The 57043-nt window shown below is 70.6% G+C and carries 52 protein-coding genes and 1 pseudogene (2 of these 53 running past the window's edge); 24 read left to right on the top strand and 29 right to left on the bottom strand.

Features of this window, described 5'->3' with window-relative positions; translation table 11 throughout:
• Positions 1–161 carry the end of an alpha-ketoglutarate-dependent dioxygenase AlkB family protein gene (locus ACZ68L_RS16515; RefSeq protein ID WP_469577497.1) on the top strand. The gene continues 508 nt to the left of window position 1, outside the view, so the window shows 161 of its 669 coding nt (coding positions 509–669); the start codon falls outside the window, past its left edge; its stop codon occupies positions 159–161.
• Between the two features lie 6 nt (positions 162–167).
• On the opposite strand, the gene ACZ68L_RS16510 is transcribed toward ACZ68L_RS16515, so the two are convergent.
• From ACZ68L_RS16510 to ACZ68L_RS16440, 15 genes are all read right to left on the bottom strand, one after another.
• Positions 168–440: a GlsB/YeaQ/YmgE family stress response membrane protein gene (locus ACZ68L_RS16510; protein WP_469577496.1), complete on the bottom strand. Its 273-nt coding sequence runs from the start codon at positions 438–440 to the stop codon at positions 168–170.
• 114 nt (positions 441–554) lie between these two features.
• Positions 555–1112 (bottom strand): SMI1/KNR4 family protein, encoded by a 558-nt coding sequence (locus ACZ68L_RS16505; protein ID WP_469577494.1) that lies wholly within the window; start codon positions 1110–1112, stop codon positions 555–557.
• A gap of 150 nt (positions 1113–1262) precedes the next feature.
• On the bottom strand, positions 1263–1655 hold the full coding sequence (locus ACZ68L_RS16500; protein WP_469577493.1) for a YccF domain-containing protein: 393 nt from the start codon (positions 1653–1655) through the stop codon (positions 1263–1265).
• The gene (gene htpX, locus ACZ68L_RS16495; protein WP_469577492.1) at positions 1652–2515 is read right to left on the bottom strand and encodes a zinc metalloprotease HtpX; all 864 of its coding nucleotides are present in this window, start codon (positions 2513–2515) and stop codon (positions 1652–1654) included. Before htpX ends, ACZ68L_RS16500 begins: the two co-directional genes overlap by 4 nt.
• A 215-nt stretch (positions 2516–2730) precedes the next feature.
• A complete protein-coding gene (locus ACZ68L_RS16490) occupies positions 2731–3189 on the bottom strand; it encodes a large conductance mechanosensitive channel protein MscL (protein WP_469577491.1) in 459 nt (152 codons plus the stop codon).
• A 94-nt stretch (positions 3190–3283) separates the two neighbouring features.
• Positions 3284–4888, bottom strand: a complete 1605-nt coding sequence (locus ACZ68L_RS16485) for an NADH-quinone oxidoreductase subunit N (protein ID WP_469577490.1) — start codon at positions 4886–4888, stop codon at positions 3284–3286.
• On the bottom strand, positions 4885–6435 hold the full coding sequence (locus ACZ68L_RS16480) for a complex I subunit 4 family protein (RefSeq protein ID WP_469577518.1): 1551 nt from the start codon (positions 6433–6435) through the stop codon (positions 4885–4887). Before ACZ68L_RS16480 ends, ACZ68L_RS16485 begins: the two co-directional genes overlap by 4 nt.
• Before the next feature lie 27 nt (positions 6436–6462).
• Positions 6463–8463 (bottom strand): NADH-quinone oxidoreductase subunit 5 family protein, encoded by a 2001-nt coding sequence (locus ACZ68L_RS16475; RefSeq protein ID WP_469577489.1) that lies wholly within the window; start codon positions 8461–8463, stop codon positions 6463–6465.
• A complete protein-coding gene (gene nuoK, locus ACZ68L_RS16470) occupies positions 8460–8864 on the bottom strand; it encodes an NADH-quinone oxidoreductase subunit NuoK (protein WP_361441325.1) in 405 nt (134 codons plus the stop codon). Before nuoK ends, ACZ68L_RS16475 begins: the two co-directional genes overlap by 4 nt.
• Complete coding sequence (locus tag ACZ68L_RS16465) at positions 8864–9427, bottom strand: NADH-quinone oxidoreductase subunit J family protein (protein WP_469577488.1); 564 nt, start codon at positions 9425–9427, stop codon at positions 8864–8866. The genes nuoK and ACZ68L_RS16465 overlap by 1 nt, the downstream gene beginning before the upstream one ends.
• Entirely contained in the window at positions 9424–10065 is a 642-nt protein-coding gene (locus ACZ68L_RS16460) for a NuoI/complex I 23 kDa subunit family protein (protein WP_469577487.1), read from the bottom strand. The genes ACZ68L_RS16465 and ACZ68L_RS16460 overlap by 4 nt, the downstream gene beginning before the upstream one ends.
• Entirely contained in the window at positions 10065–11033 is a 969-nt protein-coding gene (locus ACZ68L_RS16455; protein WP_469577486.1) for a complex I subunit 1/NuoH family protein, read from the bottom strand. The genes ACZ68L_RS16460 and ACZ68L_RS16455 overlap by 1 nt, the downstream gene beginning before the upstream one ends.
• Positions 11030–12334 (bottom strand): NADH-quinone oxidoreductase subunit C, encoded by a 1305-nt coding sequence (locus tag ACZ68L_RS16450; RefSeq protein ID WP_469577485.1) that lies wholly within the window; start codon positions 12332–12334, stop codon positions 11030–11032. Before ACZ68L_RS16450 ends, ACZ68L_RS16455 begins: the two co-directional genes overlap by 4 nt.
• Complete coding sequence (locus tag ACZ68L_RS16445; RefSeq protein WP_469577484.1) at positions 12331–13032, bottom strand: NADH-quinone oxidoreductase subunit B; 702 nt, start codon at positions 13030–13032, stop codon at positions 12331–12333. The genes ACZ68L_RS16450 and ACZ68L_RS16445 overlap by 4 nt, the downstream gene beginning before the upstream one ends.
• Complete coding sequence (locus ACZ68L_RS16440) at positions 13023–13424, bottom strand: NADH-quinone oxidoreductase subunit A (protein WP_189544080.1); 402 nt, start codon at positions 13422–13424, stop codon at positions 13023–13025. The genes ACZ68L_RS16445 and ACZ68L_RS16440 overlap by 10 nt, the downstream gene beginning before the upstream one ends.
• 170 nt (positions 13425–13594) lie before the next feature.
• On the opposite strand from ACZ68L_RS16440, the gene ACZ68L_RS16435 reads away from it, so the two are divergent.
• The 6 genes from ACZ68L_RS16435 (at position 13595) to ACZ68L_RS16410 (ending at position 22917) form a co-directional block, all read left to right on the top strand.
• On the top strand, positions 13595–14806 hold the full coding sequence (locus tag ACZ68L_RS16435; protein ID WP_469577483.1) for a sensor histidine kinase: 1212 nt from the start codon (positions 13595–13597) through the stop codon (positions 14804–14806).
• Positions 14807–15314: 508 nt separating this feature from the next.
• Positions 15315–16670 carry a sensor histidine kinase gene (locus tag ACZ68L_RS16430; RefSeq protein WP_469577482.1) on the top strand — a complete coding sequence of 452 codons (1356 nt, stop codon included), beginning with the start codon at positions 15315–15317 and terminating at the stop codon, positions 16668–16670.
• A gap of 183 nt (positions 16671–16853) precedes the next feature.
• Positions 16854–17528, top strand: coding sequence for a response regulator transcription factor (locus tag ACZ68L_RS16425; protein WP_305137553.1), 675 nt, complete (start codon positions 16854–16856; stop codon positions 17526–17528).
• A 327-nt stretch (positions 17529–17855) separates the two neighbouring features.
• On the top strand, positions 17856–19811 hold the full coding sequence (locus tag ACZ68L_RS16420) for a 2-oxoacid:acceptor oxidoreductase subunit alpha (protein ID WP_469577481.1): 1956 nt from the start codon (positions 17856–17858) through the stop codon (positions 19809–19811).
• Positions 19804–20859 (top strand): 2-oxoacid:ferredoxin oxidoreductase subunit beta, encoded by a 1056-nt coding sequence (locus ACZ68L_RS16415; RefSeq protein ID WP_469577480.1) that lies wholly within the window; start codon positions 19804–19806, stop codon positions 20857–20859. Before ACZ68L_RS16420 ends, ACZ68L_RS16415 begins: the two co-directional genes overlap by 8 nt.
• A 102-nt stretch (positions 20860–20961) precedes the next feature.
• Positions 20962–22917: an APC family permease gene (locus tag ACZ68L_RS16410; protein ID WP_469577479.1), complete on the top strand. Its 1956-nt coding sequence runs from the start codon at positions 20962–20964 to the stop codon at positions 22915–22917.
• Here ACZ68L_RS16410 and ACZ68L_RS16405 read toward each other — a convergent pair.
• A complete protein-coding gene (locus ACZ68L_RS16405) occupies positions 22905–23327 on the bottom strand; it encodes a winged helix-turn-helix transcriptional regulator (protein WP_469577478.1) in 423 nt (140 codons plus the stop codon). The two genes, ACZ68L_RS16410 and ACZ68L_RS16405, sit on opposite strands and share 13 nt — an antisense overlap.
• Before the next feature lie 109 nt (positions 23328–23436).
• Between ACZ68L_RS16405 and ACZ68L_RS16400 the strand changes: the two genes are divergently transcribed.
• Positions 23437–24297 carry an SDR family oxidoreductase gene (locus ACZ68L_RS16400; RefSeq protein WP_469577477.1) on the top strand — a complete coding sequence of 287 codons (861 nt, stop codon included), beginning with the start codon at positions 23437–23439 and terminating at the stop codon, positions 24295–24297.
• Positions 24298–24441: 144 nt separating this feature from the next.
• A complete protein-coding gene (gene rarD, locus ACZ68L_RS16395; protein WP_469577476.1) occupies positions 24442–25425 on the top strand; it encodes an EamA family transporter RarD in 984 nt (327 codons plus the stop codon).
• Between the two features lie 187 nt (positions 25426–25612).
• Here rarD and ACZ68L_RS16390 read toward each other — a convergent pair.
• Positions 25613–26692 (bottom strand): annotated as a pseudogene (locus tag ACZ68L_RS16390) (MFS transporter); the annotation flags it as partial.
• A 212-nt stretch (positions 26693–26904) separates the two neighbouring features.
• On the opposite strand from ACZ68L_RS16390, the gene ACZ68L_RS16385 reads away from it, so the two are divergent.
• The 3 genes from ACZ68L_RS16385 to ACZ68L_RS16375 all read left to right on the top strand — a co-directional run bounded on the left by ACZ68L_RS16385 (position 26905) and on the right by ACZ68L_RS16375 (position 29282).
• Positions 26905–27357: a winged helix-turn-helix transcriptional regulator gene (locus ACZ68L_RS16385; RefSeq protein ID WP_469577475.1), complete on the top strand. Its 453-nt coding sequence runs from the start codon at positions 26905–26907 to the stop codon at positions 27355–27357.
• Positions 27358–27427: 70 nt separating this feature from the next.
• Positions 27428–29044 (top strand): FAD-dependent monooxygenase, encoded by a 1617-nt coding sequence (locus tag ACZ68L_RS16380; RefSeq protein WP_469577474.1) that lies wholly within the window; start codon positions 27428–27430, stop codon positions 29042–29044.
• Between the two features lie 58 nt (positions 29045–29102).
• Entirely contained in the window at positions 29103–29282 is a 180-nt protein-coding gene (locus ACZ68L_RS16375) for a hypothetical protein (RefSeq protein WP_469577473.1), read from the top strand.
• A gap of 9 nt (positions 29283–29291) precedes the next feature.
• Here the strand turns inward: ACZ68L_RS16375 and ACZ68L_RS16370 are convergent, their stop codons facing one another.
• A complete protein-coding gene (locus ACZ68L_RS16370) occupies positions 29292–29903 on the bottom strand; it encodes a CGNR zinc finger domain-containing protein (protein ID WP_469577472.1) in 612 nt (203 codons plus the stop codon).
• A gap of 22 nt (positions 29904–29925) precedes the next feature.
• On the opposite strand from ACZ68L_RS16370, the gene ACZ68L_RS16365 reads away from it, so the two are divergent.
• Complete coding sequence (locus ACZ68L_RS16365; RefSeq protein ID WP_469577471.1) at positions 29926–30375, top strand: VOC family protein; 450 nt, start codon at positions 29926–29928, stop codon at positions 30373–30375.
• Positions 30376–30544: 169 nt separating this feature from the next.
• Here ACZ68L_RS16365 and ACZ68L_RS16360 read toward each other — a convergent pair whose 3' ends face one another.
• Both ACZ68L_RS16360 and ACZ68L_RS16355 read right to left on the bottom strand, forming a co-directional pair.
• The gene (locus tag ACZ68L_RS16360) at positions 30545–30934 is read right to left on the bottom strand and encodes a VOC family protein (RefSeq protein ID WP_469577517.1); all 390 of its coding nucleotides are present in this window, start codon (positions 30932–30934) and stop codon (positions 30545–30547) included.
• 51 nt (positions 30935–30985) lie between these two features.
• Positions 30986–31924 carry a nitroreductase/quinone reductase family protein gene (locus tag ACZ68L_RS16355; protein WP_469577470.1) on the bottom strand — a complete coding sequence of 313 codons (939 nt, stop codon included), beginning with the start codon at positions 31922–31924 and terminating at the stop codon, positions 30986–30988.
• 731 nt (positions 31925–32655) lie between these two features.
• On the opposite strand from ACZ68L_RS16355, the gene ACZ68L_RS16350 reads away from it, so the two are divergent.
• The gene (locus tag ACZ68L_RS16350) at positions 32656–33462 is read left to right on the top strand and encodes an HAD family hydrolase (protein ID WP_469577469.1); all 807 of its coding nucleotides are present in this window, start codon (positions 32656–32658) and stop codon (positions 33460–33462) included.
• Positions 33463–33571: 109 nt separating this feature from the next.
• On the opposite strand, the gene ACZ68L_RS16345 is transcribed toward ACZ68L_RS16350, so the two are convergent.
• From ACZ68L_RS16345 to ACZ68L_RS16325, 5 genes are all read right to left on the bottom strand, one after another.
• On the bottom strand, positions 33572–34018 hold the full coding sequence (locus ACZ68L_RS16345) for a hypothetical protein (protein WP_469577468.1): 447 nt from the start codon (positions 34016–34018) through the stop codon (positions 33572–33574).
• Positions 34019–34086: 68 nt separating this feature from the next.
• Complete coding sequence (locus ACZ68L_RS16340; RefSeq protein WP_469577467.1) at positions 34087–34680, bottom strand: TetR/AcrR family transcriptional regulator; 594 nt, start codon at positions 34678–34680, stop codon at positions 34087–34089.
• A gap of 196 nt (positions 34681–34876) precedes the next feature.
• Positions 34877–35764, bottom strand: a complete 888-nt coding sequence (locus ACZ68L_RS16335; RefSeq protein ID WP_469577466.1) for an ABC transporter permease — start codon at positions 35762–35764, stop codon at positions 34877–34879.
• On the bottom strand, positions 35751–36737 hold the full coding sequence (locus ACZ68L_RS16330; RefSeq protein WP_469577465.1) for an ABC transporter ATP-binding protein: 987 nt from the start codon (positions 36735–36737) through the stop codon (positions 35751–35753). The genes ACZ68L_RS16335 and ACZ68L_RS16330 overlap by 14 nt, the downstream gene beginning before the upstream one ends.
• Positions 36738–36867: 130 nt before the next feature.
• Complete coding sequence (locus tag ACZ68L_RS16325; RefSeq protein WP_469577464.1) at positions 36868–38127, bottom strand: LolA family protein; 1260 nt, start codon at positions 38125–38127, stop codon at positions 36868–36870.
• A gap of 395 nt (positions 38128–38522) precedes the next feature.
• Between ACZ68L_RS16325 and ACZ68L_RS16320 the strand changes: the two genes are divergently transcribed.
• The 5 genes from ACZ68L_RS16320 to ACZ68L_RS16300 all read left to right on the top strand — a co-directional run bounded on the left by ACZ68L_RS16320 (position 38523) and on the right by ACZ68L_RS16300 (position 45059).
• Positions 38523–39296, top strand: coding sequence for a DeoR/GlpR family DNA-binding transcription regulator (locus tag ACZ68L_RS16320; protein ID WP_469577463.1), 774 nt, complete (start codon positions 38523–38525; stop codon positions 39294–39296).
• 96 nt (positions 39297–39392) lie between these two features.
• On the top strand, positions 39393–40943 hold the full coding sequence (locus tag ACZ68L_RS16315) for an APC family permease (RefSeq protein ID WP_469577462.1): 1551 nt from the start codon (positions 39393–39395) through the stop codon (positions 40941–40943).
• Positions 40940–42373 (top strand): FGGY family carbohydrate kinase, encoded by a 1434-nt coding sequence (locus tag ACZ68L_RS16310; protein WP_469577461.1) that lies wholly within the window; start codon positions 40940–40942, stop codon positions 42371–42373. The genes ACZ68L_RS16315 and ACZ68L_RS16310 overlap by 4 nt, the downstream gene beginning before the upstream one ends.
• The gene (locus tag ACZ68L_RS16305; RefSeq protein ID WP_469577460.1) at positions 42370–43812 is read left to right on the top strand and encodes an FAD-dependent oxidoreductase; all 1443 of its coding nucleotides are present in this window, start codon (positions 42370–42372) and stop codon (positions 43810–43812) included. The genes ACZ68L_RS16310 and ACZ68L_RS16305 overlap by 4 nt, the downstream gene beginning before the upstream one ends.
• Positions 43812–45059, top strand: coding sequence for an NAD(P)/FAD-dependent oxidoreductase (locus ACZ68L_RS16300; protein ID WP_469577459.1), 1248 nt, complete (start codon positions 43812–43814; stop codon positions 45057–45059). The genes ACZ68L_RS16305 and ACZ68L_RS16300 overlap by 1 nt, the downstream gene beginning before the upstream one ends.
• Before the next feature lie 468 nt (positions 45060–45527).
• Here ACZ68L_RS16300 and ACZ68L_RS16295 read toward each other — a convergent pair whose 3' ends face one another.
• On the bottom strand, positions 45528–46538 hold the full coding sequence (locus ACZ68L_RS16295) for a polyprenyl synthetase family protein (RefSeq protein ID WP_469577458.1): 1011 nt from the start codon (positions 46536–46538) through the stop codon (positions 45528–45530).
• 156 nt (positions 46539–46694) lie between these two features.
• Here ACZ68L_RS16295 and ACZ68L_RS16290 point away from each other — a divergent pair, with 156 nt between their 5' ends.
• The 5 genes from ACZ68L_RS16290 to ACZ68L_RS16270 all read left to right on the top strand — a co-directional run bounded on the left by ACZ68L_RS16290 (position 46695) and on the right by ACZ68L_RS16270 (position 53042).
• Complete coding sequence (locus ACZ68L_RS16290) at positions 46695–48194, top strand: peptide MFS transporter (protein WP_469577457.1); 1500 nt, start codon at positions 46695–46697, stop codon at positions 48192–48194.
• Positions 48195–48203: 9 nt separating this feature from the next.
• Positions 48204–50198, top strand: coding sequence for a CocE/NonD family hydrolase (locus ACZ68L_RS16285; RefSeq protein ID WP_469577456.1), 1995 nt, complete (start codon positions 48204–48206; stop codon positions 50196–50198).
• 135 nt (positions 50199–50333) lie between these two features.
• Positions 50334–51563 (top strand): fumarylacetoacetase, encoded by a 1230-nt coding sequence (gene fahA / locus ACZ68L_RS16280; RefSeq protein ID WP_469577455.1) that lies wholly within the window; start codon positions 50334–50336, stop codon positions 51561–51563.
• Positions 51560–52255 carry a GOLPH3/VPS74 family protein gene (locus ACZ68L_RS16275; protein WP_469577454.1) on the top strand — a complete coding sequence of 232 codons (696 nt, stop codon included), beginning with the start codon at positions 51560–51562 and terminating at the stop codon, positions 52253–52255. The genes fahA and ACZ68L_RS16275 overlap by 4 nt, the downstream gene beginning before the upstream one ends.
• 178 nt (positions 52256–52433) lie before the next feature.
• The gene (locus ACZ68L_RS16270; protein ID WP_469577453.1) at positions 52434–53042 is read left to right on the top strand and encodes a Uma2 family endonuclease; all 609 of its coding nucleotides are present in this window, start codon (positions 52434–52436) and stop codon (positions 53040–53042) included.
• Positions 53043–53069: 27 nt separating this feature from the next.
• On the opposite strand, the gene recQ is transcribed toward ACZ68L_RS16270, so the two are convergent.
• The 3 genes from recQ to ACZ68L_RS16255 all read right to left on the bottom strand — a co-directional run.
• The gene (recQ, locus tag ACZ68L_RS16265) at positions 53070–55103 is read right to left on the bottom strand and encodes a DNA helicase RecQ (RefSeq protein WP_469577452.1); all 2034 of its coding nucleotides are present in this window, start codon (positions 55101–55103) and stop codon (positions 53070–53072) included.
• 151 nt (positions 55104–55254) lie between these two features.
• Positions 55255–56919, bottom strand: coding sequence for an NADH-quinone oxidoreductase subunit NuoN (gene nuoN, locus ACZ68L_RS16260; RefSeq protein WP_469577451.1), 1665 nt, complete (start codon positions 56917–56919; stop codon positions 55255–55257).
• Positions 56916–57043: the end of an NADH-quinone oxidoreductase subunit M gene (locus ACZ68L_RS16255; RefSeq protein WP_469577450.1), read on the bottom strand. Its footprint extends 1444 nt past the window's final position; 128 of the gene's 1572 nt are visible here — the last part of the coding sequence; its start codon lies beyond the right edge, outside the window — the gene reads right to left on this strand; its stop codon occupies positions 56916–56918. Before ACZ68L_RS16255 ends, nuoN begins: the two co-directional genes overlap by 4 nt.

The raw sequence follows: 57043 nt of genomic DNA, 5'->3' as shown, positions 1-57043 counted from the left end.
TGGCCTCCGGCGACCTGTTCGTCTTCGGCGGACCTTCACGCTTCGCGTTCCATGGTGTGCCGAAGGTCTGCCCCGGGACGGCCGATCCGGCGACGGGGTTGAGTCGCGGCCGGCTCAACGTGACCCTGCGCGAGACCGGGCTGGGTGCTCCCGGGCGCTGACGGAGGTCAGCGGCGCTCGCGGGAGTTCCCGAAGAGCAGCCGGTAGACGATCAGCAGGACCAACGAACCGCCGATGGCCGCGACCCAGGTGGCCGTGTCGTAGAAGTCGTTGGAGATGGGGCGGTCGAGGAAGCGCGAGGATATCCAGCCGCCGAGGAAGGCACCGATGATCCCGATGAGGGTGGTGCCGACCACGCCGCCCGGGTCGCGGCCCGGGAGCAGGACCTTGGCGATGGCGCCGGCAAGCAGTCCGAGAATGATCCAACCAATAATGCTCATGCGTGCGTACCTACCCGTCACTCGGTCTTGGAATCCAAGACGTTCCTGCCGGTCGGACGGTTGCGGTCGGGCGGTCGTGGGTGGCGGTCGGACCGTACCCCGCTCGCCCGCGGGTCATACGCGGGCGCTGAAATCCGGCCAGCGCGCCATCTCCGCCCCTTCGTCCTCGGACTCCTCGCAGTACCACGCGCTGCCGTCCAGCCAGCCGCGCAGCCACTGGGCGAGATCGGGCTGATCCACGTACCAGGCGTGCTCCGGCTCGTCGGCGTTCGGCTCGAAGAGCAGCACCGTGGTGCGTTCGCTGCGGCAGTCCACGCAGGAATACATCCCGCATCCCAGGCTGCATATCGGCAGGACGCCCTCCGGCCACGGCCAGCCGTCCTCCTCGGCTGCGGCTCGGCGGTGGGCGAGGTACTGCGCGACGGCGGACTCCTCCCCGTCCGGGGCCCGGTCGCCGATCAGCGGCACCAGACCGTACTCCGGCCCGAAGCCCCCGTTGGCGATCCGGGTGTACAGCGCGGTGAGCAGGGGCGGCAGCGTGAACCCCAGGGCGGCTTCGGCACGCGCGACGGCCTCGGTGGACAGGGGCGCCTGAAGGGGGTTCTTCTCCCAGCGCGGGGTGGTGCGCGCGGTCTTCTCCACGGCCGCCAGCAACTGCTCGGTGTCGGTCATGGGTTCATGGTGGACGACGGCACTGACAATCGGCCGGGGCCGTCGGCGCGTGCGGCTCCGGGCGGTGTGCTCGCGGTGTCCGTACCGGCGCCGGGGTCGGTCCCGGCCCTTGTCCCGCCGGCGCCTCTCCCCTCGACGGACACCGGCGTCCTACCAGCCGGCGAACTGCTGGTCCGTCCGGACGATCTCCTTGCCGAAGGGCATCAGGGAGACGGGAATCATCTTGAAGTTGGCGATGCCGAGCGGGATGCCGATGATCGTGAGGCACAGTGCGATGCCGGTGGTGATGTGGCCGAGGACGAGCCACCAGCCCGCGAGGATCAGCCACAGGACGTTGCCCACGCAGGAGGGGGCGCCCGCGTCCCGGCGGTCGACGACGGTGTAGCCGAAGGGCCACAGGGCGTAGATGCCGATGCGGAAGGCCGCGAGGCCGAACGGGATGCCGATGATCGTGATGCACAGCAGCAGGCCCGCGGCCATGTAGCCGAGGAACATCCAGAAGCCGCACAGGACCAGCCATATGACGTTCAGGATTGTCTTCACGGGCGATGACCTGCCATCCGTTCCAGTCGGGCGATGCGCTCCGCCATCGGCGGGTGTGTCGAGAACATCTTGGACATTCCCTGGCCTGGGCGGAAGGGGTTCGCGATCATCATGTGGCTCGCGGTCTCGATCCTCGGCTCCGGGGGCAGCGGGAGCTGTTTCGTGCCGGCGTCGAGCTTCCGCAGGGCGCTGGCGAGAGCCAGTGGGTCACCGGTCAGCTGGGCTCCGGAGGCGTCCGCCTCGTATTCGCGGGAGCGGCTCACGGCCAACTGGATGACGGACGCGGCCAGTGGTCCGAGGATCATGATCAGCAGCATGCCCAGGATGCCGGGACCCTCGTCGTCGTTGGACCGGCCCACCGGGATCAGCCAGGCGAAGTTGACCAGGAACATGACGACGGAGGCGAGCGCTCCGGCGACGGACGAGATCAGGATGTCGCGGTTGTAGACATGACTCAGCTCGTGCCCGATGACTCCGCGCAGCTCCCGCTCGTCCAGGATCTGCAGGATGCCCTCGGTGCAGCACACCGCCGCGTTGCGCGGGTTGCGGCCGGTGGCGAAGGCGTTGGGGGCCTGCGTCGGGGAGATGTAGAGGCGGGGCATGGGCTGGCGGGCCGCCGTCGAGAGCTCGCGGACCATGCGGTAGAGCTGTGGCGCCTCGAATTCGCTGACGGGGCGGGCCCGCATGGCCCTGAGCGCCAGCTTGTCGCTGTTCCAGTACGCGTAGGCGTTGGTGCCGACGGCTACGAGGAGCGCGACGATCAGGCCCGTACGTCCGAAGAAGCTTCCGATGACGATGATGAGTGCGGACAGTCCCCCGAGGAGTACGGCGGTTTTCAGCCCGTTGTGCCGGCGGTGCACGGTACGCCCTCCAAGTGGTGCGGCAGGGGAACCCTTTGCTTGGTGGTCTCCACTCCCCCAGTGGAGCCTCCCGTACAGGTCAACGCCAGGCGAGGAGAGCTAGTTCCCTTGTGCGTGCTGCCGTGGGACAGGGCCTGTCCGGCGCTTGTGGCCGGATCGGGCTCTGGGCCGTACGGGTGGAGGGGCCGTGCGCGTGTCGGTCCGTGCCCGGTCGCTCAGCGCTGGGCGGGGAGGCCGGCGAGTGCGAGGGCCTCGGAGTCCGGCTTGATCTCACTGGTGCAGTGGGCGCAGCGCGAGGCGATGGCCGGGATCTCGGTGTAGCAGCGGGGGCAGTCGCGCAGGGCGGCCTTGATGTCGACCTTCTCGTCCGCCTTGGAGAAGCGGTTCTGGACCTTCGTCATGGGAACGACGACGCCGAAGTAGAGCACCGCCGCGGTGATCAGGAAGGCGATGGCGGCGGCCAGGAACTTCCCGTACGGGAAGATGGCGCCCTCGACCGAGAACTCCGCCGAGCTGAAGTCGCCGACGGAACCGGTGGCGAGCCCGATCAGCGGGGTGATGAACGCGGTGCTGAATCCGGTGACGACTGCGGTGAACGCGGCTCCGACGGCCAGCCCGATGGCCATGGAGATGACGTTTCCGCGCAGGATGAAGTCCTTGAACCCGTTCAGCACTGCTCTTGCTCCTCTGGAAATGGGTGCGGGTGGGGATGTGCGGGCATGACCTTGCCCTGTAGGGGCAGCCCCGGGCAAACCGATCTTGAGGAAGTCAGAAGAGATTGACGGCGGCGAACCTGAGGACCGTCTGCGGGGCGCCGGAGAGCAGCACACCGACGACGGCGGTGAGGGCGATCGCGGCGGTGAGGTGGGCCGGGACGTGGTGTCCGGCACGGACGGTGGCGCCCGCCGGTCCGCCTTCCGCCACGGATACGGCCCCCTCCTCCGGGGCCTCGTCCGGGGAACGGAAGAGCGCGGCGGTCCACTGCAGGTAGTAGTAGAGCGCGATCACGACGTTGACGGCCATGACGACGGCGAGCCAGCCGAGTCCCGCGTCGACGGCCGCGGAGAAGACCGTGACCTTGGCGAAGAGGCCGACGATGCCGGGCGGCAGGCCGGCCAGGCAGAGCAGGAAGAAGGCCATCGCGAGGGCGGCGAGGGGGCGGGTGGCGTACAGGCCGCGGTAGTCGGAGAGCCGGTTCCCCGGGCTCGTACGGGCGACGAGGGCGGCGACCGCGAAGGCGCCGAGGTTCACGACGGCGTACATGAGGGCGTACGCGACGGTGGAGCCGATGTGTTCGTCACTGGAGTACGCGGCCGCGGCGATCGGCACCAGGAGGTAGCCGGCCTGGGCGACGGACGACCAGGCGAGCAGGCGTACGGCGCTGCGGACGCGAGTGGCGTTCTGACGCAGGGCGGCCGCGTTGCCGATCGTCATGGTGAGCGCGGCGAGGACGGCGAGGGCCGGTCCCCAGACGTCGGCGTACGCCGGGAACGCGATCACGGTGACGAGGATGAGGCCGGAGAAGCCGACCGCCTTCCCGACGACCGAGAGGTAGGCGGCGACCGGCAGGGGGGCGCCGACGTAGGTATCGGGCACCCAGAAGTGGAAGGGGGCGGCGGCCGTCTTGAAGGCGAAGCCGACCAGGGTGAGCACGACGCCCGCCTGGGCGAGCGTGTCGAGCTGCCCCGGCACGTCGTCGAGCCGGGTGGCGATCTCCGTGAGGTGCAGGGTGCCGGTGGTCGCGTACACGAAGCTGACGCCGAGCAGCATGACGGCGGTCGCGACGACGGAGGAGAGGAAGAACTTCAGTGCGGCTTCGGAGGACCGCCGGTCGCCGCGCTTGATGCCGACCAGCGCGAAGGCGGGCAGCGAGGCGACTTCGAGGGCCACGACGAGGGTGGCGAGGTCGCGGGCGGCGGGCAGGAGCGCCGCGCCCGACGCCGAGGACAGCAGGAGGAACCAGAACTCGCCCGCGGGCAGCCTGCGTGTGTCGCCGAGGGAGAGCAGGGCGGTCAGCAGGGCGCCGCCGAGCACCAGGGCCTGGATGACGAGGGCGAAGTGGTCGGCGGTGTAGCTGCAGGCCCCGGTGCCACCGGTGCCGGTGGTCGCGGCGGTCAGGCAGAAGGTGGAGCGGTCTCCGTCGCGCAGCGGGACGAGGAAGGCGAGTGCGGCGACGAGTCCGGCCATGGTGACCCAGCCGAGGAGCGGCTTGCGCTCCTCGGGGAGGAAGAGGTCGGCGACCAGGACGATCAGGGCGACGGCCGCGACGACGACCGGGGGCGCGATGGCGAGCCAGTCGACGGACTGGACGAGGCTGGTGGTGTTCTCGGCCGCTGCGGTGACGACGCCCGGGGGGACGACGGCTGTGGTCACGACTTGCCTCCTGCGAGGAGCTTCTGCACGGCGGGGTCGGTGAGGCCGAGGAGGACCGCGGGCCACAGGCCGGCGAGGACGGTGAGGGCGACGAGCGGGGTCCAGGCGGCGAATTCGTAGCTCTGGATGTCGGCGATCCGGTGCGTTTCCTCGCGCTTCTCGCCCATGCAGACCCGGCGCACGACCAAGAGCATGTACGCGGCGGTGAGCAGGGTGCCGAACGCGGCGATCGACATGAAGGTGAGGAAGGCGGGGCGGCTGAGCCCCTCGGCCGGGTCGAACGAGCCGAACAGGGCGAGCATCTCGCCCCAGAATCCGGCGAGTCCGGGCAGGCCCAGGGAGGCGACGGCGGCGAAGGCGAGGAGGCCGCCGAGGCGGGGCGCGCGGCCGTAGAGCGCGGCCCCGGTGGCACCGGAGAGGGTGTCGAGGTCGGCGGTTCCGTACCGGTCCTTGACCGCGCCCACCAGGAAGAACAGCAGGCCGGTGATGAGGCCGTGGGCGATGTTGGCGAAGAGCGCGCCGTTGACTCCGGTGGGGGTCATGCTCGCGATGCCGAGGAGTACGAAGCCCATGTGTCCGACGGAGGAGTAAGCGATCAGGCGCTTGAGATCGCCCTTGGAGCCCGGCCGGACCAGTGCGAGGCAGGCGAGCGATCCGTAGACGATGCCGACGACCGCGAAGGCGGCGAGATAGGGCGCGAAGGTGTGCATCCCGTCCGGGGCGATGGGAAGCAGGATGCGGACGAATCCGTACGTACCCATCTTCAGCAGGACGCCCGCCAGCAGGACCGAGCCGACGGTCGGAGCGGCGGTGTGGGCGTCCGGGAGCCAGCTGTGCAGCGGCCACATCGGGGTCTTCACGGCGAGCCCGACGCCGATCGCCAGAACGGCGATGACCTGCACGGACGAGGTGAGCCCCCGGCCGTTGTCAGTGGCGAGTGCCACCATGTCGAAGGTGCCGCTCTTCAGTCCGATGAGGAGCAGGCCCAGCAGCATGATCACCGAGCCGAGCAGTGTGTAGAGGATGAACTTCCAGGCGGCGGCCTGCCTCGCGGCACCGCCCCAGCGGGCGATCAGGAAGTACATCGGGATGAGCACCATCTCGAACGCCAGGAAGAACAGCAGCAGATCGAGGACGGCGAAGGTCGCGAGGGTGCCGGACTCCAGGACGAGGACGAGTGCGACGAAGGCCTTCGGGGAGGGGCCCGCGGGCATCTTGAAGTAGCTGTAGAGCGCGCAGAGGAAGGTCAGCAGCGCGGTCAGTACGAGAAGGGGGAGCGAGATGCCGTCGATGCCGAGATGGATGCGGACGTCGAGCGCCGGGATCCAGCTGATGTCGGTGGTGGCCTGCATCTTCGACGGATGGTCGTGGTCGAAGCCGGCGGCCAGCACGATCGCGGCGAGGAGGATCGCGCCGGTGACGGTCACGCCGTGCCGGAGCACGGCCTGGTCGGGGCTGGATCCCTTCAGTCCGGGCGGGGCCGGCAGGAGCGCCGCCACGGCACCGATGAGGGGGACGACCACGATGAACGCGAGAAGGAACTGCATCACGGATGCGCTGATATCGATCACGGCTCACGACCCGGCGTTGATGGTGGCGAAGGCGACGGCGGCGACCGCCAGGACCAGGGAACCGGCGAGGAGTGCGCTGAGGTAGGTCTGCACATTGCCGGTCTGGGCGCGGCGGACGGCGGTGCCGAGCCAGCGTGCGCCGGTGCCGGAGCCGCGTACGTAGGTGTCGATGACCTCGCGGTCCAGGAAGCCGACGAGACTCGCCGCGGCCCGGACGGGGCGGACGAACAGCGTCGTGTACAGGGCGTCGAGGTGGAAGCCGGCGGCGGCGTGGCGGTGCAGCGGGCCGAGCAGCAGTCGGCCGGGGTCGGCCGGGTCGGGGACCTCCCCGTCCGCGCCGTAGGCGGCTGTGTGAGCCGTCATCGCCTGGGCTTCGACGAGGGCGGGTTCGGCGTCGGGGTGAGCGACGACCATGCCCGCCGGCGTGCGGGCGGCGAGCGCCGAGGTGTGGCGCCAGGCGCCGTACGTGACGAGGCCGCCGACGAGCCCGACGCCCGTGGAGAGGACGGCGGTGGTCAGGGACGGGCTGAGGCTGTGCCCGTCGAACCAGTCGGTGATCGCTCCGACGGTCAGCCCGAAGGCGATGGTGGGGACGGCGAGGACCCAGAGGACGGCGGTCATCGCGACGGGCTGCCTGCCGTGGTCGGGGGCTTCGGCGCCGCGGCCCCGGAAGGCGAGGAGCCAGAGGCGGGTGGCGTAGGCGGCGGTGAGGACGGCGGCGAGCAGTCCGGCGACGAGGACGGTCCAGCCGGCGGCGGCCGGGGCGACGTGCCGCTCCCCGAGTGCGGTGTGCTCGGCGGCGACGAGGACGGCTTCCTTGGAGAAGAAGCCGGCGAACGGCGGGATGGCGGCGAGCGCGAGAAGGGCGACGGTCATCGTCCAGCAGGCGTCCGGGATGCGCTTCGCCAGGCCGCCCATGCGGGACATGGCGGCCAGCGAGTTGGTCCCGGCGGCGTGGATGACGACGCCCGCCGCGAGGAAGAGGACGGCCTTGAACGCACCGTGGGAGAGGAGGTGGAAGACGGCGGCGCCGCGGTCGCCGACGGCCAGCGCGCCGGACATGTAGCCGAGCTGCCCGATCGTCGAGTACGCGAGGACGCGCTTGATGTCGTCCTGGGCGAGGGCGGCGAGTCCCGAGCCGATCATCGTGATCGCCGCCATCACGGCGAGGACGACGAGGGCCGCGCCGGACTGGGCGAAGACGGGCAGGAGCCTGGCCACGAAGTAGATACCGGCGGCGACCATCGTCGCGGCGTGGATCAGCGCGGAGACGGGGGTGGGGCCGGCCATCGCGTCGGGCAGCCAGGTGTGCAGGGGGAACTGGGCGGACTTGCCGGCGACGCCCGCAAGGAGCAGCAGGGCGATGAGCGTGGGGTGGTCCAGGCCGCCGTTCGCGACGGCGCCCAGGATGCGAGTGATGCGGAAGGAGCCGGTGTCGGCGGCGAGCGCGAACAGACCGATCAGGAAGGGGACGTCGCCGAGCTTGGTGACCAGGAAGGCCTTGAGGGAGGCGGCGCGGGCTTCGGCCGTCTCCCAGTAGTGGCCGACGAGGAAGTACGAGCAGATGCCCATGATCTCCCAGCCGACCAGCAGCACCATCAGGTCGCCGGAGTAGACGACGAGCAGCATCGCGGAGGTGAAGAGGGAGACGAGGGCCGCGTACGAGGGGTAGCGGGGATCGTCGCGCAGATAGGCGGTCGAGTAGATCTGCACGCAGGTCGCGACGAGCCCCACCAGGAGGGCGACGAGGACGGCGAAGCCGTCGAGGTGCAGGGCGAGGTCGATGGGGACCGAGCCGGTGGGGGTGAGCCGGGTCGCCGCGTCGATGGCCGGTCCGCCGCCCTGGCGGGAGGCGACGACGGCGGTCAGCACGAAGGCGGTGAGCGTGGGCAGTACGGCCAGCGGGCGTACGTAGCCGGGCGCGCGACGTCCGAGAAGGAGACCGGCCGCGGCGCCCAGGAACGGAAGGAGGGGGACGAGGACGGCGAGGGTCGTGGTGGTCACGCGGTGGCCTCTGCCTTCTTTGCCTTCCCTGCCGCAGCAGTGGCCTGGTCTTCGGTGCCGATGGTCTCGTCGCCGGGGAGGGATTCGGCGGCGTCGGTCTCGGCGGTGTCGCGGAGGCGGTCGACGTCGGAGCTGCCGCGGTTGCGGTAGACGGCGAGGACGATCGCCAGGCCGATGCCGGTCTCCGCAGCGGCGATGGCGATGGTGAACAGCGTGAGGGCCTGGCCGGAGTGGAGGGTGTCACGGAGCCAGACGTCGAAGGCGACCAGGTTGAGGTTGACGGCGTTGAGCATCAGCTCGACGGACATCAGGACCAGGATCGCGTTGCGGCGGGCGAGCACTCCGTACAGCCCGGTGCAGAAGAGGAGGGCGGCGAGCACGGCGGGATAGGCGAGGTGCATCAGCTCTGCTCCTTACCGCGCTTGCGGGACAGGACGATCGCGCCGACGAGGGCGGCGAGCAGCAGCACGGAGAGTGCTTCGAACGGCAGCACCCAGTGCCGGAAGAGGAAGGATCCGGTCGCCTCGGTCGAGCCCTGGGCCGGTCCGTCCAGGTCGATCCAGGTGGTGCGGAAGGCGTCGACGACGACCCAGACGAGCGTGCCGGCGGCGGCCACCGCCACGCCGAGGGCCGCCCAGCGGTTGCCCGAGTCGGCATCCGGGGAGCGGCCGATGGGTGCCTTGGTGAGCATCAGTCCGAAGATCAGGAGGACGACCACGGAACCGACATAGATCAGTACCTGCACCCAGGCGATGAACTCCGCGGTGAGCAGGAGGTACTCGACGGCGAGACCACCGAGCGCCACGACCAGCCAGAGGGCGGCGTGCACCAGCTGTCTGGTCGTGACGGTGACGAGGGCCGCGCCGAGGGTGGCGATGCCGACGAGGACGAAAGCGATCTCGATGCCGGTCGGTGAGAGGAAGCCGGAGTGGGCGGAGTGGGCCGCGGCGGCTGCGAGTGTCACTCCTCCCCCTCTTCTTCCATCGGGACCTGCTCGGACTGCTGGGACTGCTGGGGTTCCTGCGCCTGCTGTGCCTGTTCGGCTTCCTTGAGCCGCTGGGCTTCGAGCTTCTCCGCCGTCTTGCGGGCGGCGGCGATCTCCTTCGGTTCCTCGGCGCCCGGGTCGAGCGCGGGCGGTTCCGGCACCGTCCACATCCACTCGCGGAGTTTGTCGCGCTCATGGGTGAGTTCGAGGATGTCCGTCTCCGCGTACTCGAACTCCGGCGACCAGAACAGTGCGTCGAAGGGACACACCTCGATACAGATACCGCAGTACATGCAGAGCGAGAAGTCGATCGCGAAACGGTCGAGGACATTGCGGCTGCGCTCGCGGCCGCCCGGAGTGGCGGCGGGCACCGTCTCCTTGTGGGAGTCGATGTAGATGCACCAGTCCGGGCATTCACGGGCGCAGAGCATGCAGACCGTGCAGTTCTCCTCGAACAGGGCGATGACTCCGCGGGAGCGGGGCGGGAGCTCGGGCTGGACGTCCGGGTACTGCGCGGTGACCGATTTCCTCGTCATCGTCCGCAGGGTGACGGCCAGACCCTTGGCCAGGCCGGAGCCGGGGATGCGGGGCCGGGAGGTCGGGAGCGGCTCAGCCATCAGTTGATCGCCACCTTCACGATGCCGGTGAGCGCGATCTGCGCGAGAGCGAGCGGGATGAGCGTGGTCCAGGCGAGCTTCTGCAGCTGGTCCTCGCGGAGCCGGGGGTAGCTCACGCGCAGCCAGATGACGACGAAGGCGAGGGCGGCGGTCTTGAGGAGCGTCCAGACCCAGCCGAGGCCGTCGGCGCCGAACGGGCCGTGCCAGCCGCCGAGGAAGAGGACGGCGGTCAGTCCGCTCAGGACGACGATGCCCGCGTACTCGGCCAGCAGGAACAGCGCGAAGCGCAGGCCGGTGTACTCGGTGTACGCGCCGAAGATGATCTCCGAGTCGGCGACCGGCATGTCGAACGGCGGGCGCTGCAGCTCGGCGAGCCCGGCCACGAAGAAGACCAGTGCACCGACGATCTGCCAGGGCAGCCACCACCACTCGAAGGCGTTGAGGATGCCCGGGAGGGATACGGTGCCGGCCGCCATGGCCACGGACGCGGCGGCGAGCAGCATCGGCAGTTCGTAGGCGAGCAGCTGGGCGGCGGTACGGAGGCCCCCGAGGAGGGAGAACTTGTTGGCCGAGGCCCAGCCCGCCATCAGCGAGCCCAGCACGCCGACGCCCATCACGGCGAGCACGAAGAAGATGCCCGCGTCGACAACCTGGCCGACCGCACTCTCGCCAGGGCCGATCGGGATGGCGACGAGCACGAGGAGGTACGGGAGCAGCGCGACGGCCGGTGCGAGCTGGAAGACGCGGCGGTCGGCCTCGGCCGGGACGATGTCTTCCTTCTGCGCGAACTTCACGCCGTCCGCGACGAGCTGGGCCCAGCCGTGGAAGCCGCCCGCGTACATGGGTCCCAGGCGGCCCTGCATATGGGCCATCACCTTGTGCTCGGTCTGCCCCACGACGAGCGGGAGGACCATGAACACGGCGAAGACGATGACGAGCCGGAGGGCGACGTCGAGTACGTCGTTCACGCGTCATCGCCTCCGGCAGGACGGTCGGGATCCGGCTCGGACGTGGGATCCGTGGCCGGGGTGGTGGGCTGGTCGGGGGCCGCCTCGCCGCGGGCGCCCGTGGGGGACGGTTCGGGCTCGGATCCGTCCGTGGAGGACGGTTCGTCGCGGGCGCCGTCCGTGGAGGACGGTTCGTCGCGGGCGCCCGCAGGGGACGGTTCGGGCTCAGATCCGTCCGTGGGGGACGGTTCGGGCTCAGGGGTGGCGTCGTAGGCCGGGCGGGCGTGGTGCCAGGGGGCGTCGCTGCTTCCTGGCCTCGGCGCCGGTTTCATCTGCGACGGCTCCGGGGCCGGCCCGTCCGGACCTGCCGCGCCCGGACCTGCCTGGTCCTGGGCCGCCTGGTCCTGGGCCGCCTGGTCCTGGGCCTGGGCTGTCCTGCCCGAGGTCGATCCCGTCGGTGTCGTCCCGGATGCGGCCGGTGCTGTCGTGATCGGTCCGGTCGTGGCCGGTGCTGTCGTGGCCGGCTTCGCCGGGTCGCGCTGCTGGCTCGCCGAGCCCTGCGACGCGCTCCGGGTTCGGCGCGGAGTCGCGGGAGGCGTGGCCCCGCCCGTCGGCGCTGTCGGCTCCGGCTGCCGGCTCGCCGAACCCTCACTCACGCTGCGGGTGCGGCGCACCGGGCGGTCACCCGCCGCGCGCGGGGCACGGGCCGGGCGGGACGGGGCGGGCGGGAGCTGGCCCTTCAGGGGGCCCCATTCGTTCGGGTCGGGGACGCCGGGCGGCAGCATCGTGCGCCGCTTCGGGCCGCCGTGCTCGGACTCACCCGGCTCCTTCGCGCCCGGCCAGGCCTTCGCGACGCGTGCCGCCAGCACGAAGTCCTTGCGCAGCGGGTGGCCCTCGAAGCCCTCGGGCAGCAGCAGCGGCACCAGATGCGGGTGGCCCTCGAAGCCGATGCCGAACATCTCGTGTGTCTCGCGCTCGTGCCAGGCGGCACCGGCGTAGACGTCGATGGCGGTGGGAAGGACCGCCGCGTCGTGAGCGACGGTCGTACGGATCAGGAGCCGGCGGACCCTGCCCTCGGCCAGGGCGGCGACGTGGGCGCAGACGCGGAAGCCCGTGCCCGGCTCGTCGACCGCGCTCAGCCAGTCGAAGTAGGTGCAGCCCAGCGCGTCGCGGGCCGTTTCGAGGGCGGCGATCCAGGAGGCGGCCGGTACGTCGACGGTCAGCAGGTCGTACGCGTACTCGGCCGTCGCCTCTTCACCGAAGAGCTCGGCGGCGGCATCCGGGAGACGGTCGTAGGCGTCGACGGCAGGGACGTCGGTCATGTGCGGTCCTCCCCCGGTGTCGGCGGGGCGGCCACCAGTCCGCTGCGCAGCGCGGCGGTGGAGGGACGGCCGCCGCCGGTCGTGTACCGCTCGCCCAGCGACTCGCGGGCGATCTTCTCCTGGAGCTTGAGGATGCCCTGGAGGAGCGCCTCGGGCCGGGGCGGGCAGCCGGGTACGTAGACATCGACCGGAATGATCTGGTCGACGCCCTTCGTCACGGAGTACGAGTCCCAGTACGGGCCGCCGCAGTTGGAGCAGGCGCCGAAGGAGATGACGTACTTGGGCTCGGGCATCTGCTCGTACAACCGCTTCACGGCCGGGGCCATCTTGTCCGTCACCGTGCCGGAAACGATCATGAGGTCGGCCTGGCGCGGACCGGGCGCGAAGGGGATCACACCGAGCCGGATGAAGTCGTGCCGGGCCATGGAGGCGGCGATGAATTCGATGGCGCAGCAGGCGAGCCCGAAGTTGAAGACCCACAGGCTGTAGCGGCGGCCCCAGTTCAGGACCACCTTCATCGGCTCGGGGGCCAGGCGCGACAGGACGCCGAGCCGCTTGGGCTCCGGCAGGAACGTCGGAACGGGCTGCGGTTCGGGCGCCGTCGCGGGCTGCGGTTCGGGCCCCGCCCCGGGCGCCGACTCCGTCCCCGATCGCGTTGCGGGGCGGTGCTCGGGGGGCGGCGGGCTCGTCACGTCCATTCGAGGACGCCCTTCTTCCATGCGTAGAGCAGTCCTACGGCCAGGAAACCGAGGAAGATGAACATTTCCACCAGAGTCGTCGCCCCGTATCCGGGTGCGGCGAATACGGTCGCCCACGGAAACAGGAAGATCGAGTCGACGGCGAAGATCACGTACAGGAAGGCATAGACGTAATAACGGACCTGGGTATGTGCCCATCCTTCACCCACCGGGTCCACGCCGCACTCGTACGTCAGGAGTTTCTCCGGCGTGGGAACCACGGGGCGCAGCAGTCGGCCGGCCCCGAAGGCCACCGCGACGAACAGCACGCCGATCACGGCGAGCAGTCCGACCACTGAATAGCCGTGGAAGTAGTCCGACGCGAGAACGGTCGATTCCGGCAGGTCCGCCACGTCCGCCCCTCGCTCCCTCAAACCCGTTCGACGATCTGTACGCACGGGAGTCTAGGCCCTGTTAAAGAGAGGGTAAGCAGCCGCATCGGACAACAGGTGGGGTTATCCCTACTTCACGCCACCCACGAGCCCCATGGCACGCGCGGGCGCCGCCGGGCAGGCTGGGACCCATGACCATGAGCCCCTCGGTGCCCGACAACGACCGGCCACCGCCCGCCCGCTTCGCCCTCGATCGGTGGACATGGAAGGAGATCGGCCATCTCCTGGCCAACCTCCCCATGGCCGTGGCCGGGTTTGTTTACACAGTGTTCATGATCGCCATCGGCGTGGGGCTCGCGGTCACGGTGATCGGTCTCCCCCTGCTCGCCGCCGGACTGCAGGGAGCGCGGCTGATCGGCCGGGCCGAGCGGGGCCGGGCGCGGGCGATGCTCGGGGTGTGGATCGACGAGCCCAGCCCGACGGTCCTGTCCCGCCGCGAGCAGGGCTTCTTCGCCTGGCTGTGGTCGAGCCTGATGGACCCGGTGGGCTGGCGGGCGGTGCTGTACTCCTTCATCCGGCTGCCCTGGGGCATACTCACGTTCGTCGTGATCCTTGTGAGCCTGTTCCTGCTGTGGCCGGTGCTCCCCTTTATCGCGCGGTTCCTCGCCAATGCCGACCGGGCGATGGCGCGCGGGCTGCTGTCGCCCTCCGACGAGCTGGAGCGCAGGATCGCCGAGCTGGAGTCGGACCGCGGGGTGGTCGTCGACACGGCCGCCGCCGACCTGCGTCGCATCGAGCGCGACCTGCACGACGGCGCACAGGCCCGCCTCGTCGCCCTCGCCATGGGCCTGGGCCTGGCGAAGGAGAAGCTGACCGACGACCCCGAGGCCGCCGCCCGCATGGTCGACGAGGCCCACGGCGAGGTCAAGGTCGCCCTCCAGGAACTCCGCGACCTCGCCCGCGGCATCCACCCCGCCGTCCTCACCGACCGCGGACTCGACGCCGCGCTCTCCGCCATCGCCTCCCGCTGCACCGTCCCCGTGACGGTGGGGGTGGATCTGGCGTCCCGGCCCGCCCAGGCCATCGAGGGCATCGCGTACTTCACGGTCTCGGAGCTGCTGCAGAACGTGAGCAAGCACAGCGCCGCCCGTTCGGCGTCCGTCGAGGTGTGGCGGTCGGCCGACCGACTGCTGGTCCAGGTCACCGACGACGGGCGGGGCGGGGCCCGGATGGACGGCGGTACGGGCATGGCCGGGCTGGCCGAACGGCTGGGTGCCGTCGACGGGCTGTTCGTCCTCGACTCGCCGGTCGGCGGGCCCACTACGGTCACCGCGGAACTGCCCTGGCGGGACCGGGAGGCGGAGAAGGAGCCGAACCGCGTCCGGGCGGCCAAGGGCTCGTAAGGACCGGCCCGGCCCCTGCTCCGGCCCGACCCGGGCCGACCCCGACTCGGCTCGACCCCGCCTCGGGCCGAGCCGATCCCGTGCGGACCGGACGATCCCATTCGGCCCGGCCGATCCCATTCGGCCCGGCCGATCCCGTGCGGCGCGGCCGAATCCCGCCCCGGACCAACCGGCACGTTCCCGACCGCCCCGGCCCGGCACGATCCGGCCGGACCCGGGCCGGCCCGGCACGATCCCGCCCGATCCGGCAAGCTCTCCGGGGCGGGTACTCCCCGGCCGACCTCGGCAGGTGGGGAAAACCCCCGATCGAAGAGGGATACCGCCCTCATGGTGCGCCGGCCCGCGGCCCAGCACCCTTGTGGGAGCGGCCGGAGCCCGGAATCACCGGGGCGTCGGCCGCCGCCCCGGAACTCCGGACCCCGGAGTGCCGGATCCCGGGACCCCGGGGAACCCGAAGCCCGAAACCCCGACCGCATCGCGGACCGCCGAGAAGAAACGGACAGCACCCATGGCCACGGCATATGGACCGGACACTCGGGACCACCAGCGGTCCGGAGCCGGTTTCGGGGGTCATCCCCCGGAGAAGCGATTCCTCCCGGCCGCGCTGCGTGCTCCTTTCGAGGGCAGGACCTGGCGCGAGTTCGGCTATCTCCTGCTGAGCCTGCCGATCAGCTCGGTGCTGTTCTGCCTCTCGATCACTCTGACGACCCTGGGCGCCGGCATGCTGATCACCTTTCTCGGCATCCCGATCCTGGCCGGCACGCTGGCCATGTGCCGGGGGTTCGGCGCGCTGGAGCGGGCACGGGCGCGCGGGCTGCTGAAGCTGGACGTGGCGGCCCCGGCGCCGGCGCGCGGCAAGACCGGCGGTCTGATGTCCTGGGTGGGCGCGGTCCTCAAGAGCGGGGCCTCCTGGCGGCATCTGCTCTACACGCTGCTGCACTTCCCATGGGCGGTCTTCGCCTTCACCGTCTCGCTGACGCTCTGGACGTGCGGGTGGGTCACTCTCACCTACCCGCTGTGGAACTGGGCCTTCCCCTCGTACGTGGGGATCGACGAGATCCCGCTGTACGGCGACAGCACCCATCAGGTCTACCTGGACTCCTCCTTCGATCTGGTCGCGACCAGTGTCTGCGGCCTGGTCCTCGTCCTCGTCACTCCGTGGATCATCCATGGCCTGGCGGGCGTGGACCGGCTGATGGTGGCCGGGCTGCTCGGCCCGTCCCGGCTGGCGACGCGCGTCTCGGAGCTGGAGTCGGACCGCGGGGTGGTCGTCGACACGGCCGCCGCCGACCTGCGCCGCATCGAGCGCGACCTGCACGACGGCGCACAGGCCCGCCTCGTCGCCCTCGCCATGGATCTGGGCCTGGCGAAGGAGAAGCTGACCGACGACCCCGAGGCCGCCGCCCGCATGGTCGACGAGGCCCACGGCGAGGTCAAGGTCGCCCTCCAGGAACTCCGCGACCTCGCCCGCGGCATCCACCCCGCCGTCCTCACCGACCGCGGACTCGACGCCGCGCTCTCCGCCATCGCCTCCCGCTGCACCGTCCCCGTGACGGTCGAGGTGGACCTGGCGTCCCGGCCCGCCCAGGCCATCGAGGGCATCGCGTACTTCACGGTCTCGGAGCTGCTGCAGAACGTGAGCAAGCACGCCCACGCGACCCAGGCGTCGGTCGATGTGTGGCGGGCCGCGGACCGGCTGCTGGTCCAGGTCACCGACAACGGGCGCGGCGGCGCCGATGTGTCGTCGGGGAGCGGACTGGCCGGGCTGACCGAACGGCTGGAAGCGGTGGACGGCGTCCTCGTCGTGGATTCGCCGTCGGGCGGCCCGACGCGGATCACGGCCGAGTTGCCGTGGCGCGGCTGACCGCACACCCATCGCGCCGTGACGGGAAACCCCAGGTCACGGCACCTCTCATCACTCCTCGTCCCCGGCCGCCGTACCGGCTCGATCCCGAGCCGGTACGGCGGCCGGGGACGCGACACCGCCGATACTGGGATGCTGGAAGCCATACGGGCAGAACCAGCGAACAGTGGGGGAAACAGCGTCATGGTGGAGGACAGGGTGCGGGTAGTCATCGCCGAGGATTCGGTACTGCTCCGGGAAGGACTCACCCGGCTGCTGACCGATCTCGGGCATGACGTCGTCGCCGGGGTGGGGGACGCCGAGGCGCTGATCAAGACGGTGCACGATCTCGCCGGACAGGACGCGCTGCCCGATGTGGTGGTCGCCGACGTGCGGATGCCGCCGACCCACACCGACGAGGGCGTGCGGGCGGCCGTGCGGCTGCGCAAGGACTATCCGGGGATCGGGGTGCTGGTCCTTTCGCAGTACGTCGAGGAGCAGTACGCGACCGAGCTGCTGGCCGGATCCAGCCGGGGTGTGGGGTATCTGCTGAAGGACCGGGTCGCCGAGGTCCGGGAGTTCGTGGACGCCGTGGTCCGGGTGGCGCAGGGCGGCACGGCGCTGGACCCCGAGGTGGTGGCGCAACTGCTGGGCCGGAGCCGTAAGCAGGACGTCCTGGCCGGGCTGACACCGCGCGAGCGCGAGGTGCTCGGCCTGATGGCGGAGGGGCGGACGAACTCCGCGGTGGCAAGGCAGTTGGTGGTGAGCGACGGCGCTGTGGAGAAGCACGTCAGCAATATCTTCCTGAAGCTGGGCCTGTCGCCCAGTGACGGGGATCACCGCCGGGTGCTGGCGGTGTTGACCTACCTGAACTCCTGAAGAGCTGACACCCTGTCAGATATCTGACGGGGGTCGCATGAATCACCGAGGTCACCGCGGGGGCCGGCGCCGACCGCCGCGGTGATCGGGGCCCCGGAACCGGAGAGCGGCCGGGGGTCCTAGAACCAAAGAATGAGTGCACAGCGTCTTCGTCGAACGGCCGGGGGGCTTGCAAAACATGACAAATCACTATCAAATCGCGTCTCAAAACGACGTCCACCATATGATCGGTCCAGGGAAGGCGACCCTTACCGACGTAGGGTGGGCCTTGGGACCGTCGGCGGGCCGGCGGGTCCCGAGCCGCCGCCCCGAGGGAGGTCCAGTTCAGTGACCAGCCAGGTCAGTAGCCCAGCCGAACAGGCCGATGAGGCCAGCGAGGCGCTCGTCGGGGGACAGCGTGCCCCCCGCTCCGGTCACGCGGGCGCCGGCGAGAAGGAGATCCGTCGTCTGGACCGGGTGATCATCCGTTTCGCGGGTGACTCCGGAGACGGTATGCAGCTCACGGGTGACCGTTTCACCTCGGAGACCGCTTCCTTCGGGAACGATCTTTCCACGCTGCCGAACTTTCCCGCCGAGATCCGCGCCCCCGCAGGCACCCTGCCGGGGGTTTCCTCGTTCCAGCTGCATTTCGCCGATCACGACATCCTGACGCCGGGCGACGCCCCGAACGTCCTGGTCGCGATGAACCCGGCCGCCCTCAGGGCGAACCTCGGCGATGTGCCGCGCGGCGCCGAAATCATCGTCAACACCGATGAGTTCACCAAGCGTCCGATGGCCAAGGTCGGCTATGAGACCAGCCCCCTGGAGGACGGCTCGCTGGAGGCGTACAACGTCCATCCGGTGCCGCTGACCACGCTGACGATCGAGGCGTTGAAGGAGTTCGGGCTCTCCCGCAAGGAGGCCGAGCGCTCGAAGAACATGTTCGCGCTCGGGTTGCTCTCCTGGATGTACCACCGGCCGACCGAGGGAACCGAGACGTTCCTTCGCGCCAAGTTCGCGAAGAAGCCGCAGATCGCCGAGGCGAACGTGACCGCGTTCCGGGCCGGGTGGAACTTCGGGGAGACGACGGAGGACTTCGCGGTCAGCTACGAGGTGGCGCCGGCCTCGCATGCCTTCCCGACCGGCACGTACCGCAACATCTCCGGGAACCTGGCACTGTCCTACGGCCTGATCGCCGCAGGCCGGCAGGCGGATCTGCCGCTCTACCTGGGCTCGTACCCGATCACCCCGGCCTCCGACATCCTGCACGAGCTCAGCAAGCACAAGAACTTCGGTGTACGCACCTTCCAGGCCGAGGACGAGATCGCCGGCATCGGTGCGGCGCTGGGCGCCGCGTTCGGCGGGTCCCTCGCGGTGACGACGACCTCCGGGCCGGGTGTGGCCCTGAAGTCGGAGACCATCGGGCTCGCCGTCTCCCTCGAACTGCCGCTGATCGTCATCGACATCCAGCGCGGCGGCCCGTCCACCGGCCTGCCCACCAAGACCGAGCAGGCCGACCTGCTCCAGGCGATGTACGGGCGCAACGGCGAGGCCCCGGTCCCGATCGTCGCCCCGAAGACCCCGGCGGACTGCTTCGACGCCGCGCTCGACGCCGCCCGGATCGCGCTGACCTACCGCACCCCGGTCTTCCTGCTCTCCGACGGCTACCTCGCCAACGGCTCCGAGCCGTGGAAGATCCCCGAGATCGACGAACTGCCCGACCTGCGCGTCCGGTTCGCCACCGGCCCGAACCACGAACTGGCCGACGGCACCGAGGTGTTCTGGCCGTACAAGCGCGACCCGCAGACCCTGGCCCGCCCGTGGGCGATCCCCGGCACCCCCGGCCTCGAACACCGCATCGGCGGCATCGAGAAGCAGGACGGCAGCGGCAACATCTCCTACGACCCCGCCAACCACGACTTCATGGTCCGCACCCGCCAGGCCAAGATCGACGGCATCGAGGTCCCCGATCTCGACGTCGACGACCCGGCCGACGCGCGAACGCTCGTACTGGGCTGGGGCTCGACCTACGGCCCCATCACCGCCGCCGTCCGCCGGCTGCGCGCCGCCGGACATCCCATCGCCCAGGCCCATCTGCGCAACCTCAACCCCTTCCCGAGGAATCTCGGCGAGGTGCTGAAGCGTTACGACAAGGTGGTCGTGCCGGAGATGAACCTGGGCCAGCTCGCCACGCTCATCCGGGCCAAGTACCTCGTCGACGCGCGCAGTTACAACCAGGTCAACGGAATGCCGTTCAAGGCCGAACAGCTCGCGAGGGCTCTCAAGGAGGCCATCGATGCCTGACACCAACGAACTTCTCCAACTGGTGCCCAAGGCCGAGGCCAAACAGTCCATGAAGGACTTCAAGTCCGACCAGGAGGTGCGCTGGTGCCCCGGCTGCGGTGACTACGCGGTCCTCGCCGCCGTACAGGGCTTCATGCCCGAACTCGGACTGGCGAAGGAGAACATCGTCTTCGTCTCCGGCATCGGCTGCAGCTCCCGCTTCCCGTACTACATGAACACCTACGGGATGCACTCGATCCACGGCCGCGCCCCGGCCATCGCCACCGGCCTCGCCTCCTCCCGCCGCGACCTGTCCGTCTGGGTCGTCACGGGCGACGGCGACGCGCTGTCCATCGGCGGCAACCACCTCATTCACGCGCTGCGCCGCAACGTGAACCTCAAGATCCTGCTCTTCAACAACCGGATCTACGGGCTCACCAAGGGCCAGTACTCCCCCACCTCCGAAATCGGCAAGATCACCAAGTCGACGCCGATGGGCTCGCTCGACGCCCCCTTCAACCCGGTGTCCCTGGCCATCGGCGCGGAGGCGTCCTTCGTCGCCCGCACCATCGACTCCGACCGCAAGCACCTCACGAGCGTGCTGCGCGCGGCGGCCGACCACCCGGGCACGGCGCTGGTGGAGATCTACCAGAACTGCAACATCTTCAACGACGGCGCCTTCGAGGTCCTCAAGGACAAGGACCAGGCGCAGAACGCGGTCATCCGGCTGGAACACGGGCAGCCGATCCTCTTCGGGGACGACACCAAGGGCGTGGTCCGCGACCCGGCCACCGGAGACCTCAAGGTCGTCACGGTCACCGAGGAGAACCGGTCGCAGGTCCTCGTCCACGACGCCCACGCCGCCAGTCCCACCACGGCCTTCGCGCTGTCCCGGCTCGCCGATCCCGACACCCTGCACCAGACCCCCATCGGGGTACTGCGCAGCGTCGACCGGCCGGTCTACGACACGCAGATGGCCGAACAGCTCGACACCGCCGTCGAACAGAACGGCAAGGGCGACCTGGCCGCACTGCTCGCGGGCAACGACAACTGGACGGTCGTCGGCTGACGGACACCCGCAAGGGTGCGCCGCCTCGCCGGACGGGCTGAATTTCGGCCCGTCCGGCGTTTGCGGCCGGGGGTGCGAGCTGCCACCGCGCACCATGTGGCCATGACCCCGGACCGCCTCGCGTACCGCATCAAGCGGCGTCTGCTCGGCAGAGCACTCACCACCGAGCGCATCAGCGAGGAGAAGCTCGACAACCGGACGGCGCTCGGGGTGCTCGCCTCCGACTGCATCAGTTCGTCCGCGTACGGCTCCGAGGAGATGCTCCGGGTCCTCGTGCCCGTCGTCGGTGCCGCCGCCTTCACCCTGCTCATGCCGGTGACCGGCGCGATCCTGCTCGTACTGCTGCTGCTGACCCTCTGCTACAGCGACGTCGTGATGATCTACACCCGGGCGGGCGGCTCGTACGTCGTCGCCCGGGAGAACTTCGGGCCCAACGTCGCGCAGATCGCCGCCGTGGCGCTGCTGGTCGACTACATCGTCACCGTCGCCGTCCAGGTCTCGGCCGGCACCAACGCCCTGATCTCGCTCGCCCATCTGATCGGCAACAGCTTCACCGGCCTGGACCATCTCCAGCTGCCGGTCTCCGTCGCCGTCATCGTGCTGCTCGCGTACGGGAATCTGCGCGGGGTCCGCGAGGCCGGCCGGGCCTTCGCGCTGCCCGCGTATCTCTTCATGGCCGCCGTCGGCCTCGTCCTGCTCGTCGCCGCGCTGCGCGGGCTCACGGGCGAACTGCCGCACGCCGATCTGCACGCCGACGGGGTCGTGCCGCTCGGCACCCCGGGCAGCGGCTGGCTGTACGGCGCCTCGCTCTTCATCGTGCTGCGCTCGTTCGCCAACGGCGGCTCGTCCCTCACCGGGCTCGAAGCGATCTCCAACGGCATCTCCACGTTCCGTGAACCCCAGGGCCGCAACGCCCGCCGCACCCTCATCGCCATGAGCCTGGTCCTGGGCGTCCTCGTCCTCGGTGTCTCCACGCTGGCGCACTTCACCCATGCCGTCCCGTACACCGACGGCACTCCGACCGTCATCGCGCAGGAGGCCCATCTCGCGTTCGGCGGCGGCCCGCTCGGGACGGTCGGGCTGGTCTTCGTGCAGCTGACGACCGCGCTGGTCCTCTACACCGGTGCCAACACCCCGTTCACCGGCTTCCCGTACCTCGCCAGCTTCGTCGCCGAGGACCGGTTCCTGCCGAGGATGCTGACCCGGCGCGGGCACCGGCTGGCGTTCTCCAACGGCATCATCGCGCTGACCGTCGTCTCGCTGGCGCTGCTGCTGGTGACCGGCGCCAGCGTGGACCGGCTGGTGGCGCTGTACGCGATCGGCGTGTTCACCGCCTTCACCATGGCCGGGGCCGGCCTCACCGCGTACCACCTGAGGCGCCGGGAGCCGTACCGCAGGCTGAAGATCGCGGTCAACGGGCTCGCCGCGGCCATCTCGGCCGCCGTCGTGCTGATCTTCGCGGTCACCAAGTTCACCGAGGGCGCCTGGCTGGTCGTGGTGGTCTTCCCGCTCGGGGTCTGGGCGCTGACGCGGATCAACCGCGAGTACCGGCACGAGGCCACCGCGCTGCAGAGCATCCATGCTCCGGGCGCCGACCGGGCGCGCTACCGCCGCCATCTGGTCTTCGTCCTCGTCGAAACGCTCGATCTGGCGACATTGAAGGCCCTGCGGTACGCCCATGAGCTGCGCCCGGACGAGATCCGGGCGGTGCACTTCGCGATCGACGAGGCGTACGGCAGACGGCTGGCCGCCCGCTGGGAGGCGACGGACGCCACATCCGTCTCGCTGGAGCTGGTGCAGTGCCCGGACCGGCGGCTGCGCCATGCGATGAAGGAGCTGGCGTCCCGCACCACGGAGGACGGTGACACCTCGCTGACGGTGCTGGTGCCCCGGCGGACGTACAGCACTGTGCTCGGGAAGCTGCTGCACCGGGGCACGGGCGAGCAGATGGCGAAGACGCTGGCGCAGCTGCCGCACGTGGCGGTGACGATCCTGCCGTTCGACGTCTCGCGGGCGCTGCGGGCGCTGGAGGAGGGGCGCTCGCCTCAGCCGGACTGAGCCCCGGTTTCCCGGACGTCCCGCGCCTCGCGCGCCTTCTGCCGGTCGTACGTCCCGCGCGCCGCCTGCACGGCGTCCAGACGGCGCTCCGTCCAGCGCGCCAGCGCCCACACCTGCTCGGCGGCCTCCCGGCCCAGCTCGGTGAGCGAGTAGTCCACCCGCGGCGGGATCACCGGTTTCGCGTCTCGGTGTACGAAGCCGTCGCGCTCCAGCGTCTGGAGGGTCTGGGCCAGCATCTTCTCGCTGACACCGCCGACCTCACGGCGCAGCTCGCTGAAGCGGTACGAGCGTTCCAGCAGGGCGGCGAGGACGAGGACGCCCCAGCGGCTGGTGACATGTTCGAGCACCAGGCGGGAGGGGCACATCCGCTGGTTCACATCGGGTTTCTCGTTCAGGTCACTCACGCTCATGCCAGTACCTTACTTCAAAGTGGGTACTTTCGATTGGTTAGTACGCTCCGTAGAGTGAGTGACATCGGCCCGAACAAGGACCAGTGCCGCGAAAGAGGAGAAACCCCCCATGAGCATCGTTGTCACCGGAGCCACCGGAGAGCTCGGCCGTCTCGTCGTCGACCAGCTGCTCACCACCGTGCCCGCGAACGAGATCGCCGCCGTCGTCCGCGACAAGGAGAAGGCCGCCCCGCTCGCCGCCCGCGGCGTCGAGCTCCGCGTCGCCGACTACGACCGTCCGGAGTCCCTCAAGGGCGTCTTCCGGGCCGGTGACCGCGTCCTGCTCATCTCCGGCAGCGAGGTCGGCAGGCGCGTGCCGCAGCACACCGCCGTCATCGACGCGGCCAAGGCGGCGGGCGTCGCCCAGCTCGCGTACACCGGCGTACTGGGCGGCCCCGACGCCGACTTCCGGCTGGCCGCCGAGCACAAGGTCACCGAGCAGCTGATCCTGGACTCCGGACTGCCGCACACCTTCCTGCGCAACGGCTGGTACACCGAGAACTACACCGCCAATCTCGCCCCCGTCCTGGCGCACGGCGCCGTCGTCGCCAACGCGGGCGACGGCCGGGTCTCCTCCGCCACCCGCGCCGACTACGCCGCCGCCGCGGCCGCCGTACTGACCGGCGAGGGCCACCTGGGCGCGGTCTACGAGCTGAGCGGCGATGTCGCCTGGTCGTTCGCGGAGTACGCGGCCGAGGTCGCGCGGGCCACCGGCAAGGAGATCGTGCACAAGAACGTGCCGGCCGCCGTGCACCAGGAGATCCTGGTCGGCGCCGGTCTACCCGAGGGCTTCGCGGCGATCCTCGTCGACGTGGACGCGGCGATCGAGCGCGGGCTGCTCGCCGGGACGAGCGGCGACCTGGCCCGGCTGATCGGCCGCCCGACGACGCCGCTCGCCGAGACGGTGGCGGCCGCGGTGGCCTCGGCGTAACTCGCCCGACGCCCCTCCCCCTCCCCCCCACCTCAGGGGCCCCATGTCATGACCGTATGGCGATACGGCTATGACATGGGGCCCCTTCGGCGTTACCGTCGTGCAGTCGGCGGAGCAGTTGACACAGACATGCCGGGAGGGCCCGTGAAGGGGACAAATGAACAGCGGGCCGGACTGCTGTCCGGCATCGGCGCCTACGGCCTGTGGGGTCTCGTGCCCCTGTTCTGGCCGCTGCTGAAGCCCGCCGGCGCGATCGAGATCCTCGCCCACCGCATGGTCTGGTCCGTCGCTGTCGTGGGCATCGCGCTGCTCGTGCTGCGCCGCTGGTCCTGGATCGGCGAGCTGATACGGCAGCCGAAGAAGCTCGGCCTGATATCGGTCGCCGCGGCCGTGATCACGGTCAACTGGGGTCTGTACATCTGGTCCGTGAACAACGGTCATGTCGTCGAGGCGTCGCTCGGCTACTTCATCAATCCGCTGGTCACCATCGCCATGGGCGTCCTGCTCCTCGGTGAACGGCTGCGCCCCGCGCAGTGGGTGGCGGTCGGCACCGGCGTCGCGGCGGTGCTCGTGCTGGCCATCGGTTACGGCCGACCGCCGTGGATCTCGCTGACCCTGGCGTTCTCCTTCGCGACGTACGGCCTGGTGAAGAAGAAGGTCAACATGGGCGGCCTGGAGTCGCTCAGCGCCGAGACCGCCGTGCTGTTCGTGCCCGCGCTCGGCTATCTGCTGTGGCTGGGCGTTCAGGGCGATTCGACGTTCGGCTCAGAGGGCCTCGGCCACGCGGCGCTGCTGGCGGCGACGGGAATCGTCACGGCCACACCGCTCGTCCTGTTCGGGGCGGCGGCGATCCGGGTACCGCTCTCCACGCTGGGCCTGCTGCAGTATCTGGCACCGGTCTTCCAGTTCGCCCTCGGCATCCTGTACTTCCACGAGGAGATGCCGCCGGAGCGGTGGGCCGGGTTCGCCCTGGTGTGGCTGGCGCTCACCCTGCTGACCTGGGACGCGTTCCGGACGGTGCGGCGGACGAGGGCGCAGGCGCTGGCTCTGGCCGCGCGGCCTGCGGGGCCGGCGCCGTCGGCCGGGGACGCTGCTTCGTCCTCGCCGTCCGCAACCCCAGCGCGGTGACCAGCGCCCCCGCCGCCACCATCACCACCGGGACGACGAGCGCCGCCCGGTAGCCCGCCAAGGCGGCTCCGGGCGAACCGTCCGCGCCCGCCGACGCGATCCCGTACACCGCCGTCACCGCCGAGATCCCGACCGCCGAGCCGAACTGCGTCGAGGTGTGCAGGAGCCCGCCCGCCAGCCCCTGGTCCCGGTCCGGTACGCCGTCGGTCGCCGCGATCGTCAGCGGGCCGTAGGCCAGGGCGAAGGCGGTCCCGATGAGGATCAGCGTCGGGAACATCGCCGCGTACGACCAGTCCGCCCCGACCGGCAGGAACAGGGCGTACGAGACGAGGGCGAGGACGAAACCGCCGAGGACGACCCGGGCATTGCCGTACCGGTTCACCAGGCGCGGGGTGAGGGTCGGCGCGATGACCGCGTCGGCGCCCATTGCCACCAGGGCGAGTGCGGTCTGCAGCGAGGACCAGCCGCGCAGTTCCTGGAGGTAGAGCGTCACCACGAACTGGAAGCCGAAGAACGAGCCCACGAACAGCAGCGCGCCGAGGTCGGCGCGGATCATCGAGGCCCGGCGCAGCAGGGCGAGCCTCACCAGCGGGGCCGCGGAGCGCCGCTCGATCAGGACGAAGGCCGCGATCAGGAGCAGCCCCGCGGCGAACGCCCCCGCCGACCATCCCCAGCCCGCCGTCCCGTGCTCCAGGCGCACGATCCCGTACGCGAGCAGCAGCATCGCACCGGCCGCCGCGGCGGCCCCCGCCAGGTCGAAGCCGCCGGTACGGGCCACACGCGCCTCGGCCGGGACGATCCGGAGCGCGGCGAGCAGGATGGCGCCGGCCAGCAGCACGGGCGCGAAGAACACCCAGCGCCAGCCGAGCTGGGTCAGCAGCCCGCCGATGACGAGGCCGAGCGAGAAGCCGCCGGCGGCGGTGCCGGCGAAGACCAGCAGCGCCTTGTTGCGCTGCGGCCCCTCCTCGTAGGAGGTGGTGATGAGCGACATCGCGGCCGGGGTCATGAACGCGGCGGCCACGCCGGTGACGAAGCGGGCGACGAGCAGCATCCAGCCCTGCTCCGCGAAGCCGCCGAGGCCGGAGAAGAGCAGGAAGACGGTGAGCCAGAGCAGGAACATCCGCCGTCTGCCCAGCAGATCGGCGGCGCGCCCGCCGAGCAGGGTGAATCCGGCGTATCCGAGCACATAGGCGCTCATCACCCAGGCCGCGGTGCCGGTCGACAGACCGAGATCGGCCCTGATCGAGGGCACGGCCACGGCGAGCATGGCGACGTCGATGCCCTCCAGGAAGATCGTGCCGCACAGGACGAGGAGCAGGACGCGGGCGTGGGCGGTCATCACGGGCGGTCGGCTCCGGGCAGGCGATTCGGGCGCGGCAGACACAGCTGTCCCCTTCGGGTACGCGAATGGAGTGGTTACTCGAATGAAGGTCGGTTCCCTCTTGTAACCACTGGCATCGTGCGCCAGCATCGGCTGCCATGGAAGAAGGCACTTCGAAGTCACCGAGTCACCTCAAAGGCACCGGGAGCGCGGGCGAACTGATCGGCGATCCCGATCCGTTCCAGTGGGACACCCGCGAGGGCTGCGAGGTGCGGCAGATCCTCGACCGCGTCGGCGACAAGTGGTCCCTGCTCGTCATCGCCCTGCTGGACCGGCGCAGGCTCCGCTTCACCCAGCTGCGCCGCGAGATCGACGGCATCAGCCAGCGGATGCTGACGGTCACCCTGCGCCAGCTGGAACGCGACGGACTGGTCGAGCGGACGGTCCACGCGGTGGTGCCGCCGCGCGTGGAGTACGAGCTGACGCCGCTCGGCGGCACGCTCCACGCCACGATCCGGGCGCTGGTCACCTGGACCGAGGAACACCGGAGCGAGATCGCGAGGGCGCGCGCCGCGTACGACGCCCGCGAGGCCACGGAAGCACATCTTTAGTTACCGAGTTGCTTTTTTGACTCGGTTACGTTTTCCTGGATGTCCACGGACCCACGACCGAGGAGCCCACATGCCCACACCCGCCCCCGCGCCCATCACCCAGGTACTGATCGTCGGCTCGGGTCCGACCGGCCTGACCCTTGCCTGCGATCTGGCCCGGCGCTCGATCGACGTAAGAATCATCGACAAGTCCGCTGATTTCCCGCGCAGTTCACGGGCCAAGGGCCCCAATCCCCGTTCCCTGGAGGTCCTGGAGGACCTCGGTGTCGTGGACCGGGTACTGGCGGCGGGCTCGACACCGCCGCTCATGCGCAAGTACCGGAACGGGCTGCCGGTCGCCGACGCCGACCCGTTCGAGGCGTCCGGCCCGACATCCGACGCCCCGTACGACCGGCCGTGGATGATCGCCCAGTGGCGGCTGGAGGAGATCCTGCGGGATCGCCTGGCGGAGTACGGCGTACATGTCGAACTCGGCTCGGAGGCAGCCGGGTTGACGGCGGGGGCCGATTCGGTGACGGTCGCGCTCGCCGACGGCCGGAGCATCGGGGCGCGGTACGTGGTGGGCTGCGACGGCGGGCACAGCCCGGTACGCAAGCTGCTCGGCGTCGCGTTCGAGGGGACGACGACCGAGGAGCAGGCGATGGTCTGCGGGGACGTGGAGGTGGACGGCCTCGACCGCGACTACTGGCACCAGTGGTTCGACGAGGACGGCGCCGTGCTGCTGTGCCCGATCCCGGGTACGCGGTCGGGCTGGTGGTTCCAGGCGGGACCGGAGCGGGACCGGGCGGGAGCCCCCGTGCCGCCCTCGCTGGAGAGCTTCCAGCGGCTCTTCGCCAAGCACACCGGGCTGCCGGGCACCCGCCTGTCGCGGGCCGCCCTGCTGTCCACGTACCGGGTCAACGAGCGCCTGGCCGACCGCTACCGGGTGGGCCGCGTGCTGCTGGCCGGGGACGCCGCGCACGTGCACTCCGTCGCGGGCGGGCTGGGCATGAACACCGGGATCCAGGACGCGTTCAACCTGGGCTGGAAGCTGGCCCGGGTCGTGACCGGCCGGGCGGATCCCGGCCTGCTGGACACGTACGAGGAGGAGCGGCTGCCCGTGGCCTCCTGGACGCTCGGCATCACCTCCGAGCGGCTGCGGGTCACGCTCGACGCGATTGCGCGGCCGGGCGGCGGCCTGGACGCGGCGGTCACCGGCGAGACGATGGGGCTGAGTCTCGGCTACCGCTGGAGCTCGCTCTCCCCCACGGGTTCCACCACCCCCCGTCTGCGAGCGGGCGACCGCGCCCCGGACGCCCCGTGCCGCGACGCCGCAACAGGCGCACCGACCCGCCTCTTCGAGGCGTTCGCCGGACCGCACTTCACCCTGCTGGGCTTCGGTCCGGGCACGGCGGAGGCGCTGCGGGCGACGGAATCGGCGTACGGCGACGCGGTGCGGGCGTACGGGGTGGGCGTGGGCGGCCCCGGCGGGGCGGACGGCGGCGGCCCCGTCCGGCTGACCGACGAAGCGGGCCACGCCCGGACGGCGTACGGCATCGAGCCCGGTACCGACACCCTCGTTCTGGTCCGCCCGGACAATCACGTGGGCCTGATCGCGCCGGCGGCGGATCACCGGGCCGTCGGGGCCTACATGGACCACCTGGACCGCCCGGACCACGTGAGCGGTACGGCATTCGGGCGGCCCTGAGCGCGTCGCGCCGGGCATGCCCGGGAAACATCACATTCTTATATTTTCCTGACATCTTATGAACCGACTCATGCTGATGTCCGGGAGCTCCCGCATGCTCCTGCGCACCGCCATCGCGGCCCTGTCCACGTTGTCGTTCCTCGTCTTCGGAACCTCGCCCACCGCCCACGGGGACGCCGGGATCAACCGGGTCCTCCCATCCGTCCCCGATTCCCCGCACCGCGTCCACGCCGTCTGATCGCGGCTCTCAGTCGTTCGGGACGTGCCGGGCGCGGTGGGCCCGGACCTTGTGGAGGTTTCCGCAGCGCTCCATCGCGCACCATCGCCGCCGGCCCGGCCGTGAGGTGTCGACGAAGAGCAACTTGCAGGTGTCGGAGCCGCATTCGCGGAAGCGGTCGGCGTAAGGGCCGGTGAACAGCTCCACCGCGTCACGGGCGACGGTCGACAGAAGGGCCGTTCCGGTGGCGTCCGGGGCCCACGCGAGGCCGCCGGAGTCGGCGTCGATGCGAGGAGCGAGCGGGGGCTCGGCCGCCACGGCGTTCACCGTGGCGAGGTCGGCCGACGCGAGCGGGCGCCCGTGCGCGCGGGCGGCGGCCAGATCCCAGAGGGCGCCGCGCAACTCGTGCGCGCGGCGCAGCTCCACCGTACTCACCGAGAGGGACAGGCCGCCCGGCAGCCGGCTCTCGCCCGCCCATCGCACCAGGTCGGCGGGGGTGTGCAGCACCTCGTACGCCGCGTACCGCGCATACCCGCCGGTGGGCAGCAACTCCAGGCACAGCGCGCCGGGATCGAAGCGATAGGGGCGGCCTTCCCGTGTGTGGAGGATCAGTCCCGGCGTGCCCATTGCCGATTCGGTCATGTAACCACTATAAACGGTTTCCATGACTCTGCACTGGAAGCTCGTCATCGACGCGTCCGACCCGCACGCCCAGGCCGCCTTCTGGGCCGAGGCCCTCGGCTACCTGGTCGAGGACAACAGCACACTGGTCGAGCGGGTGCTCGGCCTCGGGGCGGCGCCGGAAGAGGCAACTGTCCTGGTCGACGGCCGCCGGGCCTGGCGCGACCTCGTGGCGGTGCGGCATCCGGACGATCCGTACGAGGAGGAAAGCGGAATGGGCCTCGGACGGCGGCTGCTGTTCCAGCGCGTACCGGAGTCCAAGACGACGAAGAACCGCCTCCACCTGGATGTGCACGCGGGCCCGGGGCGGCGCGAGGCCGAGGTGAAACGGCTGGAGGCGCTGGGCGCGACGGTGCTCCACGAGGTCGATCAGCCCGGGGGCACGTGGACGGTTCTCGCCGATCCCGAGGGCAACGAGTTCTGTGTGCAATAGCGTCGGACGACGCTGACGCCGCGGGATTCCCCGGCGCGTCCGGGTGCGCCGGCCGCCGCGGCGAGGACCGTGACCGCTCGAACAGGGCCGCGCGACGGCGCGCGTGTCCGCCGGGGTCCTGCCGCCCACCTCCGAGGCGAGCGGCAGGACCCTTCCCGGATCGGCCGGTTCAGTCCTCCACCACGTCCTGGGGATACCAGCGCAGCTCCACGGTGTTGCCGTCCGGGTCCCGGACGTACACCGACTGCGCCTCGCCCCGGGCGCCGGAGCGGCCGACCGGACCCTCCAGCACGGTGAAGGTGCCCGAGTCGATGACCTGCTGCCAGTCCAGCGGCTCGACCACCAGGCAGATGTGATCGACGTTCGATGCGGAGCGCGGCCGGCCCAGCAAATCGATGATCATGCTCGGGCTGACCCGCACCGACGGGAACGGGAACTCACCGGCCCGCCACTCGTCGACCCTGATCGGCTCCAGGCCGAGCGGGCCGCAGTAGAACTCCAGGGAGCGCTCGACATCCCGCACATTGAGCACCAGGTGATCGAAGTCCTTGACTCTCACTCGCACGGCACAACCTTTCAGCCATTCAGATTCGGTTCGGTTCGGTTCGGTTCAAGAAGCGTCAGGAGCCGGGGGAACTGAAGAGCCCTGAGGGCCCGGAGGCCATGGGACCTCCGCCAACAGGGGAACGATCTGCTCCTCCTCGTAGTCCAGATGCGCGTTCAGCTCCCTCGACATCCTGTCCAGCTCCGCGTGGAACCGCTCGGAATCCTTGATGCCGATGTCCGCCAGCAGCGCCACCAACTCGCCCTGGATGCGCGCGACCGTGCGGTGTTCATCGGCGAGCCGGGCGAAGGTGTCGGTCAAGTGCGGGTGGTAGCGGGCGATTCCGGGGAACAGGTGCGCGTCCTCGCTGGTGTGGTGGAACTCCAGGGCCCGGCAGAAGGCCAGGCAGCGCTGCCGGATCTGGAGCCCGAGGCTCGGGGGCGGTGGTTCGCCGGGGCCCCGGTGGGCCGCCCGTGCGGAGAAGTGGGCGTCGGCCTCCGCCTTCACCTGGCGCAGCTGGCCCCGCAGCCAGGTGTGGACCTCCATGACCTTGTCGGCAAGGGAGTTGACCTCGCGCGGGCCCTCCCAGCCGTCGGGCTCGGCGCGCTCCAGCACCACGACCGGCAGGAGCCGGGCCGTCCGGGCCTGGTAGTCGCCGTACCCAGGCGCCGCCCTCACCACGTGCGCGAAGAGTTCCTCGCGCCGGGCTCCCTCCGCAGGGACCGCGAGGGCCTGGAAGGTACGGGTGCCGAGCTCCACCCGCACCACGGGGTGGGCGAGCAGATTGTGGTACCAGGCGGGGTGGGCCGGAGCCCCGAGGTTGGAGCCGACGATCAGCAGCGAATCGCCGTGGCAGACATGGCCGAGGGGGGTGGTGGTCTCCTTCCCCGACCTCGCGCCGGTGGTCGTCAGCAGGAGCAGATCGGCGCCTTCGAAGGGGCCGCCGACCTTCCCTCCATTGGTGCGGAACTCCTCGATGACCGCTTGATCGAAAGACGTGGGCATACGGTTCTGTGTCTCCGGGACGAAGGGTGAGAGCCCGCAGCGACTGCGGGAACGGCTGACCGTGCTGCGCGTGGGACGCGGCCACCGCACGGGCTTCCGTCCGCCGCGCGGGGCAGCACATGGCGCGATGCGGGAGAAGCTCTCAGGTCCTGGCCTTCCGGCGGCACACATGACGGTGCCGGGGAGCGCGAAGGCGGGGAACGGAGGTACGGCGGCTGCGCCGCGTCAGTTACAGGGTGCGGAGCAGGAACTCATGACGGACCCCTTGGAGAAGGGTGTTCGCCCGACCGCCGGCCGGCCCACTGCTCTTTGGCCGGCGTCACGCGACACCGGTTTCATTACACGCAGTCGACCGTCGCCTGTCAACGCGAAGCAGCCGTGCGGAACGCCTCGGCAGGAGACTGTTCCGACGTCGCTCGGGGGGATGACGGGACATCGCCAATTCCGCGGCGACCGCATCGCCCCGGCCGGTTGCTGCCACGCGTGAGGCCGCGGGCGGGCTCCTCGGACACCGGAGCGTCCACGTGCCCCCGCCCCCAACCCTGGTGCCCCACGCGCCCGTTGCCCACCCTCCGAGGCGGCTCCACCCGCGGCGGACGCGTCGGTCACCCCGTACGATCAAGGGGAAGCGGGACGCCCCGCCCCCGCCCCTGCCCCGCACGCACCCCACTCCCACCAGGGGAAACTCAGTGATCACCGTCAGCCGGCCAACGGCCTCCCAGGCTTGATCCGTGCCCATACCGCCCGCGTACGCCCTCGTCGCCACCGATCTGGACGGCACCCTGCTGCGCCGCGACGACACGGTGAGCCCTCGCACCCGCGCCGCGCTCGCCCTGGCCGCCCGAGCCGGGGCGCGGCACCTCGTGGTCACCGGGCGGCCCGTGCCCGGCATACGGCGACTCCTCGCCGGGCTGGGCTACCGGGGGCCCGCGGTCTGCGGGCAGGGCACCCAGCTGTACGACGCCGGGACCGGGCGCCTGGTGCACGCGGTCACCCTCGACCGGGAGGCCGCCGACAGCGCGCTCGGCAAGATCGAGGCCCAGGTGGGGCCCGTCTTCGCGGCCGTGGACCAGGACGGCGTCGAGGGCCGGACGCTGATCGAGCCGGGATATCTGATGCCCCACCCCACGCTGCCCGCGCAACGGACGCGTCATCGGCATGAGTTGTGGTCCGCGCCCGTCGTCAAGGTCCTCATCCGGCACCCCGAGCTGGACGACGACGCACTGGCCGAGGCGGCCCGTACGGCGGTCGGCGATCTCGCCTCCGTCACGCTCTCCGGCCCCGGCACCGTCGAGTTGCAGCCATTGGGCGTCGACAAGGGGAGCGGGCTCGCGCTGGCCGCCGATTTCCTGGGCGTGGACGCGCGCCACGCGATCGCCTTCGGGGACATGCCCAACGACCTGCCGATGTTCCGCGCGGCCGGGTACGGCGTCGCGATGGCCGACGCCCATCCGGACCTCCGGGCCGCGGCGGACGAGGTGACGTCGTCGAACGAGTCCGACGGGGTGGCCGAGGTGCTGGAGCGGGTGTTCCGCTGAGCGGCAGGCCTCACCGAGCAGCAGGCCTCACCGAGCGGCAGACCTCGCCGAGCCCGAACCCGCCCCGGTCGGACCCCGCACCCTCCGGGAGCCCGCGCTCGGCCGGATGTCAGAGGGACATCAGGCAGTAGAGCCGGTGCGGTTCGCGCCGGGCTCCGGCCTCCGCGGCCAGGGTCGCCAGCTCCTTGAGGAAGCCGGCCAGTGGACCCGGATCGCAGTCGTCGCCGAACTCCTCGATGTGCGACCAGCGTTCAGCCACCGTTTCCAGTTGTCCGGGCCTCGCGGACGCGAGGGCGTCGCGCAGCTCGTCCGTGAGGGTGACCAGCCAGCTGGATTCGTCCTCGGGAGAGCTGAGCAGCTGGTTGAAACGCGGGAGCGCGGTGACATCCGCGTACGGCATGCCGGTGAGCAGGCTCTCGGCCCGGCCCAACTGCACATACGGCTCGATCCCCTTGACCGGGACCATCGGAAGCCCGGCCGCTTCGACGCCCGGCTCGAACGCCGTCAGGGCCGTGAGGTCATCAGGCGCGCTGAAGTAGTCGTAGAAGGATCCCATCCGCGCATGCTCGCACACCCGTCCGACAGCCATCGCGCCTTCTGGTCATCGTGCGTTCTGGCCTGCTCTCACGGTTCCGGTGGCGCCCCCAGCGCCCGCAGCACGTGGTCGACCAGTGCCCGGATCGTCTCCTCGTCCTGCACCGGCTTGCGCAGCACATGGCGGTAGTACACCGGGCCGTACAGCATCTCCACCGCCAGCGGGAGGTCGGCGTCCGGCGGGATCTGGCCTTGTTCCTGGGCCCGTCGCAGACGGTCGACCGCCTCCTCGAAGCGGGGGTCGATCAGCTTCGTCCTGACCGTTTCCGCGAGTGCGTCGTCATGGTGGACCTCCGAGAGGATCCCCGCGTACGCGGGGCCGTAGGGCGGTGTGGAGAGCAGCTTCACCGCGCCCATCACATTGGCCCGCAGGTCGGCGGCGATGTCGCCGGTGTCCACGAACGGCGTCGTGCCGACCAGCGCGTCGGTGAACGCCTCCAGCATCACCGCACTCTTTGACGGCCACCAGCGGTAGATCGTCTTCTTGCTGACACCCGCCCTGGCCGCGATGGCCTCGATGGTGACGCGGCCGTACCCCTTCTCCGTGCACAGCGCGAGGGCGGCCTCCAGGGTCGCCCTTCGTGATCTCTCGCTGCGGCGCAGTGAACTCGGCGATGTGATCATTCGGTGAGCATAGGTGTGTTTGAGCCAATCCTTGTTGACAGCCCGTCGTCAGAAGTCGAACAATACCGAGGCGGAAACGGAACGTGCCGTGTCGTATCGTTCCTGCTGTTCGCACCGTTCGTGCCGTTCGTGCCGCGACGAGCCGATCGGGGGACGGCTCGCCCGGCCGACGGCGCGAGGGCGAAGCCGCCGGATGTCAGGCGGTGATGTCCTTCACCGTGAAGCGGGCCCAGGCCGCCGCGCCGAACACCGCCGCGTACAAGCCCTGAAGTCCCAGGTTCTTGACCACCTCGTCCCAGTACACGGGGTCGCGCAGCAGGTCCGCGTACGACATCCAGTAGTGCGGGAAGAGATACGGATGGATGCCGCTCAGCTGCGGGATCGTGTCCACGATCTGCACGGTGATCAGCATTCCGACAGTGGCGGCCATCGCCGCGATCCCGCTGCTGGTGAGGGTCGAGATGAACAGGCCGATCGCCGCGAATCCGACCAGTGACGCCGCGACCACCACCGCGATCAGGCCGGCCCGCAGCAGCCCTTCACCGAAGCCGATCCGGGTCCCGGAGATGGTGGTGACCTCGCCGACGGGGAAGAGCAGCGCCCCCACGGCGAGCGCCGAGAGGGCCACGACCAGCGTCGCGACCAGGCAGAACGCGAGGACCGAGGCGTACTTCGTCAACAGCAGCCGGGTCCGGCCGGCCGGGGCGACCAGAAGATAGCGCAGGGTTCCGGCGTTGGCCTCGCCCGCGATCGAGTCGCCCGCCACGACCCCGACGGCCATCGGGAGGAAGACCGGGAGCGTCACGGCGAGGGCCGCGAAGACCAGGAAGAGGCCGTTGTTGGTCACCTGGGAGAGGAACGCGGGGCCTCCCCCGCCACCGCCCGGTCCGGGTGAGGAGCCGTGGTTCGTCTCGATCTTCACCGCGATCCCGATGAGCACGGGAACGGCGGCCAGCACCCCGAGCAGTGCGAGGGTGCGCCAGCGGCGGAGTGTGGTGGTCAGTTCGGAGCGAAGGATTCCGAAGGTCCACAGCGGATTGCGCGTCCTGCCCGCCGCCGCGGGTGAGATTTCAGCCTGCGACATCGAATCCCTCTCCGGTGAGTGCGACGAAGGCATCCTCCAACGAGGCCCGTTCGATGCCGAAGGACCTCAGGCGTACGCCGGCGTGCACCAGCGCCGAGCTGAGGTCCGCGAGTTCGACATCGCCCGGCGGGGCCTCGGCGCTCACCCGGTCGCCGTCGACCGTGACGCCGGTGAGGCCCCGTTCCTTGAGGACACCGGCGGCATCGCCCGGGTCCGGGGTGGTGACGGCCAGCCGGCCGCGGGCGCCCGCCGCCAGATCCGCGACCGGCCCCTGGATGACCAGCCGGCCCCTGGCCATCACCGCGACGTGGGTGCAGACCTGCTCGATCTCGTCGAGGAGGTGGGAGGAGAGGAAGACGGTGGTGCCCTCCGCCGCCAGTTCCCTCACCAGCGTGCGGATCTCGCGCATGCCCTGCGGGTCCAGGCCGTTGGTCGGCTCGTCCAGGACGAGCAGGCGGCGCGGCTGGAGCAGAGCGGCGGCGAGACCGAGACGCTGCTTCATGCCGAGCGAGTACGCCTTGGCCTTCTTGCCGGCCGCAGCGGCCAGCCCGACCCGGTCCAGGGCCTGTGCGACCCGGACCCGGCGGGTGTGCGGGTCGGCCGTCGGATCCGCCGAGTCGTAACGCAGCAGATTGTCCCGGCCGCTCAGGAAGCCGTACAGCGCGGGCCCCTCGATCAACGCCCCCACCTGCGGGAGTACGGTGCGGGCCGCGCCCGGCATGGGGTGGCCGAGTACCCGCGCGGTGCCGGACGTGGGGTCGATCAGGCCCATCAGCATCCGGATCGTGGTGGTCTTCCCGGAGCCGTTGGGCCCGAGGAACCCGAAGACGCTGCCGCCGGGAACGTCGAGATCGAGGCCGTCCACGGCGAGCTGGCCGCCCCGGTACCGCTTGGTCAGGCCCCGCGTCTCGACAACGGCCCCGACGGAGTCGGTCACCGCCCTCGGCCCGATCGCGGTACCAGGCTCTGTCATGCGTACTCCCCAAGGGTCGAGCAGGGCCGGTCCGGCGGCCGGACAGCACGGCTCAGCGCGGACCGCCCCGCCGTACGGAGGGTACGGCGGGGCGGGTGAACAGTGGCGGGAAACGTCGTGCGCCCCGGTGTCAGGCGGCGTTGTTCGCCGCCTTGACCAGCGCGTCCGGCGTGACCGCACCGACATACACCTTGCCGTCGTCCGTCATCAGGGCGTTGACCAGGCGGGTCTTGAAGACCGTGCCGGAGCCGAACTTGCCGCTGACCTTGTCGCCCAGCGCGTCCAGGAACTGCTGCGCCTCGGCCGGTACGTCACCCGACGCCTTCGAGGGGAGACCGGTGCCGCCCGGGGTCCTGATCTCGGCGATCGCGTTCCAGCCCTCGCCGATGACCTTCGTGTCCTTGCCGCCCTTGTCCCCGGCACCCAGTCCTCCGGCGCCCAGTCCCTCGGCGCCCGGGAACATGCCCAGCCCCTTGTCCCCGTCGGTCTTCCGCTGCGCCTTCGCGTCGTCGGCCTCGGTCACCTTGGTGCCCTTGGGCGGGGTGAACGTGAACGAGGAGGCGGCCGGCTTCCCGAAGTCGACCTTGGTGAACCCGGCGTCGACGACGGCCTTGCCACCGCTGCTCGGAAGCAGTGTGAACTTCAGCGGCACACCGTTCTTCGCGTCGACCGCGACCGTGACCGAGCCGATCGTGGAGCCGCTCTGCCTGGGCTTGATGAGCAGCTTGTACGCGTCACGTCCGGCGACCCGCGCCGTGCCGTCGACCGTCACCGAGGTGGTGGGGCCCGCGGCCTTGAGGACCTGCTCGGCGAGCGCCTTCGGCGTGGTCGGCACGGACTCGGGGGCCGGGGCCGAATGCTCGGCCTTCTTCCCGTTCCCGTCCTCCGTGGCGTGATACGCCTCGTTGGAGCTGCTGTCGTACGCCCAGACCTGATCGCCGTTGCGGATCAGGCTGTACTCCGCCGCGCTGTCCAGGATCGACACCCGCTGCTTGTCGGGGCCGTCGGCGGCCACCCGCAGGGTGTGCGTGCCGGACGCCAGCTCCGTCATCTTCTTCTGCGGGTCGGCGCCGGAATCGCCCTTGCCGCCGCCGCCCTGGGTGAAGGAGCCGGCGAGACCGCCGAGCGACGGGATGCCGAGGTCCGTGCTGATCTTCACCGTGCCGGAGAACTGCTGGGTGTCCGAAGCGGCGATCTTCTCGATGAGCTGCTGTGCGGTGATCTTCGGCAGATCGGGGTCACCGGTGCTCGCGAGCGCCGGGACGAGCCCGATCGTCGCGGCCGCCACCCCCGCCACCGCGACCGGGACGATGTAGCGCGCCGCCTTCCGGCGGCCGACGGCGGTGCCCCTGGTCCCGCCGTTCGTCTCAACGCTGTCGTTCGGTGCCATGTGTGCCCTACCTCCGTGGTCGGCGGCTTCCGTCCGGATGCACTCGCCCACTCCGCGCCGCCATTCTCACCCGATTTGCTCAGGAGTGGTTGTTCTCCATCCGACCAAACCGGCGATGCGAAAACGTCACCCCCGGGGAGCAACTCCGCCTACCTCTTCGGTATGACACCGCACGAGCGGATCTCCCACGCCCCGTAGGGGAGGTACCCCGACTCCAGGGCCGCCACAACAGCCGGGGCCGGTCCGGGGAACCGCGCCGTACGCCTGCTGATCGGGTCACAGCGCGGCGGGACAGGTGAATTACGCGCCAACTCTTGACGATTTCCAGTCACGCATCCACACTTTCAGGCATCTCCAGTCAGTTTTCCACGAATCCAGTCAGCGAGGTTGCCGGGATGCTGCCAGCCGAACGTCACCGTCGAATCTCCACCGTCGTGGAGCGCAGCGGCACGATCAGCACCGAGAGTCTGGCCGAGCAGCTCGGCGTCTCGGCCGAGACCGTGCGCCGGGACCTGGCACAGATGGAGAAGCAGGGGCATCTCATGCGGGTGCGCGGCGGTGCGGCAGCGCTGTCCGTCGTCCGCGGTCTGAGTGGCGAGGAGGCATCCTTCACGGAGCGGTCTGCCTCGCAGCAGCAGGCCAAGACGGCGATCGGGCGAGCCGCCGCGGATCTGGTCCGTTCCGGCATGACCGTCGTGATCGACGTCGGCACGACGGCCTTGCAGGTCGCCTGTGCCCTGGCGCCGGACTTCCGCGGGACGGTGGCGACCCCGTCCCTGCTCGTCGCGGCCGAGCTGTCCACCCGCCCCCATGTCGACGTACTGGTCCCCGGCGGACGGATCCGGGGCGGCGACCTGGTCTGCTCCGGCCCTCTGACGGTGGACTTCTTCAACGGCCTCTACGCCGACCTGGCCTTTCTCGGCTCCGGCGGCGTCGACAGCGCCGCCGGGATGACCGACTTCTACTTCGAGGAGAACGCGACCAAGCGCGCGATCCTCGCTCGCAGCGCGCTCAGCTACGTGCTGGCCGACGGGAGCAAACTTGGCCGGGTGGCTCCGCACCGCGTCTGCGGATTTGGCGACTGCACCGGCCTGATCACCGACCAGGCGCCCGAACCGTCCCTGGCTTCGGTCATCGAGCAGTCGGGCGCAGTGGTGATCTCGGCCTGACACTCCTGAGCGCCGCGGCGCTCTCTCCCCGGCGATGTCTCCGTGTGAGACCCGCCCCGTGCAACGAACGGCAGTTTCTGAAAGGACAGCACCGCGATGGCCACGACGAACACCGATGTCGTACAAGGTGACGACCCACAATCCACGCCGGGCTCCGGCTACAAGCAGGAGATGCGCCGGGAGCTGAGCCGGTACGCCTCTTTCGCCATGGCTTTCGGCTTCGTCTCGATCGCCACGGGCATCTTCACGACGTACGGTTCCGTGCTGAACAGCTCTGGCCCGCGCGGCATCTTCGCCTGGCCGATCAGCGTCATCGGCCAGCTGTCGGTCGCCCTTGTCTTCGGCGCTCTCGCCGCCCGTATCCCCATCAACGGATACGCCTACCAGTGGGTGTCCCGACTGGTGAACCCGGTCTGGGGCTGGGTCATGGGCTGGATCTCGTTCTCCTTCCTCGGAGTCGTGGTCGTCGCGGTGGACTACACCGTCGCCGCGACGATCCTGCCGGAACTTCTCCAGTACCGGGGGACGTCCCAGAACGCCTGGGCGATCACCGCCGTGGTCATCCTGCTCCAGGCGATTCTCGTGGCCGCCTCGACGCATCTGACGCACAAGGTCAACAAGGTCGCCGTGACCGTGCAGCTCATCGGCATGATCTCGCTGACCGTACTGCTCTTCGTCGTCGGAGCGTTCACGGGCAAGCTCGACTTCTCCACGCTGTTCAGCGCCGCGCCGGCCGCGACCGACGGCTACTACAGCCTGGGCACCGCCACCGAGGCCGGGCCGTTCGCCCTCGCGTTCCTCCTGGGCGCCTTCACCATCGTCGGGTTCGAGTCCGCGGCCAACCTCGCCGAGGAGACCAAGGACCCGGCACGGGTGATCCCCAAGGCCATGGCCCAGGCCGTGCTCTCCCTCGGCGTCCTCGGATTCCTGTTCCTCGTGGCGATCACCGCCCTCATCGACGACCCCGCGAAGCTCGCCACGTCCGCCACCCCCGTGGCCACCGTGATCACCGCCGTACTCGGATCGACGGTCGGCAAGGCGCTCCTGGTCCTCGTCGTGGTCTCGATCTTCTCCTGCGGTCTGGTCATCACCATGAGCGGGACCCGGCTGGTGTGGGCGATGTCCCGCGACGAGCGCTTCCCCGGGTGGCAGGCGCTGCGCAAGGTCAGCCCCTCACGTGGCACCCCGCTCAATGCCACGCTGTTCATCTTCGTCATCGCGCAGCTGATCCTCGCCAGCTTCTCCAGCTCGACCGACGCTCTGTTCTCGCTCTTCTCCGCCGCCACTCTGCTGCCCGCCATCATCTACGCCGGCACGGTGCTCATGTACATCGTCAAGCGGAAGTCGCTGCCGCCCACGCAGGGCTTCTCCCTCGGGCGTTGGGAGATACCGGTCATCGTGGTCGCCTCCGTGTGGCTGGGATACGAACTCCTCATCTTCCGTGACCAGTCGTTCCGCGACCCCTGGCTCTACGTCCTCGTCCTCTTCGCCCTCGGGGCCGCCTACCTCGCCTATCTGCTGATCCGGCGCGGCGTGTCCGGCATGTCGATGCCGGACATGATCAACATCGACGAGACCCTCGACGTCACCTCGGACCCCGCTGCTCCGGGCACGGTGCACACGACCGCCAAGGAAAGCAAGCGATGAGCACCATTCTGGCCATCGACCAGGGCACCTCCGGCACGAAGGCGATCGTGGTGGACGAGCGGGGCGAGACCATCGCCATCGCCGAGGAGGAGTTGCGGCCGGCCTACCTCGGCGGCGGTGGCGTCGAGCAGGACCCGCAAGAACTGCTCGACTCGGTCCTCACCGCCGGACGGCGTGCCATCGCCGCCGCAGGCAGGCCCGTCGACGCGGTCGCCCTCGCCAACCAGGGCGAAACCGTACTGGCCTGGGACCCGCACACCGGCACCCCGCTGTCCCGGGCGATCGTCTGGCAGGACCGCAGGGCGGAGTCGATCTGCACCGCTCTGGCCGAGCACGCCCCGTGGGTGGCTCAGCGCAGTGGGCTCGTACTCGACTCGTACTTCTCGGCGCCGAAGATGGCCTGGCTGCGACAGAACGTCACCACCGAAGGAGTGGTGACGACCACTGACACGTGGCTGGTGCACCAGCTGACCGGCGAGTTCGTCACCGATGCCTCGACCGCGAGCCGATCGCTGCTGATGGACCTCGACAAGGTCTCCTGGGACCCGGAGCTGGTGGATCTGTTCGGTCTCGGCTCCGAGAAGCTGCCGCGCATCGTGGGCTGCGACGAGGTCATCGGCACGACCAGTGCGTTCGGACGCGAGGTGCCGGTCGCCGGCCTGGTCGTCGACCAGCAGGCAGCTCTGCTCGCCGAGGGCTGCCTGGAGCGGGGAACCGCGAAGTGCACCTACGGCACAGGCGCGTTCTTGCTGGCCAACACCGGCGACACCGCCCTGCGTTCACGGGCCGGGCTCACCTCCTCGGTGGCCTGGCGGACCGCGGCGCAGACGCCGTACTGCGTGGACGGCCAGGTGTACACCGCGGCGTCGGCCGTCCGCTGGATCCGGGACCTGGGATTCATCGGGTCCGCGAGCGAACTGGACGCCGTAGCGGCGAAGGAGTCCGACGGCACCCTGTGCGTGCCGGCCCTGGCGGGCCTCGCGGCACCGTGGTGGCGTCCCGACGCAACAGCCACGTTCACCGGAATGACCCTGTCCACCGGCAAGGAGCACCTGGTCCTCGCCGTGCTGCAGGGCATCGCCGCCCAGGTCGCCGCCCTGTGCGGCCTGGTGGAGACCGACCTCGGTACGCCGCTCAGCCGGCTGCGCGCCGACGGCGGGCTGACCCGCAGCCGCACCCTGATGCAGGCCCAGGCCGATCTGGCCCAGGTACCGGTCGACATCTACCCGTCCTCGCACGCCACCCCGCTCGGCGCGGCCGCGCTGGCCAGGCTGGCCCTCACCCCGGGCCTGAGCCTGGAGGAAGCCGTCGGTGACTGGAACCCGGTCACCGTCTACGAACCGGTCTGGTCGGCCGACCGGGCCGCGCACTACCGCAGTACTTGGGCGGCGGCAGCCGATACCACCGCCCGCAAGGGAGAACTCGGATGACCGACACCACACCGCACGAGCCGGACCATGTCTACGACGTCGTCGTCATCGGCGCAGGCATCGTCGGCTCGGCGATCGCCCGCGACCTGTCCGGCCACCAGCTGTCGGTCGCGCTCGTCGAGGCACGCGACGACGTCGGCGACGGAACCAGCAAGGCGAACACCGCGATCCTGCACACCGGATTCGACGCCAAGCCGGGCACGCTGGAGTCCAGACTCGTCAAGCGCGGATATCACCTGCTGTCGGAGTACGCCCGCTCGACCGGAATCCCGGTCGAGCACACGGGCGCGATCCTCGTCGCGTGGAATGCCGAGGAGCTGGCCGCCCTGCCCGGTCTCAAGGAGAAGGCCGAGCAGAACGGTTACGACCGGTGCCGGATCGTCGGCGCAGACGAGGTCTACGACCTGATCCCCGCCCTCGGCGACGGCGCGCTCGGCGGGCTCACGGTCCCCGACGAGTCGATCATCTGCACCTGGACCACAAACCTGGCCCTGGCCACCGACGCGAGGCAGCGCGGCGCCGAGGTGCTGCTCAACCATGCCGTCACCGCAGTCTCGGTGAACGCCCGGTCCACCACGCTGACCACCACCGGCGGCTCTGTGGAGGCCCGTTGGGTGGTCAACGCGGCGGGCCTCGGCGCCGACCGCATCGACCGGTTCTTCGGCCACGAGCGGTTCACCGTCACCCCGCGCCGCGGTGAGCTGTTCGTCTTCGACAAGCTCGCCCGCCCGCTGGTCGACAAGATCGTCCTGCCGGTGCCCACGTCCCGGGGCAAGGGGGTGCTCATCTCTCCCACCATCTACGGCAACATCATGCTGGGGCCCACCTCGGAGGACCTCACCGACCGCACCGCGACCGGGACGTCCGAGGACGGATTCGCCTTCCTGCTGGACAAGGGCGAGCGACTGATGCCCCGGCTGCTCACCGAGGAGGTGACCGCTTCCTACGCGGGGCTGCGGGCCGCCATCGACCACGGGGACTATCTCATCGAGCCCACCCCGTCGCAGCGGTACCTCCTCGTCGGCGGAATCCGCTCGACCGGGCTGACCTCCGGCATGGCCATCGCCGAGCACGTCCACGAGGTGCTCGAAAAAGCCGGACTCGTACTCACCGCACGCACCGAACTGCCCGGCCCTCCGCGGATGGCCAACATCGGCGAGGCGACCGTACGTCCCTACCAGGACGCCGACCGCATCGCCGCCGACCCCGAGTACGGCAAGGTCGTCTGCTTCTGCGAGCGCGTCACCGCCGGTGAGATCCGCGACGCCTTCCAATCGCCCCTGCCGGCACGCAACCTGGAGGGCCTGCGCCGCCGCACCCGGGCCATGAACGGCCGCTGCCAGGGCTTCTTCTGCGGCGCGGCCGTCAACCGACTCCTGAACGAAAACGGCTGCGGCGGCACTGCCACCGCGCCGGCGCGGCCCGAGGTGAACTCCTGATGACCAGCACCACACTCACACCGGACGTCCTGATCATCGGGGGCGGCCCGGCCGGGCTCACGGCTGCCGCCGCCCTCGCACCCCGGATCCGCGGCGAGGTCCTGGTACTCGACCGGGAGAAGGACGCCGGAGGCATCCCCCGCCACAGCGACCACACCGGATACGGCCTGCGGGACCTGCGCCGGGTCATGACCGGCCCGAAGTACGCGCGCCACCTCGTCGAGCAGGCCATTTCGGCCGGGGCCACCATCCGCACCGAGACCATGGTCACCCACTGGGCGGGCGACCGGGCCGTGGAGGTCACCGGTCCGCAGGGGCGGCTGCGCGTGGAGGCCAAGGCCGTCGTGCTCGCCACCGGCGCACGCGAACGGCCCCGCGCGGCCCGGCGCATCCCGGGCGACCGGCCGCAGGGCGTCTACACCACCGGACAACTGCAGAACGCCGTCCACCTCCATCACAGCGAGGTCGGCAGCCGGGCCGTCATCGTCGGAGGGGAACTGGTCAGCTGGTCTGCCGCCGTCACCCTCCGCGAAGCCGGCTGCGCCACCGAGCTGATGGTCAGCCAGTACCCCAGGACGGAGTCGTACGCAGCTTTCAATGTCGCCGGCCGCGCCCTGTTGCGCGTGCCCGTCACCCATCGCAGCCGGGTCACCCGCATCATCGGCAAGGGCCGGGTCGAGGCCGTCGAGATCGAGAATCTCGACACCCTCGCCCGGCGCACCGTCGCCTGCGACACCGTGGTCTTCACCGGGGACTGGATCCCCGACCACGAACTCGTCCGCAGCGGCGGACTCGACCTGGACCCGGGAACCCTCGGCCCGCTGACCGACACCGCCCTGCGGACCAGCCGCCCCGGCGTCTTCGCCGCGGGCAACCTCCTGCATCCGGTCGACACCGCCGACGTCGCAGCCCTCGACGGCCTGCACGTCGCGGACCAGGTCGAGGCATGGCTGACCGGGACCGGCGAGCCTGCCCCGGGCCTGCGCATCCTCGCCGATGCGCCGCTGCGCTGGGTGGCACCGGGGCTGCTGCGCCCGGGTGACCCGGCTCCCCCGCGTGGGCGCCTGCTGCTGTGGACGGACCGGTCCGTCCGGTTCCCGCACGTCGTCGTCCGTCAGAACGGGCGGGTCGTCTCGGAACGGACCCTGCCGTGGCCCGCCGCACCCGGCCGTGTCTTCCGCGTGCCGTGGTCCGTGATGAAGGGCCTCAGCCCCCAGGGCGGCCCGGTCACCATCGGCCTGCGCTGACGAGCGGCCCGCACCCGGAGTACGAACGTGTCCCGGGTGCGGGCCGGTCGCAGCGCCGCCCCGGGGATCTGCGGGTGATCGGCGACCAGGACCGCGTACGTCCTTGACGCGCCCGGGACGGCAACCCTCGCAGTCCCCGGTGCGTGTGCCATGCCTCGGCCAACGGCAGGAAGTCCCGCCGGGCCGAGGCACGGCCATGCCCGGGATACAGGCCGAGGCACGGCCATGCCCGGGATACAGCGCCAGGGGCACCCTCTTTCCGCGCGGTCACATCAGCGGCGCCTGCCAGGCGCCGGGGCCGAGCCGGGTGAAGCGCCACTTCGCGGACCCGACAGGGGCCAAAAGCACATCCGGACCGCGCCGCGGGCGGTCGGGCCGCCTTCGCCGCCCCCGCCCGGTGAACAAGGGCGTTCGGCCTCGGCGCTCGCCCGATCACCGCGAGGGCGGTGCACAGCGGCTGGGACGGGCTCAGCCCGCGCGGTGCACCACCGCGTCGCACATCTCCGCCAGCGCGGCCTTCGCATAGCCCTCGGGCAGCGGCGTCAGCGTGGCGCGCGCCTCCTGCGCGTACCGGACGGTGTCCTGTCGGGCCTGCTCCAGCGCCGGGTGGGCGCGCAGCCTGCGCAGCACCTCGGCGTGCCGGGCGTCGTCGCTCAGGTCGCCGTCCAGCAGCTCGACGAGTTCCACGTCGTCCGGCTTGCCGTCGGCCGCGGCGCGGGCCCGCAGATGGAGCACGGGAAGCGTCGGGATGCCTTCGCGCAGGTCGGTGCCGGGGGTCTTGCCGGACTCGTGCGAGTCGGAGGCGATGTCGAGTACGTCGTCGGCCAGCTGGAAGGCGACACCGAGCCTCTCCCCGTACTGGGTGAGGATATCGACGGCCGACTCGTCCGCACCGGCCGTCATCGCGCCGAACCGGCAGGCCACGGCGATCAGCGAGCCGGTCTTGCCGCGCATCACCTCAAGGTAGTGCTCGACCGGGTCGCGCCCGTCGCCCGGACCCGCGGTCTCCAGGATCTGACCGGTGACCAGCCGCTCGAACGCCTCCGCCTGGATGCGTACGGCCTCCGGGCCGAGGTCGGCCAGTATGTGGGAGGCACGGGCGAAGAGGAAGTCGCCGGTCAGGACGGCCACCGAGTTGCCCCAGCGGGTGTTGGCGCTCTCGACGCCGCGGCGTACGTCCGCCTCGTCCATCACGTCGTCGTGGTACAGCGTGGCGAGGTGGGTCAGCTCCACGACGACGGCCGCGGGCACGACACCCGGCGCGTCGGGGTCGCCGAACTGGGCCGCCAGCATGGCCAGCAGCGGCCGGAAACGCTTGCCCCCGGCGCGTACGAGATGCTGCGCGGCCTCCGTGATGAAGGGCACGCCGCTCTTGGTGGCATCGAGCAGCCCCGACTCGACAGCAGCCAAACCGGCCTGGACATCGGCCTCAAGAGCGTGGTCCCGCACGCTCAGTCCGAACGGCCCGACGACGGTCACGAGGGGATCTCCTGTCTACTGACGATCACACGGAATGTCGATGTGTCGCTGTCATCACTCAAGTCAGCGTATCCGGTCCCCTTTGGATCACCATGGGCGCCTTCCCGCCACCGCCGGTATGTTCGAGATCAGCTCATACGATCTGGAGTTCTCCCTTTGTCCCACACGGCCACCGACACCGAACCGACTCAGCCGCCGCCCGGCGACGACCATGCCTTTTTCGGCCAGCCACGGGGCCTGATGACCCTGTCCGGCCTGGAGGTCTGGGAACGATTCTCGTTCCTCGGCATGCAGGCGATCCTGGTCCTCTACTTCGCCGACACCGTCGCCCGCGGCGGGATGGGCATGGAACCGGGCACCGCGGCGTCCGTCTCGGCCGCCTACGGCACCCTCGTCTACCTGGTCTCCGTGGCCGGCGGCTGGCTGGCCGACCGGATCCTCGGCTCGTACCGCGCCGTCCTGTACGGCGGAATTCTCATCGCCTGCGGGCATTACGCCATGGCGGTGCCCAGCGACGCCATGACGTGGACCGGCCTCGGTCTGATCAGCGCCGGAACCGGTCTGCTCAAGCCCAATGTGGCGACCATGGTCGGCAAGCTGTACCGCACCGAGGACCAGCGCCGCGACGCCGGCTTCGCGCTGTATTACATGGGCATCAACATCGGGGCGTTCCTCGGCCCGCTGGTCACCGGCTGGCTCGGGGACCACGCGAGCTGGCACTGGGGCTTCTCCGCCGCCGCCTTCGGTATGACGATCGGTCTGATCCAGTACGTACTGGGCCGTCGTCACCTGGCCGGCCGAAAGCACAGCGCCGAATTCGCGCTGGAACCGGCACCGATGCGCCGTGCCGTACGGCTGATCGTGATCGGCGCCGTCGTGGTCGCCGCCGTCGCCACCGCGCTGGCCCTGGCCGGCTGGCTCACCATGGGCCGGTTCGTCGACGTGCTCACCCTCGTCTCGGTGATCGCACCGGTCGTCTACTTCGCGGTGATGTTCCGCAGCCCGCGCGTCACCGACGAGGAGCGTGGCAGGCTGCGCCCGTACGTGGTGCTGTTCCTGGCCTCCGTCGTCTTCAACTTCATCCTCTTCCAGGCGTACTCGACGATGATCCTGCTCGCGTCGACCAACGCCCGTACCGAGATCTTCGGCTTCCACTTCCCGGCGAGCTGGTACGCCTCGGCGCTCGGCGCCTTCGAGGTCGCGCTCGCCCCGGTGGTCGCCGCGGTCTGGGCCCGGATGGGCCCGCGTCAGCCGCACGCCTCCAACAAGATCGCGATCGGGGTGATCCTCGGTGGTCTGTCCTTCCTGCTGATGGTGCTGCCGACCTCCGGGCACACCGGCGACACCTTCAAGATGGCCGCCTGGTGGATCGTCGGCTCGTACCTGCTGCTCGGCCTCGGCGACATCCTGCTGGAGACCTCCGGCATGTCCGCGACGACCAAGCTCGCGCCCAAGGCGTTCGCCAGCCAGACGATGGCGCTCTGGTTCCTCTCGCTGGCCCTCGCCAACGGCATCCAGGCCCAAGTCGTGAAGCTGTACGGCGAGGTGTCCAACCCCGCCTACTTCGGTGTCAATGGCGCGATCGCGGTGGTGGCCGGTGTGGCTGTCATCGCCGCCGCCCCCTGGCTCAAACGCACCATGCACCCCGTCCACTGAGGTACCGCCATGCACATCCGCACCACGTTCCCGTATGACACCACCCATGAGGACGTCTACATTCCGCTGCCGGACGGCACCCGGCTGTACGCCCGGATCTGGCGACCCCTCACCGACGAACCCGTCCCCGCGCTCCTCGAATACCTGCCGTACCGGCTGAGCGACTGGACGGCGCCGCGCGACTGGCAGCGCCACCCCTGGTACGCGGGCCACGGCTACGCCTCCGTCCGGGTGGACGTACGCGGACACGGCAACAGCGAGGGCCTGCCGGGCGACGAGTACGACGCGACGGAACTGGCCGACGGGGTCGCCGTCATCCACTGGCTGGCCCAGCAGGAGTGGTGCTCCGGACGGGTCGGCATGTTCGGCATCTCCTGGGGCGGCTTCAACTCGCTCCAGATCGCGGCGCTGGCCCCCGAACCGCTGAAGGCGATCGTCACCGTCTGCTCGGCCGACGACCGCTATGACAACGACGTCCACTACATGGGCGGCTCGGTCCTCGGCGTCGACATGCACGCCTGGGCGGCCACCATGCTGGCCTTCGTCTCCCGGCCGCCGGACCCGGCGCAGGTCGGCGAGGGCTGGAAGGACATGTGGCTGAAGCGGCTGGAGACGGTCGAACCGTTCATCCACACCTGGCTGGCGCACCAGACCCGCGACGACTACTGGAAGCACGGCAGTGTCTGCGAGGACTACTCCGCGATCCAGGCGCACGTCCTCGCGGTGGGCGGCTGGCACGACCCGTACCGCGACACGGTCCTGCGGCTCGTCGAGCACCTCGCCCCGGACAAGGTCCGCGGGCTGATCGGCCCCTGGTCGCACCAGTACCCCGACCGCGGTCTGCCGCCCGGTCCGGCGATCGGCTTCCTCCAGGAGACGCTGCGCTGGTGGGACCAGCACCTCAAGGACGAGGACACCGGCATCATGGCGGAGCCGCTGCTCCGGTCCTGGATCAGCGAATCGCACCGCCCCGCCACGGTCTACGAGACGATGCCGGGACGCTGGGTCGGCGACACCGCCTGGCCCTCCCCGAACGTCGCGCCCGTCGTGTACGCCCTCCAGGGCGGTCCGCAGATCGTCGACTCGCCGCAGCAGACCGGTCTGGACGCCGGGCGCTTCTTCCCGTTCGGCAACGACGCCGACCTGCCGCCCGACCAGCGCGACGAGGACGCCAAGTCGGTCTCGTTCGAGTTCCCGGTCGAGGGCGCCCCGATCGAGATCCTGGGCCGCCCCCGGGTGAAGCTGCGCATCCGGATGGACGTGGCGCGCGGCCAGGCCATCGCCCGGCTCTGCGACGTCGCACCGGACGGCTCCTCCACCCTGGTCACCCGCGGGGCGCTCAACCTCTCCGCCCGGCACGGCCGCGACCGCGCGGACGACTGGCCGGTGGGCGCGACCGAGGACGTGACCTTCGAGCTCAACGGCATCGGGCACACCTTCCCGCCAGGCCACCGGATCAGACTCGCGGTCTCGTCCTCGTACTGGCCGTGGATCTGGCCGCAGGCGGGCTCGGTCGGCTTCACTCTGGACGCCGACGGCAGCTCCCTCGAACTGCCGGTGCGCCGGCACACCGAGGACCCGGCGATCCGTTTCGAGGAACCGGAACAGTCGGAGCCGCTCGGCGTCGTCCACCCCGTGACGCTCGACGGACAGCGCCCCGAACGGCTGGTCGTCCGCGATGTCGCCCAGGGCGAATGGCGGCTGGAGGTCGACCCCCGCTACGGCGGCACCCGCGTCTATCCGGACGGCCTCGAATTCACCGAGGACGCCCTGGAGACCTACACGATCCAGGAGAACGACCCGCTCTGCGCCCGTACCCGCTCCGACTGGGCGATCCGGCTGCACCGGCCGGAGATGGCGTGGGACGTGCGGATCGAGACCCGGTCCGAGATCAGCGCGGACGACACCGACTTCATCACGTCCGACGAGGTGGTGTGCAAGGACGGCGGCGAGGTCGTCTTCCACCGGACCTGGGAGAAGCGGATCCCGCGCACGGCCGGATGAACCACCGCCGTGCCCCCGCGCACCGGGGGCACGGCGGAACTTTCCGGGCATCAGGAGCAGTTGGGACACTCCCGCGGGGCGGCGGCACCGACGTAACGTGTCCCCCAAGCGACCTGGAAAGCGAGGCAGCAACACATGCCCGAGCAGAGCAGCCCGCTCGATCTGGCCGAGGGCGACCCCTTCGGTCCGCACAACCTTCCCTACGGTGTGTTCTCCACCCCCGACCACCCCGAGGACCGCCGGGTCGGCGTCCGCATCGGCAACCACGTCCTGGACGCCGGAGCCGCGGCGCACGCACTCGGCTCGCCCTACGCGAAGCTCCTCGCCCAGCCGGACCTGACCGCGCTGCTGGCCGCCGGCCGCACCGCCTGGCGGGACGTCCGGCGGGCCCTGACCGCCTGGGTGACGGTCCCGGCACACCGCGCGGACATCGAACCGCTGCTGCGCCCGGTCGAGTCCGTGACGCTCCAGCTGCCGTACGAGGTCGCGGACTACGTCGACTTCTACGCGAGCGAGCACCACGCCACCAACGTCGGAAAGATCTTCCGGCCGAACGGCGACGCGCTGACGCCCAACTGGAAGCACCTCCCGATCGGCTACCACGGCAGGGCCGGCACCGTCGTCGTCTCCGGCACGGACGTGGTGCGCCCCTCCGGCCAGCGCAAGGCACCGTCCGACGCGGCCCCGGTCTTCGGCCCGTCCGTCAAGCTCGACATCGAGGCCGAGGTCGGCTTCGTCGTCGGAGTCGGCTCGGAGCAGGGCCGCCCGGTCCCGCTCGGCGACTTCCGCGAGCACGTCTTCGGGCTCTGCCTGCTCAACGACTGGTCGGCGCGGGACATCCAGGCCTGGGAGTACGTCCCGCTCGGCCCGTTCCTCGGCAAGTCCTTCGCCACGTCCGTATCGGCCTGGGTGACACCGCTCGAAGCCCTGGAGGCGGCCCGGATCGCGCCTCCGGCCCGCGACTTCCCGCTGCTCCCCTATCTGGAGGACGCGGGCGAGGAGGAGGCCGGCGGGCTCGACCTGCGGATCTCCGTCGCCATCAACGGACAGCCGGTCGCCGAGCCGCCGTTCACCACCATGTACTGGACGGCGGCCCAGATGCTGGCCCAGATGACGGTGAACGGGGCGTCGCTGCGCACCGGCGACCTGTACGGCTCGGGCACGGTGAGCGGCGCCGAGCCCGGACAGCGCGGCTCCCTCCTGGAGCTGACCTGGAACGGCCGCGACCCGCTGGACCTCCCGGACGGCAAGCGGACGTTCCTGGAGGACGGCGACACGGTGACGATGACGGCCTGGGCGCCGGGCCCGGACGGCACCCGGGTCGGCCTCGGCGAGGTCACGGGACGGATCGTGCCCGCGTCGTGAACCCCGCTCTCCCGGAGCCCACGCTCCCCGAGGAACTGCTCCTGCTCGCCCTGGACCCGCGGCGCGGCAAGCCGTACTGCCGAAACCGTTTCCTGGAGTACGCGGTGGCGGGCGCGGTCCTCGCGGAGCTGGAGCTCCACGGCCGGATCGCCGAACAGCACGGCCGGATACGGGTGATCAACCCGCAGGCTCCCCAGGACCCGCTCCTCGCGCAGGTCCTGGGGAGCCTGCCGGCCCCGGACAAGGGCGGGCTCGCGGGCGGCGTCGGCGCGAAGCGGTGGATCCGGCGGACCGGCCGGTACGTCGAGGAGTTGTGCCTGGAGCATCTGGTGGGCCGCGCGGTCCTGCGCAGGGAGACCCACCGGCTCCTCGGGCTGCTCCCCTACCACCGTCACCCGGCGGCGGACCCGGCCCTGCCGGCCGCGGTCCGGGAACGCTTCGCGGCCTCCGAGGCAGCCGGCTTCCCGGACCGGCGCAGCCGCACCCTGGCCGCGCTGGTCTCGGCGACCGGCCTGTCGGGCGCCGTGGCACAGGGCGGCTGGAGAAGCCGTTCGGCAATGCGCGACCTGGTGCGCGACGAGTGGACCGCGTACGCGGTGCGCCAGAACGTACGCCAGGACAAGGCGAACCAGAGCGGCGGAGGCGCGGGAGGCTGGGGAGGCGGTCGAGGAGGCGGAGGCGGGGACGACTGACCCGGGCGGCACGGCCGGGGGCAGCGACCGACCGGTGTCCGGCCGACCAGGGCAGACACCGGCCGGGGCGCCCGACGGTCAGCCGTGCGCGGGTCGTTCACACGTTTGGGGGAGCCGCACCCCGTTCCCGGCGGATACGCTGGAATCTCCCGCGAGACTCTGCGTCATGGGAGCACTGATGAGCACCGAACCCGAGGCCTCGGAGCCGCGGTGGGCGGTTCCGCCCGTGGGCGGCTGGACCGCCGATGACCTGGACACACTCCCGAATCTGCCTCCGCACACGGAGCTGATCGACGGGAGCCTTGTTTTCGTGAGTCCGCAGACCGTATTCCACGAGCGCGCGATCGACTATCTCAAATGGCAGCTGCAATCGCTCGCGCCGCTCGACTTCGAGGTCTTTCGCGAATTCACCATCGACGTCGACTGGCAGAACCGGCCCGAACCCGATGTGGTCGTCGTGCGGGCGGACGCGGTCGAGGGTCTGCGGCAGACACGGTTCCCCGCCGATGCGGTGCTGCTGGCGATCGAGGTCGTCTCCGACGAGTCCCTGACCCGGGACCGCGAGACCAAGCCCGTGAAATACGCGCGGGCCCGGATCCCGCACTACTGGCGAGTGGAGAACCACGACGGCAGGGCGGTGGTCTACGTCTTCGAGTTGGAGCCGTCGACCGGGGCCTACACCTCCACCGGCATCTTCCACGACCGGATGAAGGTCTCCGTCCCCTTCCCCGTCGATCTCGACCTCACCGCGATCACCGCGCGCCGCCGGGCAGCGGCTCCGGAGTAGCTCCGGCGCCGCCATCGGTCCCCGCCCTCACTCGTACTCGGGCGGTTCCTCGTCCCAGCCGAACTCCGGATCGGCGTCAAAGGCCGCCGACGCGTCCCGGACCGGAGCCACGGACGCCGCCGGGGCCGGAGCCTCGGACGCCGCCGGGGCCGGCGCGGCGGGGGCCACCGCAGGACCGGGCTCCGGGCCCGCCGCGACCTCCCCGAACGACGCGAGCACCTCCAGCACCCCCTCCCCGTACGTCGCCAGTTTCTTCTCGCCCAGGCCGCTGATACCGCCCAGCGCGGACACCGAGTCCGGCCGCACCGTGGCGATCTCGCGCAGCGTCGCGTCGTGGAAGATGACGTACGCCGGGACGCCCTGCTCCTTCGCCTGCGCGCCGCGCCAGGCCCGCAGTGCTTCGAAGACCGGGACGGCCTCGGCCGCCAGTTCGGCGGCGGCCGTCTGGGACTTCGTCCTGCGTTCACCCTTCGTGGAGCGCGACGCGGGCTTCGGTGCCTCCTTGCGCAGCAGCACCTCGCGCTCCCGCCCGAGGACGGACCCGCTCTCCTCGGTCAGCACCAGCGTGCCGTACTCGCCCTCGACCGCGATCAGCCCCTGGGCGAGCAACTGCCGTACCACTCCGCGCCATTCGGCCTCGGGCAACTCCTCACCGATACCGAAGACCGAGAGCTGGTCGTGGTCGAACTGGATGACCTTCGCCGTCTTGCGGCCGAGCAGGATGTCGATGATCTGGCCCGCACCGAACTTCTGTCCCCGCTCCCGCTTCAGCCGGACCACGGTCGACAGCAGCTTCTGCGCGACCACCGTGCCGTCCCAGGACTCGGGCGGGGTGAGGCAGGTGTCGCAGTTGCCGCAGGCCGCCGCGCCGGGCTCCTGGCCGAAGTACGTCAGAAGCTGGGCGCGGCGGCACCGGACCGTCTCGCACAGGGCCAGCATCGAGTCGAGGTGGGAGGCGGCGCGGCGGCGGAACGCCTCGTCGCCCTCGCCGCCCTGGATGAGCTTGCGCTGCTGGACGACGTCCTGGAGTCCGTACGCCATCCAGGCCGTGGACGGCAGTCCGTCACGCCCGGCGCGGCCGGTCTCCTGGTAGTAGCCCTCGACCGACTTCGGCAGGTCCAGGTGGGCGACGAAGCGTACGTCCGGCTTGTCGATGCCCATGCCGAACGCGATGGTCGCGACGACGACCAGGCCGTCCTCGCGCAGGAAGCGGGACTGGTGGGCGGCGCGCGTGCCCGCGTCCAGACCGGCGTGGTACGGGACGGCCTCGATGCCGTTGCGGCAGAGGTATTCGGCGGTCTTCTCCGTCGAGTTGCGCGACAGGCAGTAGACGATGCCCGCGTCCCCGGCGTGCTCGTCCTTGAGGAAGGAGAGCAGCTGCTTCTTCGGGTCGGCCTTCGGCACGACCCGGTACTGGATGTTGGGCCGGTCGAAGCCGGCGACGAAGTGCTTCGCGTCGGGCATGCCCAGGCGCTGGGTGATCTCCTGGTGCGTGGCGTTGGTCGCGGTGGCCGTCAGAGCGATGCGCGGTACGTCGGGCCAGCGCTCGCCGAGGACGGAGAGCGCCAGATAGTCCGGCCGGAAGTCGTGGCCCCACTGGGCCACGCAGTGCGCCTCGTCGATGGCGAAGACGGAGATCTCGCCGCGGGAGAGCAGGCCGAGGGTGGAGTCCAGGCGGAGCCGTTCCGGGGCCAGGTAGAGCAGGTCGAGCTCGCCGGCGACGAACTGGGCCTCCATCGAGCGGCGCTCGTCGAAATCCTGCGTGGAGTTGATGAAGCCGGCCCGCACACCGAGCGCCCGCAACGCGTCCACCTGGTCCTGCATGAGGGCGATCAGGGGCGAGATGACGATGCCCGTACCGCCTCTGACCAGGGACGGGATCTGGTAGCAGAGGGACTTTCCGCCACCGGTCGGCATGAGCACGACGGCGTCGCCGCCCGCGATCACATGGTCGACGATCGCTTCCTGCTCGCCGCGGAAGGCCTCGTACCCGAACACCCGGTGCAGCGTCCGCCGCGCGTCGCTCTCAGTCACATCCATGGTCCCGCCCGTCACGCTCATCGCTCTGTCCCCCGAGATCCCGGGGCGTCCCGTTCCGTCCTGCCACCGTCCCCTGCCACGATAGGCGCCGCCTACGACAACGCCGGACGGGCTTGACTCCTCAAGCCCGTCCGGCGTTGTCGTAGCGGTGTACCGGCTGTGCGCGTGTGCGCTACCTCACGAACACTCCCGCCTGGCTCGCCAGGTCCAGGAAGTACTGCGGGGCGAGGCCCAGCACCAGCGTGACCGCGACACCGACCGCGATCGTCGTCGTCGTCAGCGGGGACGGGACGGCGACCGTCGGGCCGTCCGCCTTCGGCTCGCTGAAGAACATCAGCACGATGACGCGGATGTAGAAGAACGCGGCGATCGCCGAGGAGATCACACCGACCACGACCAGGCCGCCCGCGCCGCCGTCCGCCGCCGCCTTGAAGACGGCGAACTTCCCCGAGAACCCGGAGGTGAGCGGGATGCCGGCGAAGGCCAGCAGGAACACCGCGAAGACCGCGGCGACCAGCGGCGAGCGCCGGCCGAGCCCGGCCCATTTCGACAGGTGCGTCGCTTCGCCGCCCGCGTCGCGCACCAGGGTGACGACGGCGAACGCGCCGACCGTCACGAAGGAGTACGCGCCCAGGTAGAAGAGGACCGACGAGATGCCCTCCGGGGTGGTCGCGATGACACCGGCGAGGATGAAGCCGGCGTGGGCGATCGAGGAGTAGGCGAGCAGCCGCTTGATGTCGGTCTGGGTGATGGCGACGATCGCACCGCCCAGCATGGTGACGATCGCGACGGCCCACATGACCGGGCGCCAGTCCCAGGCGAGGCCCGGCAGCACCACGTACAGCAGGCGCAGCAGCGCACCGAACGCGGCGACCTTGGTGGCCGCGGCCATGAAGCCGGTGACCGGGGTCGGGGCGCCCTGGTAGACGTCCGGGGTCCACATGTGGAACGGGACGGCGCCCACCTTGAAGAGCAGACCGGTCAGGATCATCGCGCCGCCGATCAGGAGCAGCGCGTCATTGCCCATGGTGTCGGCGAGCGCCGGGTCGATCTGTGTGACCGAGCCGTCGACCACGTTCGCGATGGTGGCGTACGAGACGGAGCCCGCGTACCCGTACAGCAGGGCGATCCCGAAGAGCAGGAACGCCGACGAGAAGGCACCGAGCAGGAAGTACTTCACCGCGGCCTCCTGCGACATCAGCCGCTTGCGGCGGGCGACGGCACACAGGAGGTAGAGCGGGAGGGAGAAGACCTCCAGGGCCACGAAGAGTGTCAGCAGGTCGTTGGCCGCCGGGAAGACCAGCATGCCGGCCACGGAGAAGAGGACCAGCGGGAAGACCTCGGTGGTGGTGAAGCCGGCCTTGACCGCCGCCTTCTCACTGTCGCTGCCGGGGACCGATGCGGCCTGTGCGGCGAAGGAGTCGACGCGGTTGCCGTGTGCGGCGGGGTCGAGCCGCCGCTCGGCGAAGGTGAAGACGGCGACCAGCGAGGTCAGCAGGATGGTGCCCTGCAGGAACAGCGTCGGGCCGTCGATCGCGAGGGCGCCCATCGCGGCGATGTGCGCCTTCGTCGTGCCGTACCCCCCGGCCGCCAGGCCGACCACCGCGGCGAACGCGGCGGCGAGGGCGACGACCGTCAGGAAGACCTGCGTGTAGTAGCGGGACCGGCGCGGCACGAAGGCCTCGACGAGAACGCCCACGACGGCGACACCGATCACGATGAGCACCGGGGTCAGCTGCGCGTACTCGATGACCGGGGCCTTGAATTTCTCGGCCGGGGCGGCCGATGTCACCCCGCCCGCCGTCGTCCACAGGCTGTGGACAGCTGTTGCGCTCACTTGGCGGCCTCCACCTCAGGCTGGGGGTCCTTCTTCTGGACGTCCGACATGGTGTGCTGCACCGCCGGATTCACGATCTCCGTCAGCGGCTTCGGATAGACACCCAGGAAGAGCAGCAGCGCGA

This window comes from Streptomyces sp. NPDC104309, from assembly GCF_055584025.1.
Note: the sequence above shows the minus strand (reverse complement) of the source record. Positions and strands in the feature narration are given on the sequence as shown.

Bases quoted from the DNA above. Each gene is read 5' to 3' on its own strand.
- ACZ68L_RS16510 (WP_469577496.1), bottom strand. From the start codon at position 440: ATGAGCATTATTGGTTGGATCATTCTCGGACTGCTTGCCGGCGCCATC.
- ACZ68L_RS16505 (WP_469577494.1), bottom strand. From the start codon at position 1,112: ATGACCGACACCGAGCAGTTGCTGGCGGCCGTGGAGAAGACCGCGCGC.
- ACZ68L_RS16480 (WP_469577518.1), bottom strand. From the start codon at position 6,435: ATGCAGTTCCTTCTCGCGTTCATCGTGGTCGTCCCCCTCATCGGTGCC.
- nuoK (WP_361441325.1), bottom strand. From the start codon at position 8,864: ATGCACCTCGCCTATCCCGCCGTGCTCGCCGCCCTCCTCTTCTGCACC.
- ACZ68L_RS16460 (WP_469577487.1), bottom strand. From the start codon at position 10,065: ATGGCTGAGCCGCTCCCGACCTCCCGGCCCCGCATCCCCGGCTCCGGC.
- ACZ68L_RS16450 (WP_469577485.1), bottom strand. From the start codon at position 12,334: ATGACCGACGTCCCTGCCGTCGACGCCTACGACCGTCTCCCGGATGCC.
- ACZ68L_RS16445 (WP_469577484.1), bottom strand. From the start codon at position 13,032: ATGGACGTGACGAGCCCGCCGCCCCCCGAGCACCGCCCCGCAACGCGA.
- ACZ68L_RS16435 (WP_469577483.1), top strand. From the start codon at position 13,595: ATGACCATGAGCCCCTCGGTGCCCGACAACGACCGGCCACCGCCCGCC.
- ACZ68L_RS16430 (WP_469577482.1), top strand. From the start codon at position 15,315: ATGGCCACGGCATATGGACCGGACACTCGGGACCACCAGCGGTCCGGA.
- ACZ68L_RS16425 (WP_305137553.1), top strand. From the start codon at position 16,854: ATGGTGGAGGACAGGGTGCGGGTAGTCATCGCCGAGGATTCGGTACTG.
- ACZ68L_RS16415 (WP_469577480.1), top strand. From the start codon at position 19,804: ATGCCTGACACCAACGAACTTCTCCAACTGGTGCCCAAGGCCGAGGCC.
- ACZ68L_RS16410 (WP_469577479.1), top strand. From the start codon at position 20,962: ATGACCCCGGACCGCCTCGCGTACCGCATCAAGCGGCGTCTGCTCGGC.
- ACZ68L_RS16405 (WP_469577478.1), bottom strand. From the start codon at position 23,327: ATGAGCGTGAGTGACCTGAACGAGAAACCCGATGTGAACCAGCGGATG.
- ACZ68L_RS16400 (WP_469577477.1), top strand. From the start codon at position 23,437: ATGAGCATCGTTGTCACCGGAGCCACCGGAGAGCTCGGCCGTCTCGTC.
- ACZ68L_RS16385 (WP_469577475.1), top strand. From the start codon at position 26,905: ATGGAAGAAGGCACTTCGAAGTCACCGAGTCACCTCAAAGGCACCGGG.
- ACZ68L_RS16380 (WP_469577474.1), top strand. From the start codon at position 27,428: ATGCCCACACCCGCCCCCGCGCCCATCACCCAGGTACTGATCGTCGGC.
- ACZ68L_RS16375 (WP_469577473.1), top strand. From the start codon at position 29,103: ATGAACCGACTCATGCTGATGTCCGGGAGCTCCCGCATGCTCCTGCGC.
- ACZ68L_RS16370 (WP_469577472.1), bottom strand. From the start codon at position 29,903: ATGACCGAATCGGCAATGGGCACGCCGGGACTGATCCTCCACACACGG.
- ACZ68L_RS16365 (WP_469577471.1), top strand. From the start codon at position 29,926: ATGACTCTGCACTGGAAGCTCGTCATCGACGCGTCCGACCCGCACGCC.
- ACZ68L_RS16355 (WP_469577470.1), bottom strand. From the start codon at position 31,924: ATGCCCACGTCTTTCGATCAAGCGGTCATCGAGGAGTTCCGCACCAAT.
- ACZ68L_RS16345 (WP_469577468.1), bottom strand. From the start codon at position 34,018: ATGGGATCCTTCTACGACTACTTCAGCGCGCCTGATGACCTCACGGCC.
- ACZ68L_RS16340 (WP_469577467.1), bottom strand. From the start codon at position 34,680: ATGATCACATCGCCGAGTTCACTGCGCCGCAGCGAGAGATCACGAAGG.
- ACZ68L_RS16335 (WP_469577466.1), bottom strand. From the start codon at position 35,764: ATGTCGCAGGCTGAAATCTCACCCGCGGCGGCGGGCAGGACGCGCAAT.
- ACZ68L_RS16330 (WP_469577465.1), bottom strand. From the start codon at position 36,737: ATGACAGAGCCTGGTACCGCGATCGGGCCGAGGGCGGTGACCGACTCC.
- ACZ68L_RS16325 (WP_469577464.1), bottom strand. From the start codon at position 38,127: ATGGCACCGAACGACAGCGTTGAGACGAACGGCGGGACCAGGGGCACC.
- ACZ68L_RS16320 (WP_469577463.1), top strand. From the start codon at position 38,523: ATGCTGCCAGCCGAACGTCACCGTCGAATCTCCACCGTCGTGGAGCGC.
- ACZ68L_RS16315 (WP_469577462.1), top strand. From the start codon at position 39,393: ATGGCCACGACGAACACCGATGTCGTACAAGGTGACGACCCACAATCC.
- ACZ68L_RS16310 (WP_469577461.1), top strand. From the start codon at position 40,940: ATGAGCACCATTCTGGCCATCGACCAGGGCACCTCCGGCACGAAGGCG.
- ACZ68L_RS16305 (WP_469577460.1), top strand. From the start codon at position 42,370: ATGACCGACACCACACCGCACGAGCCGGACCATGTCTACGACGTCGTC.
- ACZ68L_RS16300 (WP_469577459.1), top strand. From the start codon at position 43,812: ATGACCAGCACCACACTCACACCGGACGTCCTGATCATCGGGGGCGGC.
- ACZ68L_RS16285 (WP_469577456.1), top strand. From the start codon at position 48,204: ATGCACATCCGCACCACGTTCCCGTATGACACCACCCATGAGGACGTC.
- fahA (WP_469577455.1), top strand. From the start codon at position 50,334: ATGCCCGAGCAGAGCAGCCCGCTCGATCTGGCCGAGGGCGACCCCTTC.
- ACZ68L_RS16270 (WP_469577453.1), top strand. From the start codon at position 52,434: ATGAGCACCGAACCCGAGGCCTCGGAGCCGCGGTGGGCGGTTCCGCCC.
- recQ (WP_469577452.1), bottom strand. From the start codon at position 55,103: ATGAGCGTGACGGGCGGGACCATGGATGTGACTGAGAGCGACGCGCGG.